Source organism: Aromatoleum sp., from assembly GCF_036675785.1.
Classification (GTDB): Bacteria; Pseudomonadota; Gammaproteobacteria; order Burkholderiales; family Rhodocyclaceae; genus Aromatoleum.
The window spans coordinates 56,374-112,584 of sequence record NZ_JAKFEF010000074.1; the positions used below are offsets into that span (position 1 = coordinate 56,374).

Annotated in this window: 49 protein-coding genes (1 of these 49 only partly in view); 19 read left to right on the forward strand and 30 right to left on the reverse strand. The window is 67.1% G+C overall.

Features of this window, described 5'->3' with window-relative positions; all coding sequences use genetic code 11:
• The 5 genes from V6M37_RS15880 to V6M37_RS15900 form a co-directional block, all read right to left on the reverse strand.
• A protein-coding gene (locus V6M37_RS15880) for an IscS subfamily cysteine desulfurase (protein WP_332674943.1) crosses the window boundary here: on the reverse strand, positions 1-1,062 show its 5' portion. The gene continues 150 nt to the left of window position 1, outside the view; 1,062 of the gene's 1,212 nt are visible here — the first part of the coding sequence; its start codon is at positions 1,060-1,062; the stop codon falls past the left edge of the window.
• A gap of 22 nt (positions 1,063-1,084) precedes the next feature.
• Complete coding sequence (locus V6M37_RS15885; protein ID WP_332674944.1) at positions 1,085-2,239, reverse strand: cysteine desulfurase family protein; 1,155 nt, start codon at positions 2,237-2,239, stop codon at positions 1,085-1,087.
• Between the two features lie 9 nt (positions 2,240-2,248).
• On the reverse strand, positions 2,249-2,731 hold the full coding sequence (gene iscR / locus V6M37_RS15890; RefSeq protein ID WP_332674946.1) for a Fe-S cluster assembly transcriptional regulator IscR: 483 nt from the start codon (positions 2,729-2,731) through the stop codon (positions 2,249-2,251).
• Between the two features lie 113 nt (positions 2,732-2,844).
• The gene (gene cysE, locus V6M37_RS15895) at positions 2,845-3,612 is read right to left on the reverse strand and encodes a serine O-acetyltransferase (RefSeq protein WP_332674947.1); all 768 of its coding nucleotides are present in this window, start codon (positions 3,610-3,612) and stop codon (positions 2,845-2,847) included.
• Positions 3,613-3,664: 52 nt separating this feature from the next.
• Positions 3,665-4,393 carry an RNA methyltransferase gene (locus tag V6M37_RS15900; protein ID WP_332674948.1) on the reverse strand — a complete coding sequence of 243 codons (729 nt, stop codon included), beginning with the start codon at positions 4,391-4,393 and terminating at the stop codon, positions 3,665-3,667.
• Between the two features lie 78 nt (positions 4,394-4,471).
• On the opposite strand from V6M37_RS15900, the gene V6M37_RS15905 reads away from it, so the two are divergent.
• Positions 4,472-5,278 (forward strand): inositol monophosphatase family protein, encoded by an 807-nt coding sequence (locus tag V6M37_RS15905; RefSeq protein ID WP_332674949.1) that lies wholly within the window; start codon positions 4,472-4,474, stop codon positions 5,276-5,278.
• A gap of 217 nt (positions 5,279-5,495) precedes the next feature.
• On the opposite strand, the gene arsB is transcribed toward V6M37_RS15905, so the two are convergent.
• From arsB to V6M37_RS15930, 5 genes are read right to left on the reverse strand one after another with little or no spacing between them, the layout of a single operon-like run.
• Positions 5,496-6,638 carry an ACR3 family arsenite efflux transporter gene (arsB, locus tag V6M37_RS15910; protein WP_332674950.1) on the reverse strand — a complete coding sequence of 381 codons (1,143 nt, stop codon included), beginning with the start codon at positions 6,636-6,638 and terminating at the stop codon, positions 5,496-5,498.
• 22 nt (positions 6,639-6,660) lie between these two features.
• Positions 6,661-8,433 carry an arsenical pump-driving ATPase gene (arsA, locus tag V6M37_RS15915; protein ID WP_332675013.1) on the reverse strand — a complete coding sequence of 591 codons (1,773 nt, stop codon included), beginning with the start codon at positions 8,431-8,433 and terminating at the stop codon, positions 6,661-6,663.
• Positions 8,434-8,444: 11 nt separating this feature from the next.
• A complete protein-coding gene (gene arsD / locus V6M37_RS15920; protein ID WP_332674951.1) occupies positions 8,445-8,795 on the reverse strand; it encodes an arsenite efflux transporter metallochaperone ArsD in 351 nt (116 codons plus the stop codon).
• Between the two features lie 27 nt (positions 8,796-8,822).
• Positions 8,823-9,302 carry an arsenate reductase ArsC gene (locus V6M37_RS15925; protein ID WP_332674952.1) on the reverse strand — a complete coding sequence of 160 codons (480 nt, stop codon included), beginning with the start codon at positions 9,300-9,302 and terminating at the stop codon, positions 8,823-8,825.
• Positions 9,299-9,673 (reverse strand): ArsR/SmtB family transcription factor, encoded by a 375-nt coding sequence (locus V6M37_RS15930; protein ID WP_332674953.1) that lies wholly within the window; start codon positions 9,671-9,673, stop codon positions 9,299-9,301. The genes V6M37_RS15925 and V6M37_RS15930 overlap by 4 nt, the downstream gene beginning before the upstream one ends.
• Before the next feature lie 257 nt (positions 9,674-9,930).
• On the opposite strand from V6M37_RS15930, the gene V6M37_RS15935 reads away from it, so the two are divergent.
• Positions 9,931-10,191: a KTSC domain-containing protein gene (locus V6M37_RS15935; protein ID WP_332674954.1), complete on the forward strand. Its 261-nt coding sequence runs from the start codon at positions 9,931-9,933 to the stop codon at positions 10,189-10,191.
• Positions 10,192-10,213: 22 nt separating this feature from the next.
• The gene (locus V6M37_RS15940) at positions 10,214-10,360 is read left to right on the forward strand and encodes a hypothetical protein (protein ID WP_332674956.1); all 147 of its coding nucleotides are present in this window, start codon (positions 10,214-10,216) and stop codon (positions 10,358-10,360) included.
• Positions 10,361-10,395: 35 nt separating this feature from the next.
• On the opposite strand, the gene V6M37_RS15945 is transcribed toward V6M37_RS15940, so the two are convergent.
• Genes V6M37_RS15945 through V6M37_RS15960 form a run of 4 tightly spaced genes read right to left on the reverse strand, consistent with a single transcriptional unit; the run spans position 10,396 to position 13,692 of the window.
• Complete coding sequence (locus tag V6M37_RS15945) at positions 10,396-11,037, reverse strand: hypothetical protein (protein WP_332674957.1); 642 nt, start codon at positions 11,035-11,037, stop codon at positions 10,396-10,398.
• The gene (locus V6M37_RS15950; protein ID WP_332674958.1) at positions 11,037-11,651 is read right to left on the reverse strand and encodes an SCO family protein; all 615 of its coding nucleotides are present in this window, start codon (positions 11,649-11,651) and stop codon (positions 11,037-11,039) included. Before V6M37_RS15950 ends, V6M37_RS15945 begins: the two co-directional genes overlap by 1 nt.
• An 8-nt stretch (positions 11,652-11,659) precedes the next feature.
• Positions 11,660-13,147, reverse strand: a complete 1,488-nt coding sequence (locus V6M37_RS15955) for a cbb3-type cytochrome c oxidase subunit I (protein ID WP_332674960.1) — start codon at positions 13,145-13,147, stop codon at positions 11,660-11,662.
• A 14-nt stretch (positions 13,148-13,161) separates the two neighbouring features.
• On the reverse strand, positions 13,162-13,692 hold the full coding sequence (locus tag V6M37_RS15960; protein ID WP_332674962.1) for a cytochrome C oxidase subunit II: 531 nt from the start codon (positions 13,690-13,692) through the stop codon (positions 13,162-13,164).
• Positions 13,693-13,888: 196 nt separating this feature from the next.
• Between V6M37_RS15960 and V6M37_RS15965 the strand changes: the two genes are divergently transcribed.
• A complete protein-coding gene (locus V6M37_RS15965) occupies positions 13,889-15,229 on the forward strand; it encodes a sigma-54 interaction domain-containing protein (RefSeq protein ID WP_332674964.1) in 1,341 nt (446 codons plus the stop codon).
• Positions 15,230-15,415: 186 nt separating this feature from the next.
• Here V6M37_RS15965 and norV read toward each other — a convergent pair whose 3' ends face one another.
• The 3 genes from norV to V6M37_RS15980 form a co-directional block, all read right to left on the reverse strand.
• On the reverse strand, positions 15,416-18,082 hold the full coding sequence (norV, locus tag V6M37_RS15970) for an anaerobic nitric oxide reductase flavorubredoxin (protein ID WP_332674966.1): 2,667 nt from the start codon (positions 18,080-18,082) through the stop codon (positions 15,416-15,418).
• A gap of 80 nt (positions 18,083-18,162) precedes the next feature.
• Positions 18,163-18,492: a hypothetical protein gene (locus V6M37_RS15975; RefSeq protein ID WP_332674967.1), complete on the reverse strand. Its 330-nt coding sequence runs from the start codon at positions 18,490-18,492 to the stop codon at positions 18,163-18,165.
• Between the two features lie 339 nt (positions 18,493-18,831).
• The gene (locus tag V6M37_RS15980; protein WP_442881022.1) at positions 18,832-19,455 is read right to left on the reverse strand and encodes an MlaC/ttg2D family ABC transporter substrate-binding protein; all 624 of its coding nucleotides are present in this window, start codon (positions 19,453-19,455) and stop codon (positions 18,832-18,834) included.
• Between the two features lie 452 nt (positions 19,456-19,907).
• On the opposite strand from V6M37_RS15980, the gene mutS reads away from it, so the two are divergent.
• Both mutS and V6M37_RS15990 read left to right on the forward strand, forming a co-directional pair.
• On the forward strand, positions 19,908-22,529 hold the full coding sequence (gene mutS / locus V6M37_RS15985; protein WP_332674970.1) for a DNA mismatch repair protein MutS: 2,622 nt from the start codon (positions 19,908-19,910) through the stop codon (positions 22,527-22,529).
• On the forward strand, positions 22,526-23,281 hold the full coding sequence (locus tag V6M37_RS15990) for a fused MFS/spermidine synthase (RefSeq protein WP_332674972.1): 756 nt from the start codon (positions 22,526-22,528) through the stop codon (positions 23,279-23,281). The genes mutS and V6M37_RS15990 overlap by 4 nt, the downstream gene beginning before the upstream one ends.
• Before the next feature lie 135 nt (positions 23,282-23,416).
• On the opposite strand, the gene dnaQ is transcribed toward V6M37_RS15990, so the two are convergent.
• From dnaQ to V6M37_RS16005, 3 genes are all read right to left on the reverse strand, one after another.
• Complete coding sequence (gene dnaQ, locus V6M37_RS15995) at positions 23,417-24,142, reverse strand: DNA polymerase III subunit epsilon (RefSeq protein ID WP_332674974.1); 726 nt, start codon at positions 24,140-24,142, stop codon at positions 23,417-23,419.
• A 76-nt stretch (positions 24,143-24,218) separates the two neighbouring features.
• Complete coding sequence (gene rnhA, locus V6M37_RS16000; protein ID WP_332674976.1) at positions 24,219-24,680, reverse strand: ribonuclease HI; 462 nt, start codon at positions 24,678-24,680, stop codon at positions 24,219-24,221.
• Positions 24,677-25,417: a class I SAM-dependent methyltransferase gene (locus V6M37_RS16005; protein ID WP_332674978.1), complete on the reverse strand. Its 741-nt coding sequence runs from the start codon at positions 25,415-25,417 to the stop codon at positions 24,677-24,679. The genes rnhA and V6M37_RS16005 overlap by 4 nt, the downstream gene beginning before the upstream one ends.
• On the opposite strand from V6M37_RS16005, the gene gloB reads away from it, so the two are divergent.
• Positions 25,416-26,207 (forward strand): hydroxyacylglutathione hydrolase, encoded by a 792-nt coding sequence (gene gloB / locus V6M37_RS16010; RefSeq protein WP_332675015.1) that lies wholly within the window; start codon positions 25,416-25,418, stop codon positions 26,205-26,207. The genes V6M37_RS16005 and gloB overlap by 2 nt on opposite strands.
• Before the next feature lie 99 nt (positions 26,208-26,306).
• Here the strand turns inward: gloB and V6M37_RS16015 are convergent, their stop codons facing one another.
• Positions 26,307-27,272, reverse strand: coding sequence for a diguanylate cyclase (locus V6M37_RS16015; RefSeq protein WP_332674980.1), 966 nt, complete (start codon positions 27,270-27,272; stop codon positions 26,307-26,309).
• Between the two features lie 194 nt (positions 27,273-27,466).
• On the opposite strand from V6M37_RS16015, the gene V6M37_RS16020 reads away from it, so the two are divergent.
• Complete coding sequence (locus tag V6M37_RS16020; protein ID WP_332674981.1) at positions 27,467-28,963, forward strand: transglycosylase SLT domain-containing protein; 1,497 nt, start codon at positions 27,467-27,469, stop codon at positions 28,961-28,963.
• Between the two features lie 73 nt (positions 28,964-29,036).
• Here the strand turns inward: V6M37_RS16020 and V6M37_RS16025 are convergent, their stop codons facing one another.
• The 3 genes from V6M37_RS16025 to V6M37_RS16035 all read right to left on the reverse strand — a co-directional run bounded on the left by V6M37_RS16025 (position 29,037) and on the right by V6M37_RS16035 (position 32,114).
• Positions 29,037-31,088, reverse strand: a complete 2,052-nt coding sequence (locus V6M37_RS16025) for an ABC transporter ATP-binding protein (protein ID WP_332674983.1) — start codon at positions 31,086-31,088, stop codon at positions 29,037-29,039.
• Between the two features lie 68 nt (positions 31,089-31,156).
• A complete protein-coding gene (locus V6M37_RS16030; RefSeq protein ID WP_332674985.1) occupies positions 31,157-31,636 on the reverse strand; it encodes an FKBP-type peptidyl-prolyl cis-trans isomerase in 480 nt (159 codons plus the stop codon).
• Complete coding sequence (locus tag V6M37_RS16035) at positions 31,602-32,114, reverse strand: peroxiredoxin (protein WP_332674987.1); 513 nt, start codon at positions 32,112-32,114, stop codon at positions 31,602-31,604. Before V6M37_RS16035 ends, V6M37_RS16030 begins: the two co-directional genes overlap by 35 nt.
• A 284-nt stretch (positions 32,115-32,398) precedes the next feature.
• Here V6M37_RS16035 and lexA point away from each other — a divergent pair, with 284 nt between their 5' ends.
• The 4 genes from lexA to V6M37_RS16055 all read left to right on the forward strand — a co-directional run bounded on the left by lexA (position 32,399) and on the right by V6M37_RS16055 (position 36,618).
• Positions 32,399-33,010, forward strand: a complete 612-nt coding sequence (gene lexA / locus V6M37_RS16040) for a transcriptional repressor LexA (protein WP_332674989.1) — start codon at positions 32,399-32,401, stop codon at positions 33,008-33,010.
• Positions 33,011-33,049: 39 nt separating this feature from the next.
• Complete coding sequence (gene imuA, locus V6M37_RS16045) at positions 33,050-33,808, forward strand: translesion DNA synthesis-associated protein ImuA (protein WP_332674991.1); 759 nt, start codon at positions 33,050-33,052, stop codon at positions 33,806-33,808.
• Positions 33,744-35,174: a Y-family DNA polymerase gene (locus tag V6M37_RS16050; RefSeq protein WP_332674993.1), complete on the forward strand. Its 1,431-nt coding sequence runs from the start codon at positions 33,744-33,746 to the stop codon at positions 35,172-35,174. Before imuA ends, V6M37_RS16050 begins: the two co-directional genes overlap by 65 nt.
• Positions 35,175-35,241: 67 nt before the next feature.
• The gene (locus tag V6M37_RS16055) at positions 35,242-36,618 is read left to right on the forward strand and encodes an MATE family efflux transporter (protein ID WP_332674994.1); all 1,377 of its coding nucleotides are present in this window, start codon (positions 35,242-35,244) and stop codon (positions 36,616-36,618) included.
• Positions 36,619-36,749: 131 nt separating this feature from the next.
• Here V6M37_RS16055 and V6M37_RS16060 read toward each other — a convergent pair whose 3' ends face one another.
• Both V6M37_RS16060 and V6M37_RS16065 read right to left on the reverse strand, forming a co-directional pair.
• Positions 36,750-38,561, reverse strand: coding sequence for a M61 family metallopeptidase (locus tag V6M37_RS16060; RefSeq protein WP_332674996.1), 1,812 nt, complete (start codon positions 38,559-38,561; stop codon positions 36,750-36,752).
• Between the two features lie 212 nt (positions 38,562-38,773).
• Positions 38,774-39,226 carry a YaiI/YqxD family protein gene (locus tag V6M37_RS16065; RefSeq protein ID WP_332674997.1) on the reverse strand — a complete coding sequence of 151 codons (453 nt, stop codon included), beginning with the start codon at positions 39,224-39,226 and terminating at the stop codon, positions 38,774-38,776.
• Between the two features lie 195 nt (positions 39,227-39,421).
• Between V6M37_RS16065 and V6M37_RS16070 the strand changes: the two genes are divergently transcribed.
• Positions 39,422-42,718, forward strand: coding sequence for an error-prone DNA polymerase (locus tag V6M37_RS16070; protein WP_332674998.1), 3,297 nt, complete (start codon positions 39,422-39,424; stop codon positions 42,716-42,718).
• A 25-nt stretch (positions 42,719-42,743) separates the two neighbouring features.
• Here V6M37_RS16070 and V6M37_RS16075 read toward each other — a convergent pair whose 3' ends face one another.
• Positions 42,744-44,078: a GGDEF domain-containing protein gene (locus V6M37_RS16075; protein ID WP_332675000.1), complete on the reverse strand. Its 1,335-nt coding sequence runs from the start codon at positions 44,076-44,078 to the stop codon at positions 42,744-42,746.
• A gap of 188 nt (positions 44,079-44,266) precedes the next feature.
• Between V6M37_RS16075 and pabB the strand changes: the two genes are divergently transcribed.
• Positions 44,267-46,060: an aminodeoxychorismate synthase component I gene (gene pabB / locus V6M37_RS16080; protein ID WP_332675002.1), complete on the forward strand. Its 1,794-nt coding sequence runs from the start codon at positions 44,267-44,269 to the stop codon at positions 46,058-46,060.
• Here pabB and V6M37_RS16085 read toward each other — a convergent pair.
• Positions 46,048-46,401 carry a hypothetical protein gene (locus V6M37_RS16085; RefSeq protein ID WP_332675004.1) on the reverse strand — a complete coding sequence of 118 codons (354 nt, stop codon included), beginning with the start codon at positions 46,399-46,401 and terminating at the stop codon, positions 46,048-46,050. The two genes, pabB and V6M37_RS16085, sit on opposite strands and share 13 nt — an antisense overlap.
• Positions 46,402-46,697: 296 nt before the next feature.
• On the opposite strand from V6M37_RS16085, the gene V6M37_RS16090 reads away from it, so the two are divergent.
• Positions 46,698-47,969 carry an O-acetylhomoserine aminocarboxypropyltransferase/cysteine synthase family protein gene (locus tag V6M37_RS16090; protein WP_332675006.1) on the forward strand — a complete coding sequence of 424 codons (1,272 nt, stop codon included), beginning with the start codon at positions 46,698-46,700 and terminating at the stop codon, positions 47,967-47,969.
• A 44-nt stretch (positions 47,970-48,013) separates the two neighbouring features.
• Here the strand turns inward: V6M37_RS16090 and V6M37_RS16095 are convergent, their stop codons facing one another.
• Entirely contained in the window at positions 48,014-48,313 is a 300-nt protein-coding gene (locus V6M37_RS16095) for a 4a-hydroxytetrahydrobiopterin dehydratase (RefSeq protein ID WP_332675017.1), read from the reverse strand.
• A gap of 40 nt (positions 48,314-48,353) precedes the next feature.
• Positions 48,354-52,058 (reverse strand): DUF748 domain-containing protein, encoded by a 3,705-nt coding sequence (locus V6M37_RS16100; RefSeq protein WP_332675019.1) that lies wholly within the window; start codon positions 52,056-52,058, stop codon positions 48,354-48,356.
• A 180-nt stretch (positions 52,059-52,238) separates the two neighbouring features.
• Here V6M37_RS16100 and V6M37_RS16105 point away from each other — a divergent pair, with 180 nt between their 5' ends.
• The 4 genes from V6M37_RS16105 to V6M37_RS16120 all read left to right on the forward strand — a co-directional run bounded on the left by V6M37_RS16105 (position 52,239) and on the right by V6M37_RS16120 (position 55,507).
• Entirely contained in the window at positions 52,239-53,447 is a 1,209-nt protein-coding gene (locus tag V6M37_RS16105; RefSeq protein ID WP_332675007.1) for an NAD(P)/FAD-dependent oxidoreductase, read from the forward strand.
• A gap of 139 nt (positions 53,448-53,586) precedes the next feature.
• On the forward strand, positions 53,587-54,036 hold the full coding sequence (locus tag V6M37_RS16110; RefSeq protein WP_332675009.1) for a hemerythrin domain-containing protein: 450 nt from the start codon (positions 53,587-53,589) through the stop codon (positions 54,034-54,036).
• A complete protein-coding gene (locus V6M37_RS16115) occupies positions 54,033-54,248 on the forward strand; it encodes a DUF2249 domain-containing protein (protein ID WP_332675010.1) in 216 nt (71 codons plus the stop codon). The genes V6M37_RS16110 and V6M37_RS16115 overlap by 4 nt, the downstream gene beginning before the upstream one ends.
• The gene (locus tag V6M37_RS16120) at positions 54,245-55,507 is read left to right on the forward strand and encodes a hypothetical protein (RefSeq protein WP_332675011.1); all 1,263 of its coding nucleotides are present in this window, start codon (positions 54,245-54,247) and stop codon (positions 55,505-55,507) included. Before V6M37_RS16115 ends, V6M37_RS16120 begins: the two co-directional genes overlap by 4 nt.
• Positions 55,508-56,211 lie beyond the last annotated feature (704 nt).

The window sequence follows — 56,211 nt, forward strand, 5'->3', positions numbered from 1 at the left end:
GAAGCGGATCGAGCTGTGCGCGAGCTCGTCGTTGCGGCCGAGCGCGCGCAGCACGTAGGACGGTTCGAGGCTCGCGGAGGTACAGGCCGAACCGCTCGACACCGCGATGTCCTTGACCGCCATGATCAGCGACTCACCCTCGACATAGGCGAAGGAGATGTTGAGGTTGTGTGGGACGCGGTGCGCGAGGTCGCCGTTCACATAGGTTGCCTCGATATCCTGCAATCCCTTCAGCAGACGGTCGCGCAGCATGCGGATGCGCTCGTTCTCGGTCGCCATCTCCTCACGCGCGATGCGGAAGGCTTCGCCCATGCCGACAATCTGGTGCGTCGCGAGCGTGCCCGAGCGCAGGCCACGCTCGTGACCGCCGCCGTGCATCTGCGCTTCAAGGCGCGCGCGCGGTTTGCGGCGGACGTACAGCGCGCCAATGCCCTTCGGACCGTAGGTCTTGTGCGCGGAAAACGACATCAGATCGACCTTCAGCTTCGCGAGGTCGATCTCGACCTTCCCGGTCGCCTGCGCGGCATCAACGTGGAACACGATGCCCTTCTCGCGGCAGATTTCGCCGATCTCGGCGATCGGCTGGACGACGCCGATCTCGTTGTTCACGAACATCACCGAGACGAGGACCGTGTCGGGACGGATCGCATCCCTGAGCCGCGCGAGATCGACGAGGCCGTTTTCCTGCACGTCGAGATAGGTCGCCTCGAAGCCCTGGCGCTCGAGCTCGCGGAAGGTGTCGAGGACGGCCTTGTGCTCGGTCTTCACCGTGATGATGTGCTTGCCCCTGCCCTTGTGGAACTGCGCCGCGCCCTTGATCGCGAGGTTGTTCGATTCGGTCGCGCCCGACGTCCAGACGATTTCCTTCGGGTCGGCGTTCACCAGCGCGGCGATCTGAGCGCGCGCGTCCTCGACCGCCTTCTCCGCTTCCCACCCGTACGCATGCGAGCGGCTCGCGGGATTGCCGAAGTGCTCGGTGAGCCACGGGATCATCGCCTGCGCAACGCGAGGATCGACCGGCGTCGTCGCCGAGTAGTCCAGGTAAATCGGAAACTTGAGCATCGGGTCCCTCCGTGGATCTGCTTTAGTGTTGGACCGACACAGCGGTCAGGTTATTCAATTCTTGCATCAGTCGCCCGAAGGTCCCGAGGAATCCTTCGACGTCGCCCTGCTGCGTGTCCCGGCCGAGGCTGACCCGGACCGCGCCGCGCGCGACATCCCGCTCGACCCCCATCGCCAGCAGCGTATGCGATGGCTCGGGGTTCGCGCTCGAACACGCCGAGCCGCTCGCGCACGCATACCCCGCGCGGTCGAGCTTCGCGACCAGCGTCTCGCCGTCGAAACCTTCGGCGGCAAAAAACACGGTGTTTGGCAGGCGCGGCGCGCCGGCCGAGAAAATCTTCATGGCATGCGCGACGAGGCCCGCTTCGAGCTGCTCGCGCAAGCCGGCCAGCCGTCGCGCTTCCGTCTCGACTCGACCCGCGGCCTGCTCGCACGCGACGCCGAAGCCGACGATCGCGGCGACGTTCTCGGTGCCGGATCGCAGCCCGCGCTCCTGTCCGCCGCCGGCCACGAGCGGCGCGAGTTCGACGCGCTTGTCGAGCACCAGCGCCCCGGCGCCGAGCGGGCCGCCGATCTTGTGCGCCGACAGCGTCATCGCGTGCACGCCGAGGGCGCGAAAATCGACCCGTAGCTTGCCGAGCGCCTGCACCGCGTCCGTGTGGAACCACGCCCCGGCCGCCTTCGCTTCGGCCGCGAGCGCGGCGACGTCCTGCAGCACCCCGGTCTCGTTGTTCGCGGCCATCACCGAAACCAGCGCCGGACGCTCGGCGAGCGCCGCTTTCCAGTCGTCGGGCCGGATCCGGCCCTGCGCATCGACCGCGATTTCCCGCACCGTCCAGCCGCTGCGCCGCAACTGCAGCGCGGGTTCGCGCACGCAGGGATGTTCGATCGCGCTGATCGCGACGACACCGGGCTTTATCAGCGCCGCGGCGCCCTTGACGAAAAGATTGTTCGCTTCCGAGCCGCAGCTCGTGAAGATCACCTCGGTAGCGTGCGCACCCACCGCCGACGCGACTTTCGCCCGCGCCTCGTCGATCGCCGCCCTCGCCTGCCGGCCGTACTCGTGACGGCTCGACGCGTTGCCGAACCGACTGTCGAGCCAGGGCAGCATTGCCTCGCGCACCGCCGGATCGAGCGGAGCGGTCGCGTTCCAGTCGAGGTAGACGGGTGCGAACATCGTCTTGTCTTACGCAGCGGCGACTTCGCGTACCGAAATCATCGCGCGCCGGCGAAGATCCTTCAGCACGCTCATGTCGGGGTCGGCCTGGACCTCGCGCTTCACCAGCGCGCCGAGCGTGACGGAGTCGAGATACTCGTACATCCGCTTGTTCAGGTTCGCCCACAGATCGTGCGTCATGCAGCGCTGCTCGTCGTGACAGTTCTGCTTGCCGCCGCACTGCGTCGCGTCGAGCGGCTCATCGACCGCGACGATGATGTCCGCGACGGTGATCCGGCTCATGTCCCGCGCGAGCCGGTAGCCGCCGCCCGGGCCGCGAACGCTCGACACCAGCTTGTGACGCCGCAGCTTTCCGAAAAGCTGCTCCAGGTAGGACAGCGAAATGCTCTGCCGCTCCGCGATGCCGGCCAGTGTCACCGGGCCTTCAGCCTGGCGCGACGCCAGATCGATCATCGCCGTAACCGCAAATCTTCCTTTGGTGGTCAGTCTCATTTTGACTCCTCGTATCGCGGAGGGTTATCGCCCGGGACAATACCCGAACGTTTCGCTCAACTATACGGATCCCGACAAAATCGGTCAACTACTCCGGAGCCCTTGAACGCCGCTCAATCCACCATTTTGGATAGCCGCTGCGCATCGAATTCGTCGCTCTTCTCGACCGTCGAATCGAGCCTGACCCCGGCCTTCTCGAGTTGCTCGACGAGGATCTGGATGCGACGGTCGGTTTCCACCGCGTGATCGAGCAGCCCGTGCATCGCCTTTGCGATCGGGTCGTCCATCTGCTTGGTAACGCCGTATGCCGAGAACCCCATCTGCTCGGCCTTCTGCTGCCGGGCCTTGTCGCGCGCATCGGTGCGTTCCGGGTCGATGATCCGCGCCGGGTTGCCCACCGCGGTGGTCCCGGTCGGCACCGGCTTGACGACGACGGCGTTCGAGCCGATGCGTGCCCCGTCTCCGACCGTGAAGCCGCCGAGGACTTTCGCGCCGGCGCCGACGACGACGCCCTTGCCGAGCGTCGGGTGGCGCTTCGTGCCGCGATACAGCGACGTGCCGCCCAGCGTCACCCCCTGATAGATCGTGCAGTCGTCACCGATCTCCGCGGTCTCGCCGATCACGACGCCCATGCCGTGGTCGATGAAGACGCGCCGCCCGATCGTCGCGCCGGGGTGAATCTCGATCCCGGTGAAGAAACGCGACACATGGCTGACAAAGCGCCCGGCCCAGTGCAATTCCTTGGTCCACGCGGCGTGCGCGAGACGGTGGAACAGCAGGGCATGCACGCCCGGGTAACACGTCAACACCTCCCAGGTCGAACGTGCGGCGGGGTCGCGTTCGCGAACGCTGGCAAGGTCTTCGCGCAGGCGGCTGAACATGGATCTTCTACTCCCGGAAGCTTTGTTACCGAAGATTTAATGCCCGACCAGTTTAGTCGGGTTTGCGCTCAAGTGCAGCAACGATGCCGCGTAGGATGTTTACTTCCTCTTTCTCGAGCCGGATCCGGCCGAACAGGCGCCTGAGACGCTGCAGCAGGCGTTTCGGATTGGCCGGATCGTAGAACCCGCTCGCCGTCATCGCCCGTTCGAGGTGGCGATGGAAGCCTTCGATTTCCTCGAAGGTCGCGAGGTCGGGCAAGGGCTCGGCCGGCGGCGGCGGCGACAGCGCCGCCATCCGCAGTTCGTAGCACAGCAACTGCACAGCGGAGCCGAGGTTCAGCGATGAAAACGCGGGATTCGCCGGAATCGCCACCGGCATCGAACACCGCTCGACCTCATCGTTGGTGAGCCCGCTGGTTTCGGTACCGAACACGAGCGCGACGTCGCCGGACGCAGCGAACGCGACGAGCTCCGGGGCCGCGTCGCGAGCGCCGCGCACGGGCACCGAACGTTCGCGCCGTCGGGCGGTGACCGCCGCCGACAGCACCGTGCCGTCGAGTGCTTCTTCGAGCGAAGCGACGACGCAGGCGTTTTCGAGGATGTCGCTCGCGCCGGACGCGCGCGCCTCGGCGATGGGGTCGGGAAACGACGCCGGTTCGATGAGCACCAGACGGGTCAGACCCATCGTCTTCATCGCGCGCGCGGCGGCGCCGATGTTCCCGGGATGGCTCGTACGTGAAAGTACGATGCGGATGCGGTCGAGCGCGATGTCGCCGTTCATATTAAAATCTTGTGTTTTCTTAGAATTTTCTTAAGCGGAGCCCCCTTCGGGCGTCTTCCGCAAGCGAGACCGACGCGCATGCACCCCACCCTGACCATCGCAGTAAAAGCCGCCCGCCGTGCGGGTTCCGTCATCAACCGCGCCTCGGTGCAACTGGACGCCCTGACGGTCCAGACCAAGTCTCCGAACGATTTCGTCACCGAAGTGGACCAGGCCGCCGAGGCCGCAATCATCGAAGTTCTGCGCGAAGCCTACCCGGAGCACGGCATTCTAGCAGAGGAGTCCGGCGAGTCCGCGGAGTCGGCCGACAGCGAATATCAGTGGATCATCGACCCGCTCGACGGCACGACGAACTTCATCCACGGCTTTCCGCAATATGCAATCTCGATCGCGCTCGCGAAGAACAAGGTCGTCGAGCAGGCGGTGATCTACGACCCGACCCGCAACGAGCTCTTCACCGCGACGAAAGGCCGCGGCGCGTTCCTCAACGACCGCCGCATCCGCGTGTCGAAAAGGACGCGGCTGAACGAAGCGCTGATCGGCACCGGCTTCCCGTACCGCGAGTTCGACAACATCGACGCGTATCTCGCGATGTTCAAGGACCTCACGCAGAAGGTCGCCGGCATCCGCCGCCCCGGTGCCGCCGCACTCGACCTCGCGTACGTCGCCTGTGGCCGGCTCGACGGCTTCTGGGAAATCGGCCTGCAGCCGTGGGACATGGCGGCCGGCACGCTGATGATCCAGGAAGCGGGCGGGCTCGTCAGCGACCTCGCCGGCGAAGGCGCGTATCTCGACACCGGCAACGTCGTCGCGGGCACGCCGAAGGTTTTCGGGCAGTTGCTGCCGGTCGTCCAGTCGCACCGCACTGCGGCGCTGCGCGCCTGAGCGCGGACGGAGCGACAGGCGCTCCCGCCTGCTTTCCTCACAGACGGTCCTTGGGGCGCTTTTCCTACCGCGGAGCGCCGGTTTCGCGGGAATCGGCGCCCGTCCGGACGGCGCCGCCTTTCCGTTGAGCGCTCCGGGGGCCATGGCGTCAAGCACGTAGTCGCCCGGCGCGCATCCCCTTCACTCGTCCCTGCCGCGGCGGCGAGCGGTGTCGTTCTCACCGCGCGCCGCTGCGCGTGCCTCCCCTTGTCGCACCGCGCCCCGGGAGCGACGGCGCGGATGCCTCGGGTCGGACGCCGGCTTCGTACCAGTCCTTGCTCGCATTGACCACGCGCACGACGAGCAGCATCACCGGGACCTCGATCAGCACCCCGACGACGGTCGCAAGCGCGGCGCCTGATTCGAAGCCGAACAGGCTGATCGCCGCGGCGACGGCGAGCTCGAAGAAGTTCGACGCCCCGATCAGCGCCGACGGGCACGCCACGCGGTGCTTCTCGCCGAGCGCGCGGTTGAGCAGGTAGGCGAGCGAGGAATTGAAGAACACCTGGATCAGGATCGGCACCGCGAGCAGCGCGATGATCATCGGCTGCGCGAGGATCGCATCGCCCTGGAATGCGAACAGCAGCACCAGAGTGAGCAGCAGCGCGCCGATCGACCACGGCCCGATCCGCGCCATCGCCGCGTCGAACGCTTGCTGCCCGCGCACGAGGAGGCGCTTGCGCCACAGTTGCGCGAGCGCGACCGGGATCGCGATGTAAAGCACGACGGACGTGAAAAGCGTGTCCCACGGCACGGTGATCGCCGAGATCCCGAGCAGCAGGCCGACGATCGGCGCGAACGTGAACACCATGATCGTGTCGTTGAGCGCGACCTGCGACAGCGTGAAGATCGGATCGCCATCGGTGAGCCGGCTCCAGACGAACACCATCGCGGTGCACGGCGCGGCCGCGAGCAGGATCAGCCCGGCGACGTAGCTGTCGATCTGCTCGGCGGGCAGCCACGGCGCGAACAGCTCGCGGATGAAGATCCACGCGAGCAGCGCCATCGAGAACGGTTTCACGAGCCAGTTCACGAACAGCGTGACACCGATGCCGCGCACGTGGCCGCGAATCTCGTGCAGCGCGCCAAAGTCGACCTTCATCAGCATCGGAATGATCATGATCCAGATCAGCAGGCCGACCGGCAGATTCACCTGCGCGATCTCCATGCGCCCGACCGCCCGGAACAGATCGGGCAACCACTGGCCGAGGCCGATCCCCGCGACGATGCACAGGAACACCCAGACGGTGAGATAGCGCTCGAACACGCTCATCGGGGCCGCCGCGGCGCGCTTCGCCGTGACTTCGCACTGCACGGTCATCGTCGTCTTCCTTTTCGCGGTTTCAGCGGACCGCAACGCCTTCGGCAAGCGCGCGCAGCAGTTCGATGCCGACCGGCTCGTCGGCCTGCATCGGGACCAGCGCGATGCGCCTCGCGTGGTGTTCGCGGACGGCTTCGATCTGCGGCCATTCCTGTTGCGCGCGGCGGCGCAGGATCGGCGACGTCGTCGGCGTCGCCGCGAGGCTGTTGTTGATGATCCACGCCCACGGCTCGATGCCGGCGCGACGCAGGTCCGCCTGCAGGTTCGCCGCCTCGAGCACCGGCGTCGTCTCGGCGAGCGTCACCAGCAGCACCTTCGTCTGCGCCGGGTCCTGCAACTGCATCATCGGCGTCGTGAAGTGCGCGACACCGCTCTTGTCCATGTGGCGCGCGATCTCCTTGTGATACGCGCCGGTCGCGTCGAGCAGCAGCAGTGTGTGCCCCGTCGGCGCGGTGTCCATGACGACGAACTTGCGCCCGGCCTCGCGGATGATCCGCGAGAACGCCTGGAATACCGCGATCTCCTCGGTGCACGGCGAACGCAGGTCTTCTTCCAGAAGTGCGCGGCCCTGCGCATCGAGGTCCTTGCCTTTGGTGTCGAGCACGTGCTGACGGTAGCGCTCGGTTTCCGCGTGCGGGTCGATGCGGCTGACGGTCAGGTTCTCGAGCGAGCCTTCGAGCGTTTCGGCCAGATGCGCCGCCGGGTCCGAGGTCGTCAGATGGACCGGGAAGCCGCGCGCCGCGAGTTCCGTCGCAACCGTGGCGGCGAGCGTCGTCTTGCCGACCCCGCCCTTGCCCATCAGCATCACGAGGCCGTGGCCGTCGGCGGCCAACTCGTCGATGAGGCCGGCGAGAGTCGGCAGACTCGGGCGCTGCGACTCCGGTTCGGGCGCCGCGCCGCCGGTCGCGTCGATGTCGCCGAGCAGCGCGCGCAGCGCCGGAAGACCGACGAGGTTGAACGGCATCAGCGGCACGAGATCGGTCGGCAGACCGCGCAGCACGTCCGGCACCGCGTCGAGTGCGGCGCGTTCGCGGCGGCGCACAGCTGCGGCGAGTGAGTCTTCATCGCCATCGACGGCCGGCAGGACGCCGTTGATGACGAGGAACTGGCGCGTGAGGCCGATCGCCGCGAGTTCGTGGTGGGTGCGCGCGACTTCCCGCAGCGTCGATGACTGGGCGCGCGCGACGAGCACGAGCCGGGTCCGCTCGGGATCGGCGAGCGCCGAGACTGCCGCGCGATACTGCTCGCGCTGCTTCTCGAGCCCGGCGAGCGGGCCGAGGCAGGACGCGCCGTCGGGATTGGCGTCGAGGAAACCCGACCATGCCCCCGGCAGTTGCAGCAGCCGGATCGTATGGCCCGTCGGCGCGGTGTCGAAGATCACGTGGTCGAAACCTTCGGTCAGCTTCGCGTCGGTGAGCAGGCCGGTGAATTCGTCGAACGCGGCGATCTCGGTCGTGCACGCGCCCGACAGTTGCTCCTCGATGCCGCGCACGACGTCGTCCGGCAGCACGCCGCGCACCGGGCCAACGATGCGGTCCCGGTACGCCTGTGCGGCGGCCTGCGGATCGATTTCGAGCGCGGACAGACCCTCGACGGCGGCGAGCCGCGTCACCCGGTTGCCGATCGTCTGCCCGAACACCTGCCCGACGTTGGAGGCCGGATCAGTGCTGACGAGAAGCACGCGCCGACCGGCGCCGGCAAGCCGGACCGCGGTCGCGCACGCGAGCGAGGTCTTGCCGACGCCGCCCTTGCCGGTGAAGAACAGGTAGCGCGGCGCGCCATCGAGAAAGAGCATCGTGCGCTGGCTCAGCAGCAGTGGCCGCAGCACTGGCTCGCCGCCGGGCGCGGCGACAGCGTCTTCGCGCCCCAGCGGGAGAGTTCGTCGCGGGTCGGGTAACGGCCGGCGAGTGCCACTTCGCCGTCGACCAGCACCAGCGGCAGCGCGTCCGCGCCCGAGCGTTCGAGGAACGCCTTCACGGCCGGCGTCTCGGCGAAGACGGTCGGCTGCTGTGCGAGGTTGAAGCGCTCGACGGCGATGCCCTCCTTCTTCGCCCATTCGATGTCCGCGGCGGCGTCGACGAGCTTCTGGTCGACGTCGGCTCCGCAGACGCCGGAACTGCAGCACAGCGCGGGATCAAAGATCTGGATCGTTTTCATGGGGGTTTCCTCAGGTTGGATTGCGGGTCACGCGGAGAGACGGCCGATGCGTTCGAGTTCCGCCTGAAAGGCGGCCGGATCGCGTCGAGCCAGGTTTTCGGGTAAGGCCAGAAACGCTTCGATGCGCGCGCGCAGCACGCGATAGGCGTGTCCGAACGCGGCGTCGATCTCGGCTTCGCCGCCAGACGCCTTCGCAGGGTCGGCGACACCCCAGTGCACACGACGCGCCGAACCGAGATAGACCGGACAGGTTTCGCCGGCGGCGCTTGCGCAGACGGTGATGACGAGATCCGGCACGCCGGGCAACTCGTCCCACGATTTGCTGTGCAGGCCGACCGTCGCGATGCCTTCGCGCTCAAGCAGCGCCAGCGAGCGCGGATGCACGTAGCCGGCCGGATGGCTGCCGGCGCTCGTCGCCCGCATGCCTTCCGGTGCGAGCGCATTGAAAATCGCCTCGGCGAGGATCGAGCGGCACGAATTGCCGGTGCAAAGGAACAAAACGTTCATCGTTCGGCCGCCGCCTCGGAGCAGGCCGAATCCTTGCAGCCCGGTAGGCGCGACACGACATCGCGGCTGCCGGGACAACCGTCGGGCAGACCGCCGCAACAGTTCTCGGTCAGGAAGCCGATCACCTCCGCCATCACCCCGAGGCTTGCGCGATAGCGCTGGAAGCGCCCTTCCTGCTCGACGTCGAGGAGTCCGGATTGCGTCAGCGTGCGCAGGTGAAACGACAGGCTGCTCGGCGCGATGTCGAGCGCAGCCGCGATCTCCCCCGCGACGAGGCCCGGTGGCCCGGCCTTCACGAGCAGCCGGAACACGTCCAGACGCACGCCCGACGACAGGCTCTCGAATACGGCAAGCGCGGCTTTCTGGTCCATCCTTCCACTCTTCGACAATTTTGGAAGGATTGTATGGTCGGCCTGTCGAGCGGTCAATCGGTGATTTCGCCGGCCAGTCGTGCGTGGATGGGATCGCCGAGCGTCGCGACGACTTTCGGTGGCCGCCTGCCCCGCGCGCTGCGGCCCTCTGCCTGAATCCGCGTCGCCGGCGAGGTGCGGGACACGGCGAAGCCGGCCTAGACTTTCGCGTGCGGCGCCAATGGTGCACGGACGGCGGCGAACAACGGGAGCCTGCGATGGACATGAAACGCATCAGTTCGGGGAAGTTGCGCGCAATCGGCTACGACGCGCGCCAGCGCATCCTGCGCGTCGAGCTCGACGACGGGAGCCTGATTGACTACAGCGGCGTCGGGGAAGAGATCTGGCGGCGGCTGTCGAGCTCCGGCTCGGCGTGGAGCTACTACCGCGACAACGTCGAAGAGGATTTTCCGGGCCGCAAGGTCGCGGCAAGCGGCGAAAAGAAGTCCAACCCGCTGGACGATCTGTTCGGGAAATAGCGATCGTGCGCGGGGCACGGACGTGTCCGGCGTATCCGCAGAGCATCCGAAATCTTGTCCGTTCCGTGCCGGATTCACGCGTGCGGGACGCGCGAGCGTGGCGAGGAATCGCGACGACGGCGGCATCTACGTGATGGACGGCTCGACCTCGTACCAGGCCAAGGAATAGATCCGAACGGGCGCCGCGCAAGGCGTCGCGCCGCCCTACTCGCGCGCGGCATCCGTATCGGCAGCGCTGCCGCCCTGTTGCGACATCTGCGCCGAGGCTGCCGCGCCGCCTTTCCCGCCGACGAACAGCGAGCCGAGCCAGCCGAGGAACATCAGCACCGCGAGCTGAACCATCAGCCAGCCGGCGCTCTCCTGCTGGTCGACGAGATAGCTGTTGCACACGCGAACCGGCGCGGCGATGTAGAGCCAGCCGAGGACGGCGAGCATGCTGAAGAAGTTCGTCCAGACGAAACCGCGTCCGATCGTGCCGAGGCGGTGCCACGCGAGTGCGAGCGGGAGGCCGACGAGCACCGGCAGACTGACGAATTTCGCGGCTTCGACCGCGGCGCTTGCGAGCGCGTCGTCGAGCGCGCGCGGCAACATCCAGTAGCTCGACGCGAAAGTCGCGAGCAGCACGCACGGAACGACGCCGCCGGCCCATTCGAGCAGCGTGTCCTGCGTGCGCTCGGGCAGCAGGCGGCACGCGACGAAACCGAGCGCGGCGAGGACCGGGATCTGCACCAGCATGTGGCCGCTCATCGTCGCTTCGAGCCATGCGCGCGCGGGCGGCGTCGCGAGCAGCAGATACAGCGCGCCAGCGGCGCAGGCGAGGTGCCGACGTCGGCCGCCGGTCCGCATCACAGCTTCTCCCGCACCTTGCCGGCGAAGGCGAGCGGCTGGTCGAGGTCGCTGATCTCGACCAGCCGCCCGTCGCGCCCGACGAGATGGATCGCCGCGTTGTGCTCGAAGCCGCCGAAGCGGTCGGGGATCACGACGACGCCGAACGCATCGAGCAGCGCCGTGAGCTCGGCCGCGTCGCGCACGCGCGCGAGCCGCCAGTGCTCGCCGTCGGCGCCGAAGTTGCGGCCGTACGCCTTCAGGCTCGCCGGGTCGTCGCGCTCCGGGTCGAAGCTGATGCTGAGCAGCGCGAAGTCGCGCCCCAGCGACTCGGGCGGGACGGCATCGCGGATCTGCCGGAACGCGACGCCGAGGCTGCGGCAGACGGTCATGCAGCGGGTGTAGATGAACTCGACCGCGAGCAGCCGCCCGCGGTAGTCGTCGAGGCGGAAGCGGCGGCCGTCCTGGTCTTCGAGCTCGACCGTCGGCACGGGGCGCGGCGCGCGCAGGATATCGGCTCGCCGCGCGGCTTCTGCGGTGTACGCGCTGAAGCCGTCGGTGCCCCACCAGAACGCCGCGGTGCCGCACGCGACGACGAGCGCCGTCGAGACGATACCGCGGACGATCGTGCTCATCGCGACCTTCAGGCGAGAGCGCCGCCGGGCACCGACGCCCGCTGGTAGTCGCGGTGCGCGAGCCGGATGCGCGAGAAGAAGCGCACGACGAAGAGCAGCGACGACGCGATGACCAGCATTGCGAACACCGACGCGATGCGGTCGTACGGCAGCCATTCGGGCAGATGCACCGCGTAGCGCCGCGCGACGCTTTCCTTGCCGGAATACAGGAAGCTCATCGTGAAACCGAGCACCGACGACACGAAGAGCCAGAACGCGACGCGGTCGATGAGGCGGTCATCGGCTTCGTGGTCCGGCTTGCCGAGGTAGTACATGAAGCCGAACACCATCGTCACCATCCCGAGCAGCAGATAGGTGTGGAAATGGCCCGGCACCCACAGCGTGTTGTGCATCACGTAATTGACGGTGATCGTGCCGTCGATGAACGCCGGCATCGCGCCCGCCGCCCAGCCGAACAGCGACAGGAACAGCAGCTTCGACGCCATGTCCCAGCGGATGCCCGAGCGATAGATGATCATCAGCGCGCCATAGCCGGTGACGATCAGGATCGGCACCGTGTTGAGATAGCCGATGATGTGGCCCATCACCAGCATCCACTTCGGGAACGCGAAGTCCATCAGCAGGTGGTGCGGGAAGATGAACATCACCATCAGCGTCGACGCGGTCCACGACGCGAGGAACACCTTGTTAGACTTCCACGGCCGATGCGTGTAGCGCGGCAGGATCTCGTAGACCGCGATCACCGCCATGTAGATCGTCGCGTTGATGAAGACGTGGCCGAAGAAATAGATCATCCCCTTCGCGAGCAGCGGGTCGATGTCGAAGCCCGGCACGTAGAGGTTCACCAGCATCATCGTCAGGATGCTCGCGCCGACGACGAGGCCGACGAGGTTAACGATCGTGACCATCGTCGATGCGACGACCGTCGGCGGCGGCGCCTTGCCGTCGTCGTGGCCGAAGAGCTGCGGCCAGCCGAGCGCGCGCGCGAAGTTGCCGTAGCGCGCGACGATCGCACGGGCGACGTCGAGGTGGAACAGCACGAAGCCGACGCCGATCACGAGCAACCCGCCCATGAAGAGCGCGGCGGCACCGGTGGTCCAGGTCCCCATCGACTTGCCGGGCAGCGGATACAGGAAAGTCCAGGCGCCGTGGAAATGCCCGAGCAGCACGCTGCCGAGGATCATCCCGACCCCGCCGAGAAACAGCACGAGGTTCGCGACGAAGATGCGCTGCGACACGTCGACGTATTGGCGCAGGAAGTGCCACATGATGGCCGCGCCGGCAATCGCCGCGATGCCGACCATACCGGCGCCGTGGAGCGTCATCAGTTCGTAGAAGCGCAGCGCGCCGATCGAGATCCACTGCGCCTGTTCCAGCCGCATCAGCAGGCCGAAGACCATCATCAGCAGCAGCACGGCGGCCGACGTCGCCAGATAGGCCAGCACGCCGGTCTTCGCCCCGTGGTCGGGGATGTGTTCGTATGTGTAGGTCGCCACGTTCGTCTCCTCCGTTATTGGCCGCCGACGTGGATCTCGGCCAGCATGTTGTGGTGCGCGAGGCCGCAGTACTCCATGCAGAGGATCCGGTAAGTGCCCTCCTCGCTGAAGGTGTGGCGCAGCGTGTTGATGTAGCCGGGCATCGCCTGCGTCTGTGCGACCAGATGGAGGTTCGCGTCGTAGATGCCGAAGCTGTGATTGACGTCGGCGCTGCTAACGCGGAACTCGACCGGTTGTCCCGCCACGACGCGGTCCCGGCTCAACTCCCAGCGCCACTGATGACCGGTCGCCTCGACGATCTGCACCGACCCGGAACCGGGCGAAGCATAGGTCGCGCCGTACGGAAGCTCGAACAGCGTGTAGATCATCGCCGGCGCGAACGCCAGCACCACCACCCAGAACAGCCGGGTGCGCAGGCGATAGGCCCGCTTTTGCAACGGCGCGTAGTCGTCTTCGCGGCGTCCGGAACGGATTGCGACGAACGCGAATCCAAATGCCACGAACGCCATCAGCACGAGCGATATTTGCCAGGCGATTGTTTGCACGGTGAGGTCTCCTGTCCATGCGGTTTTCGTCGGGACGGTGCGTCCCCCCGACCTGTACAGAGCGAGCTCCGTGCCATTTCCTCTAACCGCTTGATGCCCATCATTTTTGCATCCGCCTGCGGCTGTTCAAATAAGTTTCGTATCGCGATTGAACGTTCATCGCGAACGTTCAATCTGAACGCAAGGGGGAGTGTGGATGCCGTGTCTGACGACGCTGGGGGTGTTTCTCGACAGTCTTGAGGAAGGCGTGATGTTCCTCGACGCCGCCCGCCGCGTGCTCGAAATCAACAGCGCAGCGGCGCGCATGATCGGCGTCGACGCCCAGCGCGTCGCCGACGAACTGTGTCCGACACTTTTTTCCGGCACGCCCTGCGCGCGTGCGTGCGTCGCGCGCGGATCCTGCTCGCTGACGCCCGAGCAGGGCGAAGCCGGCAAGATCCAGGACATCGTGCTGAAGTCCCCGGAGGGCCGGGATGTCCCGCTGCGCATGTGGGCGATGCTGCTGCCGGAGAACGACGCCGGGCTGTACTGCGCGATCGTCCTGCGCGACCGCTCGCGTGAGGTCGAACTCGAAGCCGAAGTGCGCGACCGCTGGCAACTCGGCGGATTGACGGGCCGCAGCCGCGCGATGCAGGACTTCTACCAGAAGGTGCTGCGCGTCGCAGGGAGCGAGGCGAACGTGCTGGTCACCGGCGAGAGCGGCGTCGGCAAGGAACTCGTCGCCCGCGCCTTGCACGACAACTCCACGCGCGCGAAAGGCGCGTACATCGCGGTGCACTGCGCATCGCTGCCGGAGAACCTGCTGGAGACCGAGCTGTTCGGCCACGCGAAGGGCGCGTTTTCGGGCGCGACCGCTGCGCGGCCGGGGCGCTTCGAGGCGGCCCACGGCGGCACGCTGCTGCTCGACGAGATCGGCGAAATCTCGCCGGCGACGCAGACGAAGCTGCTGCGCGTGCTACAGGAGCGCGAGATCGTGCGCGTCGGCGAAAACCTGCCGCGCAAGGTCGACGTGCGCGTCGTCGCGGCGACGCACCGCGACCTCGCCGCCATGGTCGCCCGGGGCGAGTTCCGGGAGGACCTTTACTACCGCCTGCACGTGCTGCCGCTGCACGTGCCGGCCCTGCGCGAGCGGCGCGAAGACATCGCGCTGCTCGCCAGCACGCTGCTGCGCGAGCTGGCGGAACGCTACCGCCGCCCGGACCTGCGCCTGTCGCCGGAGGCGATCACCGAGATGGAGTCGTTCTCGTGGCCGGGCAATGTGCGCCAGCTCTTCAATTCGCTCGAATACGCGGTCGTGAATTCCGATGGCGCGTTGATCCTCCCCGGGCATCTGCCCCCCGAGGCGACGATCGCAACGCCCGACCGCAGGGCGGTACCGCGCCCGGTGACGCGCTACTACACGCCGCCCGCGACCGAGGGAGACGAGCGCCGGGAAATCCTGCGCGTGCTCGCGGAATCGGGCGGAAACCGTGCCGAAGCTGCCCGCCGCCTGGGAATGTCGCGCACGACCTTGTGGAAGCGGCTCAATCAGATGTGAGCGTTCGGGGACGGCGCGTGCAGGCGCTAGCAACTCGCGCGGCCGCGCGATCATTGAGCGGGTATTAAAACGACGCCGCCGCGACTTTCACCGCGGCGGCGCAACTCCCTTCCCAATCGTCGTCACGCTTGCCGTCGCCCGGGGTTCGAATGCCGCCGAGCCCGGGGTGACAGCAAGGTCACTGGCTTAGAGCAGCGCCGGCAGTTGCTGCAGCAGCGCCATCCCCTTGCCGACATGCTGCCCAGTCACGACGTATCCGACCAGCCGGCCGTCATCGTCGAGCGCCGTGCCGGTCAGGCCGGTTTCGTCCGAATCGACCGCCCACTGCAGACCGTCCGCGACCGTGACGCCCCCGACCTGGATTGGAAGCGCCGGGGTCTTCACCATCGTCGGCATCGCCGGCAGGCGTAGCGCCGTGCTCTCGCCGGCGAGGGTCTTCGCCAGCGCCTGCGCCGACAGCGACAGCGGACGCATGAACGGCAGCACCATCCCTTCGATCTCGGCGCAGTCGCCGAGCGCGTAGATATGCGCGTTGCTCGTCTGCAGCTGCAGGTTGACCTTGACGCCGCGATTCACGTCGAGACCCGCGTCGCGAGCGAGCTCGATCCGCGGTCGCAATCCCGCGGTCGCGACGACAGTATCGACCTCGAAGCTTTCCCCGTTGGAAAGCTGCACGACGATGCCGCCGGCGCTCGAATCGATCCGCGCGATGCTCTCGCCGAGGTGCAGCCGGCATCCTTTCTGCGCGAGCCGGGTTTCCAGTTCGCTACTGACGAAGTCCGGCAGCAGTTTCGCGAGCGTGCGCGGTGCGACGTCGGTGAGCCGCACCTGCAGCCCGCTTTCCGCGAGGTCCAGCGCGACTTCGGTGCCGGTGAGGCCGGCGCCGATCACGAGCACGCGCTCGCCCTGCGAGAGCTGTTGCAGATACGTCTCGTAATCCGCGAGGTTGTTCAGCGTGATCACGCGGCCGGCGGCGCTCCCCTGCAGCGGCGGAATCCACGGATCCGCTCCGAGCGCGAGGACGAGATCACGGTACGGCTGGATTTCGTCGTCGAAGCGGATCGTCTTGTTGTCGGGATCGATCGCGTCGACCTGCGTATGCGCCCGGATCGTGATGTTGAACTCAAGCGAGATCTGCTCCGGCGTGCGCTGCACGAGATCCGACGGGCCGAGCTTGCGGCTGAAGCCGTGGACCAGCTGCGGCTTCGGGTAGTCCGCTCCGGCGTCGGCGGTGATCACGAGCACCGGCGTGTCCGCATCCTGGGCGCGGAACGCGCGCACCAGCTGGTACGCGGCGCTGCCGCCGCCGACGATCACGACCGGCGCGGGTTGCAGGTCGCGGTCGGCGGACACTTGGCTCGCGATGTTTCCGTGAACATTCAGCGGGTCGAATTCCGACTTGCCGAGCAGGCACTCGGGGCACAGGAAAGTCTCCGGCACCTCCGACCACGGCGTCCCGGCGTGCACGCCCTGCCCCGCTTCGCCTTTCGCCGGATCGTAGATCCAGCCGCAGGTCCTGCAGCGCATCGACCCTTCGACGGCTGCGGCAATTGGGGTTTTCGCTGGTGCCGCGGCGGGTTTCGGATCCATGCGCTTCGGCGCCGCGGGCCGCTTGATCGACGGGGCTTGGTCTCGTGCGGGGGTTTCCACCGCTTCCCACTCTCCGCGCCACTGGCGCGCAATATCGCGGCCGAACGCGAGGCATTCCTCCAGCGCCCCTTCGGTCGGCTTCCACAGCGCCTCGATTCCGCCCGTGACCGCGAAACCCGCCTCTTCGAGCCGCTGTCCGATCCGGTCCACCGCACCGCCCGCCCAGCCGTGCGCGCCGAATGGCGCCGCGTGCTTGCCGCGGAAGCGCAGCCCGCGCAGTTCCTCGAGCAGCGCCGCGACCTGCGGCAGCATGCCGTTGTTGACCGTCGGCGAGCCGACGAGGATGCCCTTCGACTTGAACACCTGCGTCAGCACGTCGTTCTTGTCGGTGTTCGCGAGGTTGAACATCTTGACCTCGACCGAGGGATCTTCCTGGCGGATGCCCTTCGTGATCGCCTCCGCCATATTGCGCGTGCCGTTCCACATCGAGTCGTAGACCAGCGTGATCTGGTTTTCCTGGTAGTCGTCCGCCCACGCCAGATATTGCTCGACGATCTGCGCCGGATTGTCGCGCCAGATGATTCCGTGCGCGGTGCAGATCATCTCGAGCGGCAGATTGAACGACAGCACCTCGTGAATCTTCGCCGTCACGCGCGAGCTGAACGGCGTGAGGATGTTCGCGTAGTACTTGAGGCACTCGGCGCGCAACTCCTCCTGATCGACGAGGTCGTTGAACATCTGTTCGCTGGCGTAGTGCTGACCGAAGGCGTCATTGCTGAACAGCACCGCGTCGCCCGCGAGGTAGGTCATCATGCTGTCCGGCCAGTGCAGCATGGGCGCTTCGACAAAGACCAGTTGCTTGCCGTTGCCGAGGTCGAGCGTGTCCCCGGTCTTGACGACCTGGAAGTTCCAGTCCTTGTGGAAGTGCCCCTTCAGCGATTTGACGCCGTTCTCGGTGCAATAGACCGGCGTGCCCGGAATCCTCGCGAGCAGTGCGGGTAATGCCCCGCTGTGGTCGATTTCGGCGTGGTTCGCGATGATGTAATCGATCTTGTCGAGGTCGATTTCGCGCTCTAGGTTATCGACGAATTCCTGCGCGTACGGCGTCCAGACGGTGTCGATCAACGCGACCTTTTCTTCGCGTACGAGATAGCTGTTATAGCTCGAGCCCTTGTGCGTCGAATATTCCGATCCGTGGAATTCGCGCAACTCCCAATCCTGCTTGCCGACCCAGGTGATATTGCTTTTTACCGCAAACGACATTTGGCACTCCTGATTTCAAAGACGGTATTCGCGCCTCGGACAGGAGGCGCTTCGATCTGGGAAACGCGATCGGCTGTCGATCATCCGCGGATATAAAGGCTCAGATGACGCACTTGCGCACCCGGGTTGAGTTGAAATTCAACGAGTTCATTGCGGACTTCAGCGCGGCTCTTTCCGGCTTGGCTGCCCCGGTTCCCGACTTCGTGAATCCATCCGGGTTCGCCGCCGACATAGCGCCACTCCGCGGTCGAAAAGCTTTGCTCTGCTTTGGCCGGAGCAGACGCAACGTGGGCATGTTCGGCCGCGTTCGTCACGTTCGACGCCGATTTTGGCGCGGAATCGGCGACTGCGAACGAGGTCCCGAGAGCAGCGACCAGCCCGATAACGATGTTCCTGATTTGCTTCTGCATTTTCATCTCCTGATTGGTTTGGCAATTGCCGTGATTTAAATCCGACGGATGCGTTTCAATTGCATCGGTATTCAGTCTAGGCGCGAAGATGAATGCAAAACTTGATTTATGTTAGTTTGCGCGAATTTGATATATCCATCGTAAGCGCAAGGGAATTCGAGCGAATTTCACCATTGCAAACAACAATAAAAGAAAATCGAGAACTCACCCAAAAAACGGGGAATTCTCGATTCGAAAAAGGGCCGATCCGGTGGAAAAGAAGAACTGCCAGCGTCGGAGATACGGATATATCCGAATAGTTTTACGGCTGTCGATTGCAATAATTGAACGACCGCTTATTCAGGACTGCGTCGCGCGGGCGACCAGGCGTTCCTTCGTCTCCAGCGAATCGATCAAACCATCGATTCCGCCGAGGCTGATTTCGCGCGCGAAAGTCCCGCGATAGTTCGTCACCAAGCTGACTCCGGCGACGACGATATCGAATATTTTCCAGCCGTCCGGGCGCAGCTCGAGGACGTAATCGACGGAGATCGGCTGGCCTCCCGGCTGCTGAATTTCGGTCTGGACCCGCGCGGTCTTCTCGGATGGATCGACCCGCGACGGGCGCACGGCGACCGTCTGATCCCGATACTGCGTCAGCGCGTTCGAATAAGTCCGGGTGAGCATTCCGTAAAACGCATCCGTCAGCCGCTTCTGCTGCTCGGGCGTCGCCGAGCGCCAGTCGCGCCCGACGGCAAGCATCGTCATTCGCCGGAAGTTGAAATGCGGCAGGACCGCCTCTTGAACGAGCCGCACCGTGCCCGCCGTGTCACCGCTGCGCGCCGGCTTATTGGTCCGCAGAATTTCCACGACCTCCTCACAGAGTTCGCCGATCAATTCATCGGGAGCCGGCCCGTTCGCCGAAACGCCGAAAGGCAGCAACGTCAGCACGGAGAAACATAGAGCAATAAACGCGGATTTCATGATTTTCCTGATCGACCGGATTCGGGCGGAGATACGCCTCGATCCTGTCGGCAAATAAGAGTTTTCGACCGCCGGGAATTCCCTGGGCCCGGCCCGTTGCCGCTTTACAGCGAAACCATCGCGGCGCAATACGTCGAAGCGAGATGTATGCCAGCTTGCGCAAGTCGCTGTTCGACCAGGGAATGTGAATGTTTGACGTCCAATGAACGACGGGACCGCCAGGAGATGAACGTTCAAATTGAACGTTCATCTGAACAGGGGGGTGCCAGCGGCGGCAGGGTCCGCACGCTCCGCAGGGCGGAAAAGCGCAGCACCTTCCGCCGCAAGGATCGCTGGTTGCGCGCTGCTGGCGGACGGGATTGTCGCGGGCCGACTGCCTCCCTTCGAATACAATATCGCCCTCGCCGTCCAAGCGGGCGGGCTTCCGCCTCAATAGCAGTACAGACCTCGGAATGAACGATATTTTTCCCGGCAGACCGTCATCCGCCCAGGCGCTCGAGGGGCACACGCCGATGATGCAGCAGTACCTGCGCATCAAGGCGCAGCACTCCGACACCCTCCTCTTCTACCGGATGGGCGACTTCTACGAGCTGTTCTTCGACGATGCGGAGAAGGCGGCGCGGCTGCTCGACATCACGCTGACGACGCGGGGGCAGTCGGCGGGCAAGCCGATCCGGATGGCGGGCGTGCCGTTTCATGCGCTCGAGCAGTACCTCGCGCGGCTCGTCAAGCTCGGCGAGTCGGTCGTGATCGCCGAGCAGGTCGGCGATCCGGCGATGACGAAGGGCCCGATGGAGCGTGCGGTGAGCCGCATCGTCACACCTGGCACGCTGACCGATGCGGCGCTGCTCGACGACCGCGCGGATTCGCTGCTGCTCGCGGCGAACCTGCATCGCGGCGTTCTCGGTCTTGCGTGGCTGAACCTCGCGAACGGCGACTTCCGCATCCTGGAATGTCCGTCCGAATCCCTCCAGGCGCAGTTCGAGCGGTTGCGCCCGGCCGAGGTGCTGGTGCCGGACGGGCTCGCGCTGCCGCTCGTCGAGACGCTGTCGCCGGTGCTCCGCCGGCTCGCCGAGTGGCAGTTCGACGCGGAAACCGGCGAGCGGCTGCTCACCGCGCACTTCCGCACGCGCGACCTCGCGGGCTTCGGCGTCGAGGCGATGCCGGTGGCGCTGTCGGCCGCGGCCGTGCTGTTCGATTACGCGCGCGCGACGCAGCGCCAGAGCCTCGAACACGTCACCGGGATCAAGGTCGAGCGCGAAGCGGAATTTCTGCGGCTCGATGCTGCGACCCGGCGCAATCTCGAGCTGACCGAGACGCTGCGCGGCGAGGCGTCGCCGACGCTGCTGTCGCTGCTGGACTTCTGCGTCACGAGCATGGGCACGCGCTGGCTGCGGCAGGCGCTGCATCACCCGCTGCGCGACCGCTCGCTCGCGAGCGCGCGGCACGTCGCGGTCGGCGAGCTGATCGGGGTCGAGGCCGGGGCGTCCGGTTTCGGCGGCGGCATGCGGATTCTCGAAGAGGTGCGCGCCGCGCTGCGCGGGGTTGCCGACGTCGACCGGATCACTGCGCGAATCGCACTGCGCAGCGCCCGCCCGCGCGATCTCGCCGCGCTGCGTGACAGCCTCGTGCGCCTGCCCGAACTTCACACCGTACTCGCCCGCCCGCAGGGGGCGCTGCTCGCCGGACTGGCGGCGGCGCTCGACGTGCCGCAGGACGCGGTCGACCTGCTCGTCCGCGCGGTTGCGCCTGAACCGGCCGCGGCCGTGCGCGACGGCGGCGTCATCGCGGCCGGCTTCGACGGCGAGCTCGACGAGCTGCGCGGCATCCAGTCGAACTGCGGCGATTTCCTGCTCGCGCTCGAAACGCGCGAGCGCGAGCGCAGCGGCATCGCGAACCTCAAGGTCGAGTTCAACAAGGTCCACGGCTTCTACATCGAGGTGAGCCGCGCGAACGCCGAGCGCGTGCCGGACGACTACCGGCGCCGGCAGACGCTGAAGAACGCCGAGCGCTACATCACGCCCGAGCTGAAAGCCTTCGAGGACAAGGCGCTGTCGGCTCAGGAGCGGGCGCTTGCGCGCGAGAAGCTGCTCTACGACGTCCTGCTCGAGCAGCTCGTGACGCACATCCCGACGCTGCAGCGGATCGCCCGCGCGCTCGCGTGCCTCGACGGGCTCGGCGCATTCGGGGAGGCCGCGCTGCGCTTCGGCTACGTCTGCCCGCAGTTCTCCGAGCAGCCGGGCATCGACATCACCGCCGGTCGCCATCCGGTCGTCGAACGGCAGGTCGAGGATTTCATCGCGAACGATTGCGTGCTCGCGCCGACGCGGCGGATGCTGATGATCACCGGACCGAACATGGGCGGCAAATCGACGTTCATGCGCCAGATCGCCCTGATCGCGCTGCTCGCGCACGTCGGCGCGTTCGTCCCGGCGAAGGCCGCGCGCATCGGCCCGCTCGACGCGATCTACACGCGTATCGGCGCCTCCGACGATCTCGCGTCGGGGCGGTCGACCTTCATGGTCGAGATGACGGAGGCGTCCGCGATCCTGCACGGCGCGACCGAGCAGAGCCTCGTGCTGATGGACGAGATCGGCCGCGGCACGTCGACGTTCGACGGCCTCGCGCTCGCGTTCGCGATCGCCCGCCACCTGCTCGACAAGAACCGCTGCCTCACGCTGTTCTCGACGCACTACTTCGAACTGACGCGGCTCAACAGCGATTACCCGGAGTGCGCGAACGTGCACCTCGACGCGGTCGAGCACGGCCATCGCATCGTCTTCCTGCACGCGGTCGAGGAAGGCCCGGCGAGCCAGAGCTACGGCATCGAGGTCGCGGCGCTCGCCGGCATTCCCGGCTCGGTGATCCGCGACGCGAAGCGGCGGCTGCGTGCGCTCGAGAACCGCGAAGTCGGCAACGGTCCGCAGCCGGACCTCTTCGCGTCGTTGCCGGAGCCCGAATCCGAAGCGCCGGCGCACCCGGCCCTGATCGTGCTCGGCGAACTCGACCCGGATTCGCTGTCGCCGCGCGAAGCCCTCGAACATCTGTACGCGCTCAAGCGCATGGCCCCATGAGCACCCCGATCGACATCAGCGAAAGCGCGGGCGTCCGCTACCTTCACTTCGGCTCCGAATGGGTCCAGGGCGCGATGCGCATCCGCCGGCCCCATGCGCTCGAGCTCGCCTACACGCGGGAGATGATGAGCGGACTGCTTCTGCGCGACGCCGAAAGCTGGCCGCGCAACGCGCTCGTCATCGGCCTCGGGGCCGCGTCGCTCGTGCGCTTCCTCCACCGGCACTGTCCGCAGACCGAGATGCAGGTCGTCGAGATCGCGCCGGCCGTCGTCGCGGCGGCGCGGCAGTTCTTCCGGCTTCCCGACGAGGACGCGCGCTTCGCGATTCACGTCGGCGACGGCGCGAAATACGTAGAGGAATCCGACCGGCCGTTCGACCTCGTGCTGGTCGACGGCTTCGATCGCAACGCGCGGGCGGGCAAGCTCGATACCGCGCCGTTCTACCAGAACGTGCGCTCGCGCCTGTCGGACACGGGTCTGATGTCCGCGAACCTCTTCGGCCGCTCGCGCGGTTTCCGGGCGAGCGTCGAGCGCATCCTCACCGCGTTCGACGGCCGCGCGCTCGCGTTTCCGTCGTGCGACAGCGGCAATGTCGTCGCCTTCGCCGCGGCCGGCGAGCGGATTTCGATTCCAGTGTCGGAGCTGCGGGACCGCGCGCAAGCGCTGAAGGAGAAGACCGGCCTCGACCTGCGGGCAACCGTCACCCGGCTCGAGCAGGCGGGCAGCCTGCCCGGGGGACAGCTCGTCCTCTGAGCGACGCCGTCGGCGGAGGGGCCACGGCGGAAAGTCGGCGCCTCTCGGGCACGGCACCCGGGCAAAAGGTTGATTGCTGCGACGGAGCCGGAGAGTGCCGGCGACCGCAGCGGCTCGCCGGCGGATGCGACGGATTCAGGCGGCCGGAGCGACGGTCTCCCGCACCGGCTCCTGCCACAGGCAGATCCCCTTCGTCGCCTTCGCGATGTCGCCCAACACGCGATCGTGCTCGGCGAGCTCGTCGGCGCTCGCCCGCAGCACCTTCAGCGGCGGCCGCTCGAACTGCGCCCCGCCCGCTTCCGCGCTGCCGGGCGCCGGTTCTTCGAGCGCGATGATCAGGCTCTCCTGGCCGCGCGTCATCGCGAGGTAGACGTCGGCGAGCAGCTCCGCGTCGAGCAGCGCGCCGTGCAAGGTGCGCGACGCGTTGTCGATCTCGTGGCGGTCGCACAGCGCGTCGAGCGAAGCCTTCTTGCCCGGGTTCTGCTCCTTCGCCATCTTCAGCGTGTCGACGACGTTGCCGCACAGCGCATCGAGGCTGTTGCGACCGAGCAGCGAAAGCTCGTGATTCAGGAAGCCGACGTCGAAGCTCGCGTTGTGGATGATCAGCTCGGCGTCGCGCACGAAGTCGGCGAAGTCGTCGGCGACGTCGCGGAACTTCGGTTTGTCGGCGAGGAACTCCTCGGTGATCCCGTGCACCGCGATCGCCTCGGCGTCGATGCCGCGTTCTGGATTGATATAGACGTGGAAATGCCGCCCCGTCAGGTTGCGGTTCAGCAATTCGACGCAGCCGATCTCGATGACGCGGTCGCCGTTGCGCCAATCGAGGCCGGTGGTTTCGGTGTCGAGAACGATCTGTCTCATCTATTTCCTCAAAAATTGTCGGTCCGCGGGCGGCAGCTCGCCGCGTCGGTTCCGCGTCTGGACGGCGCCGGGTTCATCAACCTTCGACGACGGTGCCACGCTTGCGCACGGCCTCGACGCCCCGCCGCGCGAGCGCGTCGGCGCGTTCGTTCTCGACGTGGCCGGCGTGCCCCTTGACCCATACCCAATCGACCTTGTGCCGGCTCGCTGCCTCGTCGAGCGCGCGCCACAGGTCCTCGTTCTTCACGGGCGTCTTCGCCGCGGTCTTCCAGCCGCGCGCCTTCCAGCCGTGGATCCACTCGGAAATGCCTTTCTGCACGTACTGGCTGTCGGTATGCACCCGCGCGACGACCGGGCGCTTCAGGAGTTCGAGCGCACGGATCACCGCGAGCAGCTCCATGCGGTTGTTCGTCGTCTGCGGCTCGCCGCCCCAGATTTCCTTCTCGTGCAGGCCCGCGCGCAGGATGGCGCCCCAGCCGCCTGGGCCGGGATTTCCGCTGCACGCGCCGTCGGTGAAGATATCGATCTGTTCCGTCATTTCGTTTTCTGTACTCCGCCCGGCACCTGTCGGCGCCGCTGCGCGACCGGTGAGAGCCGTTTTGCCGTGGCGCGCCGATCGCGCCAGTTCGGGGTGATCAGTCGCATGCCCTGCACCCGCTTGATTCCTTGAAGCATGTACGTGCCGCCGAAGAACGGCCACCAGCGGTCACCCGCCTTGTCCATGAAGCGCCACCGCTCCAGCCATTTTCCCGTCGTCACCGCCGGCGCGTAGCAGCCGAAGCTGCCGGACTGCGTTTCGAAGCCGAGCAGCGCGAGCCAGTCCTTCGTCCGCCGCACCGACAGATACTGGCCCCGCCACGGAAAAGCCCCGCCGCGCCGCGCGAGAAGGCGGCGCAGGCCCCACAGGCTCAGCGGATTGAAGCCGCTGATGACGACGCTGCCTTCGGGCACCAGCACGCGCTCGACTTCGCGCAGCACCTGGTGCGGATTGCGCGAGAACTCGAGCACGTGCGGCAGCAGCACGAGATCGAGGCTCGCGCTCGCGAACGGCAGCGCGTCCGTGTTCGCGATCACGGCGACGTCGCCGAAAGCGGCGCTGCGAAAGCGGAACGGCATGCGGTTTGCACCCAGGAACTCGCATTCCGGCAAGCCGATCTGAACCGCGTTATAGCCGAAGATGTCGGCTACCATGACGTCGAACTTGGCCTGCTCCCACTGCAACAGGTATTGTCCCTGCGGGGTTTCAAGCCAGTCGGACAGACTGAGGATGGACATGAACGATCAGTACTCGAATTTCCGCGGGTTCGCGATTATCCCTCTTCCCGCATTCCGGGATAACTATCTGTGGCTGCTGCGCCGGGGCCAGGACGCGGCCGTCGTCGATCCCGGTGACGCGGCGGTGGTCGAAGACTATCTCGTGCAGCACGGCCTCGAGCTGCGTGCGATCCTGCTCACGCATCACCACGCGGACCACGTCGGCGGCGTCGCCGAACTCGTCGCGCGCCGGGACATTCCGGTGTTCGGACCGGCCGCGGCCGACATCGCGGAAACCAACCGCCCGGTCGTCGAGGGTGACGAAGCCGTCCTCGACCGGCTCGGCATCCGCTTTCGCGTGCTCGAAGTGCCCGGCCACACCGCGACGCACGTCGCCTACCTCGCGCCGGGCATCCTGTTTCCCGGCGACACGCTGTTCAGCGCCGGTTGCGGCCGGCTCCTCGGCGGCACCGCGGCCCAGCTCCATGCGTCCCTCGGCCGCCTCGCGGCGCTTCCCGAAGAGACGGCAGTGTACTGCACTCACGAATACACGCTCGCCAATCTCGCGTTCGCGCACGCGGCCGAACCGGAGAACCGGGAGCGCGACGCGTGGGAAACCGAATGCCGCGCGCTGCGCGACGCCGGGCGCCCGACACTGCCGAGCACGATCGAGCGCGAAAGGCGCGTCAATCCATTCCTGCGAACGTCGGAGCCGGCAGTCGTCGAAGCCGTCGCGGCCCACGCGGGCAAGCGACCGGCCACGAGCGAGGAATGCTTCGCGGCGCTCAGGGCCTGGAAGGACGTGTTCTGAGCCCGCGATGCCTGTCTTCGGGCGGGGGGTGCGGTCTCGTCGAGGGGGCGGGGCGCTGAAAAACGACTCCCGTCGCTTCGCGCGCCGGACGAGGGCCCCTCACGGGTTCGCTTCGGCCGCTGCCAACGAAAGAGCCACCCGGTTGCGGCCGGTGCGCTTCGCCTCGTAAAGCGACTCGTCGGCCGATTTCAGCAGGCGGGTGAAGCCGCCCTCGTCAGCCCGGTCGGCCTTCATCGTCGCCGCGCCGATACTGACCGTCACGACGCGGGCCGCGCTCGAGAACCGATGCGTGATCGCGAGCGACTGGACCGCGTCGCGCATCGACTCGGCGACGATCCGCGCCCCGTCTTCGGCAGTGTCCGGCAGCACTACCGCGAACTCCTCGCCTCCGTATCGCGCGACGAAGTCGGCCGGCCGGCGCGACGTGCCTTCCAGCGCCCGCGCGACCGCCTTGAGGCATTCGTCGCCGACTTGATGGCCGTACGCGTCGTTGAACTGTTTGAAGCAATCGACATCGATGACGAACAGCGAAATCGTCGTCCCGACGCGCGCCGCCCGCCGCCATTCCCGTAGCAGCGTCGCGTCGAACGCGCGCCGGTTCGCGACTCCGGTCAATCCGTCGACGGACGACAGCCGCGTAAGCTCGCGGTTCGCCTCGTCGAGCTTTCGCGTCAACACGAGCAGCGAGCAGCGCATCTGGGCGATCCGCTGCATCGCGCAGATCTTCGCCTTCAGGACCGCAGCCGATATCGGCTTCGCGAGGTAGTCGTCACCTCCGACGGCGATGCCGCGCTCGAGGTCGTCGTCCCCGGTCTTCGCGGACAGGAAGATGATCGGAGTCCACTCGCCATCCTTTTCGAGCTGCCGGATCCGCTGCGCCGCCTCGAAGCCATCCATGCCGGGCATGATCACGTCGAGCAGGACGAGGTCCGGGCGAGCCGTCTTGAACGCCTCGATACCCGCGCGACCGTCGCGCGCGTGCACCCATTCGAGGCCCATCTTGTCGAGCAACTGACAGACGACCGTCGCGCTCGTGACGGTGTCTTCGATCAGCAGAACCTTCATCCACGTATCCGGGTGCAAAAATCGATAGCACATAATGCTACCAACTTGATGGTATTCACTGAGAAAAACGGCACGACTGCGATGGTTCGAGGCGAAGAACCGTGGAGCGGGCGTGAATGTGGGAATTGCGGTTTGACGCTCCCCGGCCCTCTCCCCTAGAGTCCACCTCTTTTCACCTTTCCGGCGCCGGCTTCATGGCGACTCCCTTCGTAAGCATCCTGTGTGCGCTATGTCTGGCCGTGCTGTGCGGCGGCGCGGTCGCATCGCCCGATTCGACGACGCTCGCGCTGACCCAGGAGCTCGAGAAGGCCCGACAGCAGGGCCCGGCGGACCCCGTCCAGACGAAACTCGCACCGCCTCCGGGGCAGTTCGTCGAAGTCCCCAACTCGACGCCGCGCGTGCTCACGCTCGATCTCACGCGCGACGCGAACGACATCTGGGACCGCATCCGCCGTGGCTTCGGCATGCCGGACCTCGACACACCGCTGGTCGCCGATCAACAGCTTTTCTACCTGAACCGGCCGGCGTTCCTGAAGAAGGTTTTCGAGCGCGGCGGGCGCTACCTCTGGCACATCGTCGACGAGCTCGAACGCCGCGGCATGCCGACCGAGCTCGCGCTGCTGCCGATGGTCGAGAGCAGCTACAACCCGATGGCCTATTCGCGCGCGCACGCGTCGGGCCTGTGGCAGTTCATCCCGTCGACCGGGCGCAGCTACAACCTCACGCAGGACAGCTGGGTCGACGAGCGCCGCGACGTCATCGCCTCGACCGCGGCCGCCCTCGACTACCTGCAGTCGATTTACGACATGCACGGCGACTGGCATCTCGCGCTCGCGTCTTACAACTGGGGCGAAGGCGCCGTCGGTCGCGCGATCCAGCGCAACCTTGACGACGGTCTGCCCGCGGAATACAGCCAGTTGCGGATGCCCGATGAGACGCGCAACTACGTCCCGAAGCTGCAGGCGCTGAAGAACATCGTCGCGCAGCCGGAGCTCTTCCACATCGAGCTGCCGTACGTCGCGAACAGCCGCCATTTCGTCTCGATCGAGACACCGGCGGGCATCGACCTCGCGACGGCCGCCCGAATGGCCGACATGCCACTCGAAGAATTCATCGCGCTGAATCCGAGCTACAAGCGCCCCGCCATCGCCGAAGAGAGCACGCTGATCGTCCCGGTCGACCGCGCCGCGAGGTTCCAGCTGCGGCTGGCCGAGCACGAACAGAACGGAAAGCTGTGGCGAACGCACGAACTTCAACGTGGCGAAACACTCGCTTCCGTCGCGCAAACCTACGGCTTGTCGCTGACGCAGCTCTACGCGCTCAACGGCCTGAACGTGCGCAGTCGCGTCGGGACGGGTTACGCGCTGCTCGTACCCCATGGCGTCGACCCGGACGACGCGCTGGATGCGGTGCGCCTGATCCCGCAGCGACCGGAAGGGACGGGCCTGTCCGTGACCGCGCGGGGACTCGACAAGCCCGAGAAGGTCGAAGCAAAGAAAAAGGGCCGCACGAAGCTCGCAACCGAGACCAAGGGCGCGAACAAGCAGGTTACGAAGCGCGCCGGCAAAGGCGGGAGCAAGGAAAACCGGAAAGTGACCACCGCGTCTTCGTCGAAGAAGACGGCCACACCGGTGAAGGCCGGGTCGTCGAACTCGGCCGCGAAGAAGAAGGCCGCCGACCGCAAGCGGTGACCGACGTGGCAGGCGCGGCTGGCCGAGTCCCGGTCCTGCCCGCCCGCTTATCGGAAGATCGCTCCAGGGCCGCTTACAACGGCCAATGACACCGGACCACCTGCCCGCCGCCCCGCGCGGTTTCTCCCGGATACTGCTTCCGACAGATATCGGTCGCATAGGGGCATCGCGGATGGAAATGGCAGCCGGCGGGCGGCGCGAGCGGTGACGGCAGCTCGTCTCCGACCGACGACTCCGGCCGCGCGTCCGGATCGGCGTCGATGTGCGGCACGGCATCGAGGAGCGCACGGGTGTACGGATGCGCCGGCGCCGCGAGCACGCGTTCGACCGGGCCGCGCTCGACGATCCGGCCGAGGTACATCACCGCGACATCGTGCGCGAGCCAGCTCACGACGCCGAGGTTGTGCGTGATGAAGAGATACGCGAGGCCGAATTCCGCCTGCAGCTCGCGCATCAGGTTGAGGATTTGCGCCTGCACCGACACGTCGAGCGCGCTCGTCGGCTCGTCGCAGACGATGAGCCGTGGCGACACCGCGAGCGCGCGGGCGATCGCGATGCGCTGGCGCTGGCCGCCGGAGAACTCGTGCGGGTAGCGGAACTTCATCCCGGGCGCGAGACCGACGCGGGACAGGAGGTCGTCGATGCGTCGTAAGCGGGCGTCGCGCCCGGGCTCGACCCCGAGCGCGAGCATCCCCTCCTCGATGATCTCGCCGACGCGCATGCGCGGATTGAGCGACGCGAACGGGTCTTGGAACACCATCTGGAACGCACGGCGCAGCGGGCGCAGCGCCGCGCGCGACAGCCCGGTGAGCAGTGCGCCGTCGAGGAAAACCTCCCCGGCCGTCGCTGCCACGAGCTGCAGGATCGCCTTGCCGGCCGTCGTCTTGCCGCAGCCCGATTCGCCAACGAGCGCAAGCGTCCGGCCCGCGGCGAGGGTCAGGCTGACGCCATCGACGGCCTTCACGCGCCCCACTTCGCGGCGGAAGAGGCCCTTGCGTACCGGAAAGTGGACCTTCAGGTCGCGCACGTCGAGCAACACCTGTTCGCGGTGCCGTCCGGCCGCGAACGGTTCGGCTTCGAGCCCGGCCGATTGCGGATGCGCGCGGCCTTCGGCATAGAGATGGCAGCGCACCGCCTGATCGCCGACGTGCTCCCAGCCGGGAGTTTCACGCCGGCAAAGGCCGAACGCGTCAGGGCAGCGGTCGGCGAAGCGGCAGCCGACGAATTCTCGGTCGAGCGCGGGCACGTTGCCGCCGAGCGCCATCAGCGGACGGCCGCGCTGCGCGTCGGTCGGCAGCGCCGCGAAGAGCTTGCGCGAATATGGATGCAGCGGCCGGCGGAAGAAATCGGCTCGCGTGGCGGTTTCGACGAGTTCGCCCGCGTACATCACGCCGACCCGGTGCGCCATCCGCGCCACGACGCCGAGGTCGTGCGTGATCAGCAGCATGCCCATCCCGCGCTCGGCCTGCAGCCGCGCGAGGAGGTCGAGCACCTGCGCCTGGATTGTCACGTCGAGCGCGGTCGTCGGCTCGTCGGCAATCAGGAGTTCGGGGTCGCCGGCGAGCGCGATCGCGATCATCACGCGCTGCTTCATCCCGCCGGAGAACTGGAACGGATAGTCGTCGAGGCGGCGCTCGGCGTCCGGAATGCCCACCGCCTCGAGCAGGCGGCGGGCCTCGGCGCGTGCCGGCGCGCCGCCGAGCCCGCGATGCCGCGCCAACACCTCGCCGATCTGGTTCATCACGGTCATGACCGGATTGAGGCTCGTCGACGGCTCCTGGAAGATCATCGCGATCTGCCCGCCCCGGACCTCCCGCATCCGCGCTTCGGTCTCCGCGAGCAGATCGCGTCCGGCGAAACGCACGATGCCCGTCTCGATCCTCCCGCCGTCGGGCAGCAGGCGCACCAGCGCGAGCGCGGTCATCGACTTGCCACAGCCGGACTCTCCGAGCAGCGCGAAGGTTTCCCCGCGTGCGATCGAGAATCCCACGCCGTCCACCGGCCGCACCGGGTTCTCCCCGCGGCCGATCGCCACGCGCAGGCCGCTCACCTCCAGCAGCGGCTCGTGCACTCGGCGCTGCAGCCCGGCCGGGCGCAGGCGGGTTTTCGCTATCGTTTCGGTCATCGGATCAGGTCGGGCGGGAGATGGAAAAAGGGCCGCTTTCGCGGCCCACTTTGTTCGGCATCGATCGATCAGTGATGGTGCCCGCCCGCCCCATGCACGTGCCCGTGCGACAACTCCTCGGCGGTCGCTGGACGCACCTCGGCAACGGTGACGTCGAACACGAGCGCGGTGCCGGCCAGCGGGTGGTTGCCGTCGACGACGACCTTGCCCTCGGCGATGTCGGTGATGCGGTAGATCATTTCCTCCTCGCCGTCGTCACCGACGCGCTCGAAGGACATGCCGACCTCGATGTTTTCGGGGAACTGGCTGACGTCCTCGACCAGCACCAGTTCTTCGTCGTAGTCGCCGAAAGCGTCTTCGGGCTGCAGCTTGACCTTCAGCTGGTCGCCGACCTTCTTGCCGTGCAACGCCTCTTCCAGCGCGGGGAAGATGCCGTCGTATCCGCCGTGGAGGTAGACGAGCGGCTGCTGGCCGTCGTCGATCATATTGCCGTCCGGATCGACGACGGTGTAGTTAAGCGTTACCACGCTGTTCTTGACGATTTCCATTAAGACTCTCTTTTTGCAGTTTCCTGATCAGTTCGAAGACCCCCGCCGCGTGGCCGCGGGGAGCAACGTTGTGGAGCGTGTGGCGGATGATTCCGTCCTTGTCGATGACGAAGGTCGTCCGCGCCACGCCCATCTTCCTTACACCATCGACTTCCCGGGCTTGCCACACGTGGTAGAGGCGGCAAACCTCCGTCTCGACGTCCGACAGCAGACGTACGGACAGCCCGTGCTCATCGCGAAATTCGGCGTGGGTCAGGCAATCGTCAGGACTGACGCCGACCACGATACAGTCGTGGCGCGCAAAGTCGTCTTCGTGATCGCTGAAGTCGGCCGCCTGAAGCGTGCATCCCGGCGTGTTGTCGCGCGGGTAGAAATAAAGGACCACATGGTGCCTCCCGCGTTCCGCAGCGAGGTCGAAAACGTCCATGTCAGCATCCGGCAATGAAAACGAAGGCGCGATATCACCTATCTGCAACATGTGATCTCCCTGAGCTGCGGACGATTCTAGCGGAGACCCGGGCCGAACTCTACCGGTTGTCGGACGGGAATCGGCAGCCTTGAAACCCTTCCGGCAGAGCGGGCTTGCGTCGATATCGCTGCCTTAAGGGATAGACCAGCAGGGGCCGGGCTCAAGGCGAAGAGTCGTTCGCTGCCGAGGAGTGCAGCGTGAAGCATCCGGCGCTGCGGGATCTCCAGGCCGTGCAAGTATTTCTTGCAGCCGGACGATAACTGTTCAAAAATACAGTCAACCTGGAGACGCCGATGAGCCCCCGCGAACACAGCCTCACCCCTCGTCAGACCGAGATCCTGGACTTCATCCGTCAGACCGTGGAGTCGGAAGGGCGACCTCCCACCCGCGCGGAAGTGTGCACCGCGTTCGGCTTCCGGTCGCCGAATGCCGCCGAAAGCCATCTGCGCGCGCTCGCCGCCAAAGGCGCGATCCTGCTCGAGGAAGGCCGCGCGCGCGGCATCCGCCTGGTCGAGGCCCTCGGGCTGCCGCTGATCGGGCGCGTCGCCGCAGGAAGTCCCATCCTCGCGATCGAGCATGTCGAGGCCCGCCACCAGATCGATCCCGCGCTGTTTTCGCCGCGGGCCGACTATCTCCTGCGGGTGCGTGGCGCGAGCATGCGCGACGCCGGCATCCTCGATGGCGACCTGCTCGCCGTGCATCGGAGTCCCGAAGCGCGCCCCGGCCAGATCGTCGTCGCCCGGGTCGAGGACGAAGTCACCGTAAAAACCTTTTCCCGCAAAGGGCCGATCGTCAGTCTGCTGCCGGCGAACCCCGATTTCGCGCCGATCGTCGTCGATACCCGCAATGAACCGCTCGTGATCGAAGGAATTGCGGTCGGGCTCGTGCGCAATGGCTCGCTGTGACGATTCCCCGCGACGAATCCTTTTGCACGACACGCGTCGATGTCCGCCTCCGCTCTCGCCACTCTCGCGGCGCTGCCGCCCGGCCTCGTCTGGCAGGCCGACCGGCTCGCGCGCCCGGCCGAAGCCGGAATGCCGACCGGTTTTGCGGCGCTCGACGCGCAGTTGCCGGGCGGGGGCTGGCCACGCGGAGCGCTGATCGAGTTGCTCGGCGACGCGCCGGGCATCGGCGAACTCGGCCTGCTGCTGCCGATGCTGCGCGCGGTGGCGCCCGCACGCTGGGTCGCATGGATCGCGCCGCCGCATCTGCCCTACGCGCCGGCGCTCGCCGCGGCCGGCCTGCCGCTCGAACGACTGCTGCTGCTGACGCCCGACGATCACGCGGAAACGCTGTGGACGATCCGCCAGGCGCTGGCCTCGGGCGGCTGCGAGGTCGTGCTGGCCTGGCTCGCGCGGGCCGATACGGCTGCCCTGCGTCGTCTGCAACTCGCCGCTGAAGAGAGCGCGACACCGCTGTTCCTGTTCCGCCCCGCCGCGGCCGCCATCCAGTCGTCGCCGGCAAGTTTGCGGTTGCGGCTCGCCCCGGCCGTCGATGCGCTGACGATCGATATCCTGAAACGACGCGGCCCGGCGCTTGCCGCCCCGATCCGGCTGACGATTCCGGATCGCCCCGCTTCGGACCTTTCGCCTTCGGCGCCGCACCCACCTCCGAGCCGCGCGCTCGATCCGACTCACGATGCTCTGGTTTGCGCTGACCCTCCCCGATTTGCCGTTGCAGGTATTCACGCGAGGCGTGGATGATCCGGGCACGCTGGCGGTGGTCGAGCATCATCCCCGCGCCTGCATCGTGGCTGCGACGGCTGAAGCGCTCGCCCGCGGCGTCGAACCTGGTCGCAGCGTGGCCGGTGCACTGGCAGTAGCGCCGCAACTCCAGTTGCGGGACCGCGATTTCGTGCTCGAGGCCACGACCCTCGACGAGTGCGGGACGTGGGCCGGGCAATTCACGCCTTGCGTGAGCCTCGATCAGCCCGACACGATCCTCCTCGAAGTCAGTGCAAGCCTGCGCCTGTTCGGCGGCCTCGACGCGCTCGCCCGGCGCATCGCCGAAGCGCTGGTTCCGCTCGGCCTGAATGCGGGCATCGCCGCCGCGCCGACACCGCTCGCCGCCCGCTGGCTCGCGCGGACCTCTCCCGGGAAGCTGATGCGCGCGTCGAAAGGATGGGCGCGCAGCCTCGACGCGCTGCCGGTCGGCCTCCTCGGCGACGGCGGGACGGTGTCGAAGCCGACGCTCGAGCTGCTGCGGGACATCGGGGTGCGCCGGATCGCGGACGTCGCCCGCTTGCCGCGCGATGGCCTCGCGCGACGGCAGGCGAGCGCAGTGATCGACACCCTGGCGCGGGCACGCGGCGAACAGCCCGACCCGCGTCCCTGGTTCATCCCCGCGGCACGCTTCGAGTCGCGGATCGTGCTGCCCGCGAGCGTCGAGCGCACGGAACCGCTGCTTTTCGCCGCGGGCCGGCTGTTCTCGGGCTTGACCGCGTGGCTTGTCGCGCGCCATGCGGCGCTCGACCGCTGCCGCCTGTACCTCGAACACGAGGACGTGCCGGAGACCCTGCTCGAGATCGTCACCGGCCGGCCCGGACGCGACGAGGCGCGCCTCGCCCTGCTCGCACGCGAGCATCTTGCCGCGCTGACACTGCCCGCGCCGGTCGAGGCGCTGCGCCTGTCCGCGGAGGCCCCCGCGACGCTCCCCGCCCGCACCCCGGATCTATTCGGCGACCCCGAAACCGCGCGCGACAGCGCGACGCTGCTGCTCGATCGCCTGCGGGCGCGACTCGGCCCGGACGCGGTGCGCACCGTGCTTCCGGTCGCCGAGCATCGGCCGGAACGCGCGTGGCGGCCGGCCGAGCCCGGTTCGCGCCCTGCCCGCGGCGTCTGCGGCCCGGGGCCGCGCCCGCTATGGCTGATCGACGAACCCCGCGCACTCGGCTCGATGCGAGGCTTCACGCTGCTGAGCGGACCGGAACGCATCGAATCGGGCTGGTGGGACGGCGACGACGTGCGCCGCGACTATTACGTCGCGCGCACGCCGGATGCCGTGCTGAGCTGGGTGTTCGAGCGCCTCGATCCGCCCGGCGGCTGGTATGTGCATGGTTTTTTTGGCTAAACTCCGCGTTCCCCGGCCGACCGCAAGCTCCCGGTCGGCATCCCTTCCCCCGCAGCCTCCTGTCCCCGTGAGCGCCCCCGACTCCCCGCTCGTCATCGCCCGTCGCCTGCTCCATCACGCCTGGCCGGTGCTCGTCGCGCAATTGCTGTCGATGAGCATGATGATCGCCGACACCATCATCGCCGGCCGCTACGGCACGCTCGACCTCGCGGCGGTCGCCGTCGGCAACGGCGTCTATGTGTCCGTCGTGATGCTGCTGGTCGGCGTGCTGCAGGCGGTCGCCCCGACCGTCGCGCATCATTTCGGCGCCGGCCGTGACGACGAGATCGGCCCGGCGCTGCAGCAAGGTTTCTGGCTCGCCTTCATGCTAGCGCTGCCCGGCATCGCGCTGCTCGCCTTTCCCGACTTCCTCCTCGCACTCAGCAGCGTGCCGGACGACGTCGGCGCCAAGACCCGCGGTTATCTGCTCGCGACCGCGGCCGGCCTGCCCGCGGTGCTGCTGTACCGGACTTTCTACGCGTTCAACAACGCGCTCGGACGGCCGCGGGCGCTGATGGCGATCAGCTTCATCACGACGACGACCCACGTCCCGCTTTCGTGGGCGCTCGTCAACGGACACATCGGCCTCGCGCCGCTCGGAGTGATCGGCTGCGGCTTGTCGACGGCCGTCGTCAATTGGATCGCGCTGTGCTGCGGCACGCTCTACCTCGCCCGCAACCCCGCGTATCGCCGCTATCACCTGTTCACGCGCTGGCAATCGCCGCGGCGGAAGGAGCTTTTTTCGCTGCTGAAGCTCGGCGTGCCGATGGGGCTGTCGACCTTCATCGAGGTCTCGTCCTTCACGCTGATCGCGCTGTTCGCCGCCCGCCTCGGCGCCGAATCGGTCGCCGGTCATCGTGTGGTCGCGAACCTCGCAGCGCTCGTCTACATGCTGCCGCTCGCGATGTCGATCGCGATCCTCGTGCTCGTCGGCCACGCCGGGGGCGCTCGCGACTGGCGCCGGGCCGAAGCGACGGTGCGCGTCGGGATGCTCCTGACCGCCACGGTCGTCTCGCTCGTCGGCGCGGTGCTTTGGCTCGCGCGCGAACTGATCGTCGGCCTCTTTTCGGAGGACGTCGCGGTGCGCGCGGTCGCGCTCGGACTGATCCTCTACATCTGCATCTACCAGCTCTTCGATGCGATCCAGACCGTCGCCGCGCATGCGCTGCGCGGCTACAAGGTCACGTTCCTGCCGATGCTCCTGCACGCGCTCTGCTTCTGGGGAATCGGGCTCGGCGGCGGCTACTGGATGGCCTTCCACGCCGGCTCGCGCGCGGCGGCGCCGAACGTCGCCGGGTTCTGGGAGGCCGGCGTCGCGTCGACCGTCGCCGCGTCGCTACTGTTCGGTTACCTGCTGCGAATCGTGACGCGGCGCCAACGCGCGGCCGCGTCCGTCGGGCTGTAGCGCGCTGCTCGCCCCCCGCCGAACGACCCGGGGAGCATCCGGGAGCACACCGGCCCGCGCAGCGAACTGCCCGTAATGGAAATGCTCGAGACGCCCGGGCGCCGAGACACCCGCCGCGCGGCGCCGCTCTTTCAGGCCCCGAGCCAGCCCTTTTGCAGCGCCCGTGCCGCACCCGTCGGCTTCGTGCTCGCCGCGAGCTTGACGGTATCCTCCGGCGCCGCCGCGAGGTCGACGTCGAATCGCATCAGTTCGTCGCGGCGAAACGCGTGGATCTCGATCCGGTCACCGGCCTTTCTGCGCGCGAGCTGCGCATCGATCGACGCCGGGGTGACCTTGAGGCCGTCGATCGCGAGGATCACATCGCCCGCCGAGAGTCCGGCCGCTTGCGCTGGCCCGCCGTCGAACACGCTCGCGAGTTTCACCTCGCCGCCACCGCCTGCGAGCTTGACGCCCAGCACCGGGGCCTTGCCGATCACCTCGGCGCGATACTCGATGCCGAACGGCCTCAGGAGGTCGGCGAGCGGCAGATCGTCGGTGCCCTCGACCGCGTGCCGCAGCCAGCGCGCGAGCCTGCGCCCCATCCCCTTGCGTGCGCCTTCGCCGACCTCCTCGACGACCGCGAACAGGCCGTTCTCCTCGACGCCCCGCCCGGTCTGCCCGTGCCGCTGCCACAGCAGGCGCATCACGTCGTCGAGACTCGCCTCGCCGCGGCTCGCGGCGCGCAGTTGCAGGTCGAGCGCAAGCGCGATCAGCGAGCCCTTCGCGTAATAGCTGACAATCGCGTTCGGCGCGTTCTCGTCCTGCCGGTAATACTTGATCCACGCGTCGAACGAGGAGTCCGCGACGCTCTGCTTCAGTCGCCCTCTCCCGCGCAACACGCCTGAAACCGCCTTGCCGAGCAAGCCGAGGTAATCCTCGATCGTGATCACGCCGGAGCGCACGAGCGCGAGGTCGTCGTAGTACGACGTGAAGCCTTCGAAGGCCCACAGCAGCCGCGTGTAGTTCTCGTTCGAGAAGTCGTACGGCGTGAAGGCCGCGGGCTTGATGCGCTTGACGTTCCAGGTGTGGAAATACTCGTGGCTGCACAAGCCGAGGAAGGTCCGGTAGCCATCGGTCGGATCCGTCATGCCGACGTACGGGAGATCGCCGCGGCTCGCCAGAAGCGCCGTCGACGCGCGGTGTTCGAGCCCGCCGTAGCCGTCGCCGACGATCATCGCGAGGAACAGGTATCGCTCGACCGGCGCCGGCGTGCCGAAGAGGCGAATCTGCCAGTCGCAGATCCGCGCGAGGTCCGCGCGCAGCCGCTCGATGTCGCAATCATGGCGACCGGTCAGCGCGATCTCGTGCGGAACGCCGGCGGCCTCGAAGACCGCGTGCGTGAAGCATCCCATTTCGACCGGATGATCGACGAGCTCGTCGTAGTTCGCGGCGCGGTGGAGCCCGAACGCCAGCGGCGCCGCGGCGCCAGCTTCGCCCGTCGCCGGCGGCAGCGTCGTCGCGACTTTCCACCCGCGCCTCGCGGCTCCTTCCGGCGGACGGATATCGACGAGGCAGGCGCGCCCGGTCTTGCCCTCGACCGCGACGAAGACGCTCGGGCCGTTGAAGAACCCGTGCGTCGTATCCAGATGTGCCGCGCGCACCGACAGGTCCCACGCATACACCTCGTAGCGCAGCGTCACCGGGCTCCCGGCGGGAAGCGCGCCCGCTTGCCAGGTGTGCTTGTCGAGCTTCGCGACCGCGACCGGTTCGCCCCGGGATTCCGCGCGCAGCGTCACGATGTTGCGTGCGAACTCCCGGATCATGTAGCTGCCGGGGATCCACGCCGGGAGGCGGAAGACCTGGCCGGCGGGGTCGGGATCGGCGACCTCGCACGTCACTTCAAAAAGATGCGCTTCGGGCCGGGCGGGGAGGATCGTGTAGCGGATGGGCGGGAAATCGGTCATCGACGGGTGGCGGTGGGTTTGACGGGATCTGCGATTCTAGCGCCCCGCAGCACTGTTGCGCCGATGCCTCTTTTTTGTGCAGATACAACATGTCCTTTCGGCTCAAGCCTCTGCGACGCATCCCCACAAGTTGTCCACAGCCCTGCCCACGGCGCGTGGGGATAAGGCGGAGCCTGTGCCTCGGCGCACGAGCGGCGCTGTCGGCGCCGGAGTCAGCGCACCCGCTGCCGGGCGAGAAACCGGTCCAGCCGGTTGGCGAAGGCTTGCCGGTCCGAGTGGGTCAGCGCCGCCGGGCCTCCCGTCTGCACGCCGCTCGCACGCAACGTGTCGTTGAAGTCGCGCAGGTTCAGCAACTCGCGGATGTTCTCGGTCGAGTAGAACTCGCCGCGCGGATTGAGCGCGTGGGCGCCGCATCCGATCACTTCGGCCGCGAGGGGGATGTCGGCGGTCACGACGAGGTCGCCCGAGGCGAGGCGCCGGACGATCTCGTTATCCGCCACGTCGAATCCGGGCGGCACCTGCAGCGTCTTGATCCACGGCGAGCGCGGCGGAAACAGCGGCTGGTTCGCGACGAGCGTCAGCATGACGCCGAGCCGCTCGGCCGCGCGATAGAGGATCTCCTTGATCACCTTCGGACAGGCGTCGGCGTCGACCCAGATCTGCATCGTTCAAGTCTCCGTAACATTTCTTGCGGGTTGTCCACCCGGGGAAGGCGACGTGCCGGCCGATTGCGATATCCCCTAGATAGCAAGAAGGTCCCTGTGCGGCAAGAAAGAAGCAATCGTCGCCGCCGCACGTCGTCGCTCGGGCGAACGCGCAGGCGGGACTGCATTCGGCCCCCGAGCCGCTATACTGTTCATATGTACAGTTTTACCGGTTACCCCCCTTCCGCGCCCGCGTACGCCGAACTCCACTGCCTGACCAACTTCAGCTTCCAGCGCGGGGCTTCGCATCCGGAAGAACTGGTTATCCGGGCGGTCGAATTGGGATACGACGCGATCGCGATCACCGACGAATGTTCGTTCGCGGGGGTCGTGCGCGCGCACCAGGAAATCCGCCGGCTTTCGCTGCCTTTGAAACTGATCGTCGGCAGCGAGATCCGGCTGGCCGATGGGCCGCGCGTGGTGCTGCTGGCGACCGATCGCAACGCTTACGGACGCCTCGCGCGGCTCATCAGCACCGGTCGGCGCGCCGCCGAAAAAGGCCAGTACCGCCTGGCCCGGGCCGATCTCGACGGCGGCGTGCCGGGCTGCCTCGCGCTGCTGGTGCCGCCCGACGACGGTCCGCTCGACGCTGCCGCGATGGTGGCCGATGGACGCTGGCTCGGCGAGCGTTTCCCGGAGCGGGCGTGGCTTGCGGTGGAACTCGCTTGCGGTCCGAACGATGCCGCGCGGCTCGCACAGCTGCAGGCGCTCGCGGTCGAAGCCGGACTCCGTCCGGTGGCGGCGACCGGCGCGCTGATGCACGACGCGGCACGACGTCCGCTCGCCGACGTCCTCGCCGCCACCCAGCTGCATCGGACGGTGGCCGAAGCGGGCCACGCGCTCGCTCCTAATTCGGAACGCTGCCTGCACGCACGAGAGGTGCTCGCGGCGCGCTATCCGCCTGCGCTGCTCGCCGAGACGCTCGCCATCGCGGCGCAATGCCGCTTCCGGCTCGACGAATTGCGCTACGAATATCCGGTGGAACTCGTGCCGGAGGGAGAAACCCCGGCGAGCTGGCTGCGCCGGCTGGTCGAAGACGGCCTGCGCTGGCGTTACCGGCAGCCGCATGGGGATCCTGCGACGCCCCGGGTCCGGACGCAGATCGAACACGAACTCGCGCTGATCGCTGAACTCGGCTTCGAAGCCTATTTCCTGACCGTCCACGACATCGTCCGCTTCGCCCGCAGCCAAGGCATCCTGTGCCAGGGACGCGGCTCGGCGGCGAATTCGATCGTGTGCTGGGCGCTCGGCATCACCGAAGTCGATCCCGAACTCGGGATCATGCTCGTCGAACGCTTCATCTCGAAGGAGCGCAACGAGCCGCCGGACATCGACGTCGATTTCGAACACGAGCGGCGCGAAGAAGTCATCCAGTACGTGTATCGAAAATACGGGCGCGAACGCGCGGCACTCGCCGCGACGGTGATCCGCTACCGCGCCCGCAGCGCGCTGCGCGATGTCGGCCGCGCGCTCGGCTTTCCGCCCGGGCAGATCGAACGACTCACCCGCGACCACTTCTGGTTCGACGGCCGCCATATCCTGCCCGACCGCCTGCGCGAGGCGGGGCTCGATCCGGCCAGTCCGACGGTGCAGCGGCTCGCCGTGCTCACCGAAGAGCTGGTCGGCTTTCCGCGCCACCTGTCGCAGCACGTCGGCGGTTTCGTCATTGCCCGCGGCCGGCTCGACGAGCTCGTCCCGGTCGAGAACGCCGCGATGCCCGAGCGCACCGTGATCCAGTGGGACAAGGACGACCTCGACACGCTCGGCCTGCTGAAGATCGACGTGCTCGCGCTCGGCATGCTGTCCGCGCTGCGCCGCAGCCTTGCGCTGGTTTCCGCGTGGCGCGGTCAGGCCCTCACCCTCGCCGACATCCCGCGCGAGGACGCCAGAGTCTACGAGATGCTGTCGAACGCCGATTCGGTCGGCGTCTTCCAGATCGAATCGCGCGCGCAGATGACGATGCTGCCGCGCCTCAAGCCGACCCGTTTCTACGATCTGGTCGTGCAGGTCGCGATCGTGCGTCCCGGTCCGATCCAGGGCGGGATGGTCCATCCCTACCTCGAAGCCCGCGCGCGCGTCGAACGCAAGCAGGAGATCGAGTATCCGCAGCCCGAGCTTAGGGGAGTCAGCGCCGATCCCGCTGCTGCGTCCGACGCCTCCGATACAGGCGTGCGCCAAGTGCTCGAACGCACGCTCGGCGTGCCGATCTTCCAGGAACAGGTCATGCAGCTCGCCGTCGTTGCCGCCGGCTTCAGCCCCGGCGAAGCCGACCAGTTGCGCCGGGCGATGGGCGCGTTCCGGCGCCACGGCGAACTCGAGCGTTACCGCGCCCAGTTGCTCACGGGCATGACCGCCCGCGGTTATCGCGCCGAATTCGCCGAACAACTGTGCAACCAGATCGAAGGCTTCGGCAGTTACGGCTTTCCGGAATCCCACGCCGCGAGCTTCGCGCTGCTCGTGTATTTCTCGGCCTGGCTGAAATGCTTCGAACCGGGGGCCTTCCTGTGCGGCCTGCTCAACAGCCAGCCGATGGGCTTCTACTCGCCGTCGCAGTTGATCCAGGATGCGCGACGCCATGCGGTCACGGTCCGCGCGGCGGACGTCACGGCGAGCGAATGGGACTGCACGCTGGAAGCGGACTGCGCGATGGACGCGTCGCCCGACGCGAATCCTCCCCCGTCCGCGATGATTCGCAGCGACGCATCCTCTAGCGGCGGCGATAAGCGCGCGAATGCGGCCTCGCCGAATCCGATCGCGAGACTGGGGCTGCGCATGGTCAAGGGCTTCAACCGCGACGCCGCGGAGCGCATCGTTGCGGCGCGTACCGAAACACCGTTTATCAGCGTCGACGATCTCGCGAGGCGGGCCGGTCTGGACGCGGCCGAACTGAAGCTGCTCGCGAATGCCGGCGCCCTTGAGCGCATCGCGGGGCATCGCCGCCAAGCGCTGTGGCAGGCGGCAGGCGGACAGCCGGCCCAAGGTGTGCTGCGGGAGGCGCCGATCGCCGAAACCGAGGCGAAGCTGGAAGCGCCCTCGGAAGCGCAGGAACTGCTCGCCGACTACGCCAAGCTCGGTTTCACGCTCGGACGCCATCCGCTCGCGCTGCTGCGCGCGAGGCTGGCGGCGATGCGCTTTGTGACGGCGGCCGAAATCGCAGCGTGCCCCGACCGCCAACTCGCGCGCGTCGCCGGCATCGTCACCTGCCGGCAACGGCCCGGCACGGCCAAAGGCACGCTGTTCGTGACGGTCGAGGACGAAACGGGCCTCGCGAACGTGATCGTCCGCTCCGAACTCATCGAGCGCCAGCGACGGGAAGTGCTCGGCGCCCGCCTGTTGGGGGTGTTCGGGCAGATCAGCCGGCAGGGAAAGGTCGTGCATCTGCTGGCGAACCGGGTCGTCGATCATTCCGCGCTGCTCGGCGCACTCGATGCGCGGAGCCGGAATTTTCAGTAGGCGCCGAGCAAGAAGCCGGCGAGGCTCACAGCAGTTCCGCGCACGCCCGCGTGGAACGCGCTCCCGCCGCCGGCGCCGCAGCTACCCTGTTTCGTCCCGCCCTTTTCGCGCGATACAGCGCGGCGTCCGCCAGAACCAGCAGGCGGTCGAGCGTCACGCCTGCGCCCAGTTCGGCGATGCCGAGGCTCGCGGTGAGCTTGAACGGGCGCCCCGTCTCGTCCTGCAAAACCGTGTCCGCAATGCGCTTTCGCAGCCGTCGGCCCAATTTACGCGCACCGTCGAGATCGGTGCCGGGAAGAACGATGACGAACTCCTCGCCGCCGTACCGCCCGACGATATCGATCTCGCGCATGCAGTCCTCGCAGATCGTCGCCACCGCGCAGATCGCCCTGTCTCCGGTCGCATGCCCGTATTCGTCATTCACCCGCTTGAAATGATCGATGTCGAGCATGATCAGCGCAAGCGGCAGGCCGAAGCGGTCGGCGCGCACCCATTCGTGCCGGGCCCGTTCCATCAGGTGCCGCCGGTTGCTGATTCCGGTGAGCGGATCCAGCCGCGCGAGCTGATGCAGGCCTTCCTCCCTGCGCTTGTGCTCGGTCACGTCCTCGCAGACCGCGACGAAACGCGAGATCCGCAGTGACCCATCGCGCAGCGGTGAGACAGCGACCTTTTCCCAGCACTCGCTTCCGTTCCTGCGCCGGCCCAGGATTTCGCCGCGCCACACTCCTCCCGCGACGACCGTTTGCCATAGATCGCGGAAAACCTTGCCACAGGCCCGACCCGCTCCCAGAAGCCGAGGCGTCCGCCCGATCACCTCGACGCGCTCGTACCCGACATTCGCGAGAAAGGCATCGTTGACGTATTCGATCCGCCCGCTGCGGTCGGTGATCAGAACGGCAGCCGGCGCCTGATCGAGCGCGGCCTTGTACGCCTGCGCCACGGGATGATAGTCGGCAATGGAGTGTGCAAATCCGGTCGAGGACCGCGTCGGCAGCCCGGCGTCGGCGAGCTCGGGCGGGATTCGCTGCGCCGAAAACGAAGTTGCTCCATACCGATGCCACTGCATCGCCGCGTCCGTAACCGTTCCCCGATCGCCCGACCCGTTTTCCGATATCGCGTCCGTCACCGTGGCGGGCGGCGCGGTCGTGACGCGCAGCAAGGGCCAGACGGCCCAGACGATTACCGCCGTCAGCAGTCCCATCAACGACGCGAGGAAGATCAGCAGCCTTCCACCTCCCGGACCGCCGGCCGCTCCGAATCCTCCGCCCGCGAGGAGCGAGTCGACCAAACCCAGTGCGAACATCGCGAACGAAACTGCCAATAGGAGGAACAACGGCAATGGCTGGCGGGAAGGCTTCATCGGTCGTCGAGCGCTCTGTCGGAGGCATCTTGCAAAACTCCGCAAGCATATGCGTATTGGCTTTTTAATGCTATATGTATTTTCAGTTGCCCGACGACAGGAGGCTCGGCGATGTCGCCCCCCCGATTTGCCGTCCGGGATCGGCTACCATTCGTGCGCCTTGGCCAAGGCTCCATTCGACCGCCGCGATGCTTGACTCTCTCTCCCACTTCGCTCTCTTCGACGACAACCTCGACAATTGCGGCGACCTGCTGCTAACGGACCTCGAAGAGCACATCGTCTGCCGCGCACCCGACGACCTCGCAGCGGCTTTCCGCGCAATCGCGGCGGCGCAGAAGCGCGGCCGGTGGAGCGCCGTTGCCGCATCCTACGAACTCGGGTACGCGCTCGAGCCGAGGCTGTCGCCGCTCTTGCCCGCGGCCGGCGCTCCCTTGCTCGAAGCCTGGGTTTTCCGTCGCGCCGATCGCCTGAGTAATGGCGAAACTTCCGACATGCTGGCCCGCGTGGTCGAGCAGCTCCCCGAGCATGAACGGTCGGCCGGCGTTGCCGGCATCGCGCTCGATCTCGCGGAGCGGGACTACCGCGAGTCGGTCATGCGGATCCGCGAGTTGATCGAAGCCGGCGATTGTTACCAGGTGAATTACACTTTCGCGCTGCGCGGTGAAACCTACGGCCACCCGCTCGCGCTCTACCGGCGGCTGCGCGCGTCTCAGCCCGTCCGCCACGGCGCGTTCATTCGCCACGACCGCGGCGCAATCCTGTCGCGGTCGCCGGAATTGTTCGTCGAGCGCAGCGGTGAAAGCCTAACGTGTCGTCCGATGAAGGGCACCGCTCCGCGCAGCGAGCCTGCCGACACGCTCGCCGCATCAGACAAGAACCGCGCCGAGAACGTCATGATCGTGGACCTGCTGCGCAACGATCTCGGGCGCCTCGCGCCTCCCGGCGGCGTCCGGGTCACGCGGCGGTGCGAAATCGAAGCGTATCCGAGCGTCTGGCAGATGACTTCGACGGTGGTCGCCGAACCGGTGGCGGCGGATGTCGACAACGTGTTTCGCGCGCTTTTTCCCTGCGGCTCGATTACCGGCGTGCCGAAAATCAGGGCGATGCAGATCATTCACGAACTGGAGCCGCACCCGCGCGGCCTCTATTGCGGCGCGCTCGGCTGGATCTCGCCGGCGGGCGATTTCCGCCTCAGCGTCCCGATCCGAACGCTCGACGCGGAGCCCGACGGGAAAGTCACGATGGGCATCGGCAGCGGCATCGTCGCCGACTCGGACCCGGCAGCGGAATGGGCCGAATGCGTGCTGAAGGCGCAGTTTCTCACCGGGCTTGGCGCCGAGTTCGACCTGATCGAGACGCTTCGCTGCGAGCCGGCGGATCCGGCGCCTTATTCCTTGCTCGAACTCCATCTGGAGCGCCTGACCGCGTCCGCCGCACATTTCGGCTTCCGCTTCGATTCGAGTTCGTTACGCGCCGCACTGCTCGCGGAAGCGGCGGTGCTGACCGGCCCTCATCGCGTCCGCGCGCAGCTCGCGCCGTCCGGGAGCCTGGACATCACGAAGGCGCCGCTCGAAGCGGGAGTCGGTGCGAAAGTGCCGACGGTCATCGTTTCGCTCCACCGGGTCTCGAGCCGGAATCCACTCAGCCGCCACAAGACGACGCTCCGCGAAGCCTACGACCGGGAGCTCGCGGGCGCGACCGCCGCCGGGCACTTCGATGCGCTATTCCTCAACGAGCGGGGCGAACTCGTCGAAGGTGCCCGCACGAACGTGTTCCTTGACCTCGGCGACGGGCGGCTGTCGACGCCGCCGCTCGCAAGCGGCGCGCTCGACGGCGTCTATCGGCGCAAGCTGCTGGCCGAAGGGGCGCGGGAGCGGCGGCTGACGGTTCGCGATCTGCTCGACGCGCGCACAATTCACGTCGCGAATGCGCTCCGCGGTCTCGTCCGCGTCGAGTTGGCGGGGCGCGATCAGCTCAGGTAGCGGTGGGCGAGTCGACTCACGGGACAGCGCGTCAGCCCCTTCGCATCGTCGGCGCAGAGGCAGCAACGGTTTCCTTCGCAGCGCAGGCCGTTCTGCGGCGGCTCGCCGGAGTCGAAGTCGTCGATGCGCAGCAGTTTCAGGAAGTGCAGCGCGGACGCGTGCCCGCAAAAGACCGTCAGCGCACCACCGGCCGCGCACAGCCAGCGGTGATCCATCGAAATTGCAAAGCAGTTTCCGTCCCGGCCTCCGACCGCGTGAACGCGGATCTTGCAGGAATTCTTTCGCCATTCCGGCGCGACGACGAGTTCGAGCCACGTCGCGATACCCCCTGAAGCTTCCATTTCACCCGTCCTCCGTGACCGAACGCTGCCTGACCCGGGAGTCGAACCTCCTCCCCAGCGAAGTTTCCACATTATGGAACAGCAAAGGTGCGATTCAAGAAAATATTCCGTTCGGTTGTATTTCGTTTGCATTGTGGGGGCACAACCACTGCGTATGAAATGGATCGGCTGCCGAGAGTGCTCCTCCGGTGCAAGACGCCTTGCGCGAATTCGGGGCGCCGCCGCAGGAATAACTGTTCGGCTTCGCAAATCACGCTGGTTATACTTTTCCGCTCAACGACCGGAGGAAGAATCGCATGAAGCTCGAAACGCTCGCCGTCCATGGCGGATACAGCCCCGATCCGACGACCAAGGCGGTCGCGGTGCCGATTTACCAGACGACTTCCTATGCGTTCGACGACACGCAGCACGGCGCGGACCTGTTCGACCTCAAGGTGCAGGGCAACATCTACACGCGCATCATGAACCCGACGCAGGACGTGCTCGAAAAGCGCGTCGCGGCAATGGAAGGCGGCATCGCGGGGCTGGCGATGGCATCGGGCATGGCGGCGATCACCGCGGCGATCCAGACGATCGCCGAGGCCGGCGACAACATCGTCACGTCCAGCACGCTGTACGGCGGGACCTACAACCTCTTCGCGCACACGCTGCCGCAATACGGTGTCGAAGTCCGCTTCGCCGATTACCGCGACCCGGACGCGTTCGAGCGCCTAATCGATTCGCGGACGAAGGCGGTGTTCTGCGAATCGGTCGGCAATCCGCTCGGCAACATCACCGATTTCGAAAAGCTCGCCGAAGTTGCTCACCGCAACGGCGTGCCGTTGATTGTCGACAACACCGTGCCGTCCCCGTATCTGTGCCGGCCGTTCGAGTACGGTGCCGACATCGTCGTGCACGCGCTGACGAAATACCTCGGCGGACACGGCAATTCGATCGGCGGCATCATCGTTGACTCGGGCCGGTTCCCGTGGGCCGAACACAAGACGCGGTTCCGGCGGCTGAACGAGCCGGACGTCTCCTACCACGGCGTCGTCTACACCGAAGCGCTCGGCCCCGCCGCCTACATCGCCCGCGCGCGAGTCGTGCCGCTGCGCAACATGGGTGCCGCGATCTCGCCGTTCAACGCGTTCCTGATCCTGCAGGGAATCGAGACGCTCGCGCTGCGCATGGACCGCATCTGCGAAAACAGCGTCGCGATCGCGACCTTCCTGAAGAATCATCCGAAGGTGAGCTGGGTGAACTACGCCGGCCTCGAGGATCACAAGGACCACGCGCTGGTGCAGCGCTACATGGGCGGGCGCGCGTCCGGCATCCTCAACTTCGGCGTGCAGGGCGGGCGCGACGCCGGCGGGCGCCTCCAGGACGCGCTGAAGCTCGTCACCCGGCTCGTGAATATCGGCGACTGCAAGACGCTCGCCTGCCACCCGGCCTCGACGACCCACCGCCAGCTCGGGCCGGACGAGATGCTGAAAGCCGGCGTATCGGAGGACATGATCCGGCTGTCCGTCGGCATCGAGCACGTCGACGACCTGATCGCGGACCTCGATCAGGCGCTCGCGGCCGTTTGATCGGTGAACGCGGGGGGGGGGCAAGAGGTCGCGCCCCCGCCGCGTCAGCTTCCGACTGCGGCTTGATCGATGAATCGCGCGAGCTCGATGTCCTTCCACGTCAGTCCCCCGGCGTCGTGGGTCGACAGCGTGATCTCGACGCGGTTGTAGAGGTTGAACCATTCTGGATGATGGTTGAGCTTCTCGGCCATCAGCGCGACGCGGCTCATGAAGCCGAACGCCGCATTGAAGTCCGCGAACCGGAAGCTCCGGCTGATCGCGTCCCGCTGCTCGACCGGTCTCCAGTCCGGAAGTCCTGACAGCGCGCCCGCACGTTCGGCGTCGGTCAATCTGCTCGTCATGATGCCTCCTGTCTGCGTCGATCGCCCGAAGCGCCCGGGCCCCCTAACGGAGCGAGAAGACGGCGCGCCGCCCCGCGCCGCCCTCTCCTTCGCCCGCTTCGACTTTGGGCGCGAGCAGAAAAATCCGTTCCGCGGGGATCTGCCCCTTTTCGAGCAGCGCGGTCTTGGCCGCTTGCGCCCGTCTCTGCGCGAGCCGCCGCAGCCCCTCGTCGTCGACGAAGGTGTTCGCGAGGATCAGCGCTTCCATCTCCGCGGGCGGCAGGTCCTTCAGCAAGCCGATCATGTTGCGCGGCCGCTCGAAATCGGCATCCCGATACACGCGCTCGAGCCACTTCGCGTATTCCTCGGGGCCGATCACGACTTCGTCGAGCGGCGGCCCTTCCCCTTCGTCGCCTGACGCCTTCAGCTTCGCCGCCTTTATCGCCCGCTCGAGCCTGACCTTCTTCAGACCTTCGGTGTCGCTCGCCGGGTCCGCCTGTCCGGTGATTTCGAGCCGCAGCGCCGGCCGATCGGTCAGCGCTTTCGCCAGCGTCGCGAGCTTTTCCTCGGCGGTGGGCGGGAACGATGCTCGGCCGGGCGCGAATTCGAGATAGGACAACTCCTCGCCGCCGCCGAACATCGACCCGAGCAACGCGAACGGTGCCGTCAGCGCCTTGCCGACGAGATTCACGATCGCCTTGAACACGAGGCCGGCAATGCTGAACTGCGGGTCGTCGAGCGAACCGCTGATCGGCAGCCGGAGGTCGATTTCGCCCTCGCGGTTTTTAAGCAGCGACACCGCGAGCTGAACCGGCAGGTTGAGCGCGTCGGGGCTGTCGACCTTCTCGCCGAAAGTCAGCTGATCGAGGAAGACGCGATTCGTCGCGCTCAGCTTGCGGTCCTCGATCTTGTAGTTCAGGTCGGCCGAGAGCTTTCCCTTCTCGATGCCGTAGCCGACGTACTTGCTCGAATACATCGACACCGCGGTCAGTTCGAAGTCCTTCACCGACGCGGCGATGTCGAGATAGCGATCCTGTCGGAACGGATTGAACTCGCCGGCGACGGTGACCGGCGCCGTTTTGGCGACCTTTCCCCGCAGATCGAGCCGCGCGAGGGTCGCGGGGTCCGAGGACAGCCCGACGAGTTCGCCTTCCATGCCGGTCAGGTTCGCATCGTAGTTCGGGCGCACGAACCGGTCCCGGAACGCGATGTTGCCCTGCTTGACCACGATCTTTCCGACCGCGATCGGCGGAGGGGATTCGGGCGGCGGCGGGACCTCGGCGGTCGTCGTCCTGCCCTTGGTTTCCGCCTCCGGTTTCGCCTCGTTCGCTTCGGCCGCTTCCGTGTGCTGCGGCGTTGGACGGATCTCGCGGAGATTGAGTTGGCCGGTCTCGTCGAGGATCAGCCGCGTGTAGAAGTCGGTCAGCCCGATCTCGGCGATCGACAGCGCGAACGGGGAAAGGCGCAGATCGATGTCAGCGATATTCAGCGCCTGCCATCGGACGAAATCGGTCGAGTGGTTCGTGTCGATCGACGAAAAGTCGGAGACGCCGAGATTGCCCTTGAAGCTGCCCTTCAAGGTGCCGTCGCTCGCCATATCGAAGGCGAGCGTGCCTCGGCTCGTGAGGTTGCCGCCCGTAATTTCGATGTTGAGCTCATTGACGAGGTACGGCTGCAGCGGCAGCAGGCCCACCGATCGCAGATCGATGCGGAAGCTGCCTTTCAGCGGCGAGGGCGTGAGCGTCCCGCTGATCGTCGCGCGGCCGCGGCGATTGACCTGCGCATCCAGATCGAGCTCCGTCGTCGCTCCTTTCGCGCTGCTCAGCCCGTCCGCGGTCAGCTTGATCGCGTTCGCCTGCATCACGATCGGCTTCGCCAGCGTCCGATCTTCCAGGCGCACCGCCCAATCGTCTAGCGCGAGCTTTTCGACGACGAACGACCAAGGTTTCCCGGCTTGCGCCTCGCTGTTCTGGCCGCTTGCCGGTTCCACGCTTCGGTTCGAACCCGACGGTGCGTCGAGCAAACCCAGCGCATCGAGCCTGCCGTCCCGTCCGCGGACGAGCGAGAACGATGCGCCTTTCGATTCGACGCGGCCGACCGTGATCGAGCGTCCGGCCGGTGCCACCGCGACGTTCTCGATCGCGAGCCGCGACAGCTTCGCGAACGCGGGCGACTGCCCTTTGAGCCCGAGCTCGAAGTCGCGCAGCACGACCGCCTCCGCGAGCACGTCGATCGCCGGCTCGCCTTCACCTGTCTTGACCGTGTATTTCACGGTCGCGTCGACGCGTCCGTTACGGATCTCGCCTCCTGGCAATGCGGCGCCGTAGTACGGCGCGTAGCGGCTCGCGAGCAGGTTTTCGGCGGCGACGCGGCCGTCGAGTTCGAACGGCACGAGCCGCAGATGGCCGCGGTGGTTGCTCTTCTCGTCGGCGTCGGTCGTGAAGTCGACCGCGACGTCGGCGACGGCATCGGGCGCGGTGCCGAGGTTTCTCGCCTCGATCACCACGTTTCTCAACTCGGTGCGGAACGGCGTCACGGTCGTGCGGTCCTCGAAGCGGATCTGCGCGCGATCGATCCTCGCGTGGTCGAGCGCGAAGACCGGCGGTGCCTGCCGTCCATCCTTGCCGTCAGCGTTGCCGGCGGCCCCGTTCGCGGTCGAGGCGTTTTCTCCGGCTGCCTTCTCTCCGCCCGATCGAGTCGCGCCTCCAGCCGCGGACTCCGGCGCAGCCTTCTTTCCGTCCTGCGCCCCGTCCTTTGCCTCCGCGCGCGTCATGGCGGTCGGCAGGATCTCCTGGAAGTTCAGCTTTCCATTCGCGAGCCGCACGACGTCGACTTCCGGCTGCGCAATCTCCAGCCGATCGAAGTGCCACTTCCCGCCGAGCGGCTGGACGTCAGCAAGATTCAGGACGAGGGACGGAACGCTCAGCATCGCCTCGCCCGCGGTGTTCTCGAGCCGAAACCCCGCGAGTTCCACCGTGCCCTTCACCGCGAGCTTCGTTCCGACCTCCACGGGCTGCGAAAACGCCACTTCGAGCCGCGTCGTCAGCCGCCCTTCGGGGACCTTGAACGCGGCGTCGAACGGCAGGTAAGCGAGATACGGCGTGAAATCGAAACCGTCGAGGACGACGTCGAGCACGGTTTCGCGGTCCTCGCTGAACGGGCGCGTCCTGCCGTCCAGACGCAGCGGGCGGCCGTTGACGAGCGCCGACACGACCGGTTCGACGAAAAGGTCGACTTTCGCCGGCAGGTTCGACAGGAACGGCAGACCGATATCGAGTTGGGACAGCTCGTGCTTCAACCCGACCATCCGATCCTCGAAGGCGACAGCGCCACCGATGATCCGGATGTTGTTCACCGAGAAGCGCGCCTCGTCGTCGTCCTCGGAAGGCGGCTTTGCCGCGAAACGGTCGATCACGTCCGACCAGTTGTTGCGTCCCGACTCGAGCCTCGCGAAACGCGCGTGCGGCGCTTCAACGCGCAGTTCGCGCAGCACTGGACCGCCGCGGATCAGGGACTCGGCCTGCAGGTTGGCGTACAGGGTCACGAACGAGAATGCGTCGCCCTGCCCGTCCGCTTCGGCGACCCGGACGTTGCTCACGGTCAGCGACAGCGCGAAAGGATTGATGCGCACGCGCTCGATCGTGACTTGCCGGCCGAGCGCGTCGGCGAGCGCCCGTTCGCCGAAATGACGCACTGCGGGCGGCAGAACCAGGAAACCGAGGATCGCGATCGCGGCAAGGATTCCGGCCGTCCACTTTGCCGCCCGCATCACGCGTGGCGATCCGATCTTCCGCCACGCCCGTGCGCCCGTCCCCGCCATATGCATTCTCCACCATGTCATCCGCGGCGATCATGCCACTGCCCGCTCAATCTAGCAGGCCAATCTGTGAATTGCCGCGCCCGCCCCCTGCGCGTATCCTGCGCCGCTTTCCACGGAGGGGCTTTCCCCTTGGCCGACCAGAATTTCGACGTCATCGTGATCGGCGCGGGTGCCGCGGGAATGATGTGCGCCGCGCAGGCCGGACGGCGCGGGCGCAAGGTGCTGATCATCGACCACGCCGCGAAGCTCGCGGAGAAGATCCGCATTTCGGGCGGCGGCCGCTGCAACTTCACGAACCGGCGCGTCGGGCCCGAGAACTTCCTGACCCTCAATCCGAACTTCACCCGCTCGGCGCTCGCCCGCTACGGCCCGGCCGACTTCGTCGCGCTTGTCGAAAGCCATCGCATCCGCTATCACGAACGCGACCACGGGCAACTCTTCTGCGACGACTCGGCGCAACAGATCATCGACCTGCTGCAGGGCGAATGCCGGGACGCCGGCGTGAGCTTCGCGATGCCGCTCGCAGTCGAAGCGGTCGCGCGACTCGGCGACGACGGCGACCGGTTCGAGGTGCGCGCCGGGGGCCGGGCGTTGCGCTGCCAGAGCCTCGTGATCGCCTCCGGCGGCCTGTCGATTCCGAAGATCGGCGCGACGCCGCTCGGCTACCGCATCGCCGAGCAGTTCGGCCTTGCGGTCGTGGCGCCACGGCCGGCGCTCGTGCCGCTGACGTTGCCGCCCGAGACGCTGCAGAAGTTCGCGCCGCTCGCCGGTTCCTCGCTCGACGTCGTGGCGCGCTGCAATGGCGGCCGCTTCCGCGAAGCGGCGCTGATCACGCATCGCGGCCTGTCCGGCCCGGTCGTCCTGCAAGTGTCGAGCTACTGGCAGGCGCAGGCGTATCGCGACGAGGAGTGGGAAGCCGTGAGTTTCGACCTGCTGCCCGGCATCGACGCACTCGCGTGGCTCGAAGAACACGCCGGCGACAAGATCCTGCTCGCGAACCTGCTCGCCGAGCGCCTGCCGCGCCGCTTCGCGCACGCGTGGTGCGCGCTGCACCGCTGGGAACGGCCGTTGAACCAGTTCCGCGCCGCCGAACTGAAGGCTGTCGCCGCGACCCTTTCCGACTGGCAGATCGTGCCTTCGGGCACCCAGGGCTATGCGAAGGCGGAAGTCACGCTTGGAGGGATCGATACGCGCGCCCTGTCGTCGAAGACGATGGAGGCGACACGCTGCCGCGGGCTCCATTTCGTCGGTGAAGTGATGGATGTCACCGGGCATCTCGGCGGCTTCAATTTCCAGTGGGCGTGGTCGTCAGGCCATGCCGCCGGGCAATTCGTCTGAACCGGCGCTGGACGGCAATTCCACGAACGCCGTGGCCGCAGGCGCAAGCAAATGTTGGCACCTCGGATCGTTTGATGCGAATCAAGGCCGCGAGTGCGGGAATTCGGAGAATGAAGCCACCTTAAAGGAGGGCCGGACAATGACTGGAATCGCCACGCTGATGACTCACGACCACCGCACCTGCGACGAATCCTTCGCGCGCGCCGAGACGGCCGCCTCGCGAAAGAAGTGGCAGGAAGCGGGGAACGAACTCGCAACCTTCATCGCGGCGCTCGAAACGCATCTCGACGCCGAGGAGAAGATCCTCTTCCCGCGCTTCGAAGCGGTCACCGGCATGACGGGTGGCCCGACGCAGGTGATGCGCGGCGAGCACACCGAGATGCGCAGCGCGCTCGAGCGGATGAAGGATGCGCTCGACCGGCAGGACGCCGACGATTACGCGGGCGAAGCCGAAACCCTGTTGATCCTGATGCAGCAGCACAACATGAAGGAAGAGAACATCCTTTACCCGATGTGCGACGCGCAGCTCGCCGGCGAAAACCTTCCCCCGGTGCTCGCCGAAAAGCTCGGCAACCGGCAGGCTGCATGACGCAGATTGTCGACGGGCGCGGCCTCGAGCCGCCCCAGCCTTTCGAGCTGGTGATGGAGGCGCTCGCCGATCTTCCGGCAGGCGGAAGCATCACCGTGCTGCTCGACCGAATGCCCCATCCGTTGTTCCGCATCCTCGACCGTGACGGCTACCGTCACAGCAGCAGGATACGGGACGACGGCGTTGTCGAAATCGAGATCGCCGCCCCATGACGACTGCAGACCTGAGCCTCAGCTACGAAGCGGCGCCTGCCTTTTCCGCGCCGCTCAGGTTTTTCATTACCGCGCCGCTGTTCGGGCTCGTCGCCGGTCTGGTCCTGATCGGCGCGCCCGAGCTGCTCGAATCGCGCTGGACTGCCGGCGCGCTCGCGGCTACGCACCTCATCGCCGTCGGCTTCATGCTGAACGTGATGTTCGGCGCGCTGTTCCAGATCCTTCCGGTCGTTGCCGGCGCCGTGATGCCGAACACGCCCACCATTTCGGGCCTCGTGCATCTCGGCCTCGCGACCGGCACGGCGAGCCTCGCGTGGGGACTCGGCACCGGCTCGCCGCCATTCCTCGTCACCGCGGTCGTCGTGCTCGGCGCGACGTTCGCGATCTTTCTCGCCGCCGCGGCGTACGGCCTGCTGCGGACCCCGGTCGCGCAGGCGACCCCGCGCGACCTGCGCCTCGCACTGGTGGGCTTCGCCATCGCCGGCACGCTGGGAATGCTCCTCGCGACGACCCTCGCACGCGGCCTTGCGCTGCCGTTGCCGATGCTCGTGAAACTGCACGTCGGCTGGGCATGGCTCGGCGCGTCGGGCGTATTGCTCGCCGCGGCGAGCTGGGTCGTCGTGCCGATGTTTCAGATCACGCCGAACTATCCGGCGAAGCTGACGCGTTACTGGGCCGTCGCGACCTGCGCGGCGCTCGCGCTGTGGAGCGTCGCGGTGCTGATGGAGCTCGCGCTCGTCGAACTGCTGCTCGCCGCGGCTCTCGCCGTACTGTCGGCGACCTATGCGATCACGACGGTCCGCCTGCAGACGCAGTCCCGCCGGTCGGTGCCCGACAACACGACGCGCGCCTTCCAGCTCTCGATGGTCAGCCTGATCGCCGGACTCGCGTGCGTGATTCTGGCGCACCGTTTCGACCACGAGCTGTTGCCGATCCTCGCCGGCGTCCTGATCCTGCACGGCGGCTTCGTCAGCGCAATCACCGGCATGCTGTACAAGATTGTCCCGTTCCTCGCGTGGCTCCACCTCTCGCAGGAAGGGCTGAAGGCGCCGAACATGAAGAAGCTCCAACCGGACGCCCCGGTGCGCCGGCACCTTGCCGCCCACGCGATCGCGCTCGTCGCGCTGCTGATCGCCGCGGTCAGCGGCAGCGACCTCCTCGGCAGGCTCGCCGGCGTTACCGTGGTCGTCGAGTTCGCGCTGCTGCTCGCGAACATGGTCAAGGTGCTCGCCGCGTACCGGAACGCGCGCGCGGCGTAACGCCGCCCGATCCCGAAGCCCCGGCGGGCGCCGTTTGCGTCGCGGCGTTCGAGCGCCGGACGCGCACGCGCCCCCGCCGACGGCCGGCCCGTCGATCCCGGAATTCTCGCCGCGATTTCTCCGTGGTCACCGCAGGTGGAAGTATCGTAAGTCGGACTGAGCGGAGCGATGTCCGACATCCGCGGCTTCCCGAAGCCGCGCGTCGGCCTACGCCCGAGGCTCACTTCCACCTGCGCCGAATCCGCCCGCCGAGACAACCCCGGACTTGGACCCGTAGGTCGGACTTAGCGGAGCGATGTCCGACATCTGCAGCTTCCCGAAGCCCCGCGTAGGCCTTCGCCTGCGGCTCGCCGACCTGCGACTCCCGCCATGCGCGAGGTCCCCGTCTCCCCCTCTCCCCGGAATCGAGCCTGTCATCCATCGACCCACCAGAGCCCGAATGACTAGTTCCAAGTGACTAGTCGTTCGGACTACGCGTTACCCCCTACCCCTGCTTTCGGCGAATGTTCGCCGCGATCTGCAAGGCATACGCTTCACCTCGTCCTGGAGCCATCCGTGCTCCACTCGGGAGGGGAAGAAAGATGGCCTCGTCGCGTCAGAAACAGTTTTCGGTGCTCGTCATGAGCACGACGGCATTCACGATGTGTTTCGCCGCGTGGATGCTGTTCGCGGTGATCGGCATTCCGATCAAGGCCCAGCTCGGC

Coding starts and splice junctions, on each gene's coding strand:
- rnhA (WP_332674976.1), bottom strand. CDS start 24,680: ATGACGGAACAGATCGATATCTTCACCGACGGCGCGTGCAGCGGAAAT.
- V6M37_RS15980 (WP_442881022.1), bottom strand. CDS start 19,455: ATGAAATCCGCGTTTATTGCTCTATGTTTCTCCGTGCTGACGTTGCTG.
- mutS (WP_332674970.1), top strand. CDS start 19,908: ATGAACGATATTTTTCCCGGCAGACCGTCATCCGCCCAGGCGCTCGAG.
- V6M37_RS15950 (WP_332674958.1), bottom strand. CDS start 11,651: ATGAGCACGATCGTCCGCGGTATCGTCTCGACGGCGCTCGTCGTCGCG.
- V6M37_RS16060 (WP_332674996.1), bottom strand. CDS start 38,561: ATGACCGATTTCCCGCCCATCCGCTACACGATCCTCCCCGCCCGGCCC.
- V6M37_RS16015 (WP_332674980.1), bottom strand. CDS start 27,272: ATGAAGGTTCTGCTGATCGAAGACACCGTCACGAGCGCGACGGTCGTC.
- arsD (WP_332674951.1), bottom strand. CDS start 8,795: ATGAAAACGATCCAGATCTTTGATCCCGCGCTGTGCTGCAGTTCCGGC.
- V6M37_RS15990 (WP_332674972.1), top strand. CDS start 22,526: ATGAGCACCCCGATCGACATCAGCGAAAGCGCGGGCGTCCGCTACCTT.
- V6M37_RS15925 (WP_332674952.1), bottom strand. CDS start 9,302: ATGAACGTTTTGTTCCTTTGCACCGGCAATTCGTGCCGCTCGATCCTC.
- V6M37_RS16065 (WP_332674997.1), bottom strand. CDS start 39,226: ATGCAGATCTGGGTCGACGCCGACGCCTGTCCGAAGGTGATCAAGGAG.
- V6M37_RS16070 (WP_332674998.1), top strand. CDS start 39,422: ATGTACAGTTTTACCGGTTACCCCCCTTCCGCGCCCGCGTACGCCGAA.
- V6M37_RS16110 (WP_332675009.1), top strand. CDS start 53,587: ATGACTGGAATCGCCACGCTGATGACTCACGACCACCGCACCTGCGAC.
- V6M37_RS16030 (WP_332674985.1), bottom strand. CDS start 31,636: ATGGAAATCGTCAAGAACAGCGTGGTAACGCTTAACTACACCGTCGTC.
- V6M37_RS16115 (WP_332675010.1), top strand. CDS start 54,033: ATGACGCAGATTGTCGACGGGCGCGGCCTCGAGCCGCCCCAGCCTTTC.
- norV (WP_332674966.1), bottom strand. CDS start 18,082: ATGTCGTTTGCGGTAAAAAGCAATATCACCTGGGTCGGCAAGCAGGAT.
- V6M37_RS16035 (WP_332674987.1), bottom strand. CDS start 32,114: ATGTTGCAGATAGGTGATATCGCGCCTTCGTTTTCATTGCCGGATGCT.
- V6M37_RS16075 (WP_332675000.1), bottom strand. CDS start 44,078: ATGAAGCCTTCCCGCCAGCCATTGCCGTTGTTCCTCCTATTGGCAGTT.
- pabB (WP_332675002.1), top strand. CDS start 44,267: ATGCTTGACTCTCTCTCCCACTTCGCTCTCTTCGACGACAACCTCGAC.
- iscR (WP_332674946.1), bottom strand. CDS start 2,731: ATGAGACTGACCACCAAAGGAAGATTTGCGGTTACGGCGATGATCGAT.
- arsA (WP_332675013.1), bottom strand. CDS start 8,433: ATGCTCTTTCTCGATGGCGCGCCGCGCTACCTGTTCTTCACCGGCAAG.
- imuA (WP_332674991.1), top strand. CDS start 33,050: ATGTCCGCCTCCGCTCTCGCCACTCTCGCGGCGCTGCCGCCCGGCCTC.
- V6M37_RS16085 (WP_332675004.1), bottom strand. CDS start 46,401: ATGGAAGCTTCAGGGGGTATCGCGACGTGGCTCGAACTCGTCGTCGCG.
- V6M37_RS16025 (WP_332674983.1), bottom strand. CDS start 31,088: ATGACCGAAACGATAGCGAAAACCCGCCTGCGCCCGGCCGGGCTGCAG.
- dnaQ (WP_332674974.1), bottom strand. CDS start 24,142: ATGAGACAGATCGTTCTCGACACCGAAACCACCGGCCTCGATTGGCGC.
- V6M37_RS16005 (WP_332674978.1), bottom strand. CDS start 25,417: ATGTCCATCCTCAGTCTGTCCGACTGGCTTGAAACCCCGCAGGGACAA.
- V6M37_RS15965 (WP_332674964.1), top strand. CDS start 13,889: ATGCCGTGTCTGACGACGCTGGGGGTGTTTCTCGACAGTCTTGAGGAA.
- V6M37_RS15935 (WP_332674954.1), top strand. CDS start 9,931: ATGGACATGAAACGCATCAGTTCGGGGAAGTTGCGCGCAATCGGCTAC.
- V6M37_RS16050 (WP_332674993.1), top strand. CDS start 33,744: ATGCTCTGGTTTGCGCTGACCCTCCCCGATTTGCCGTTGCAGGTATTC.
- V6M37_RS15905 (WP_332674949.1), top strand. CDS start 4,472: ATGCACCCCACCCTGACCATCGCAGTAAAAGCCGCCCGCCGTGCGGGT.
- V6M37_RS15900 (WP_332674948.1), bottom strand. CDS start 4,393: ATGAACGGCGACATCGCGCTCGACCGCATCCGCATCGTACTTTCACGT.
- V6M37_RS16090 (WP_332675006.1), top strand. CDS start 46,698: ATGAAGCTCGAAACGCTCGCCGTCCATGGCGGATACAGCCCCGATCCG.
- V6M37_RS16120 (WP_332675011.1), top strand. CDS start 54,245: ATGACGACTGCAGACCTGAGCCTCAGCTACGAAGCGGCGCCTGCCTTT.
- V6M37_RS15930 (WP_332674953.1), bottom strand. CDS start 9,673: ATGGACCAGAAAGCCGCGCTTGCCGTATTCGAGAGCCTGTCGTCGGGC.
- cysE (WP_332674947.1), bottom strand. CDS start 3,612: ATGTTCAGCCGCCTGCGCGAAGACCTTGCCAGCGTTCGCGAACGCGAC.
- lexA (WP_332674989.1), top strand. CDS start 32,399: ATGAGCCCCCGCGAACACAGCCTCACCCCTCGTCAGACCGAGATCCTG.
- V6M37_RS15945 (WP_332674957.1), bottom strand. CDS start 11,037: ATGCGGACCGGCGGCCGACGTCGGCACCTCGCCTGCGCCGCTGGCGCG.
- arsB (WP_332674950.1), bottom strand. CDS start 6,638: ATGACCGTGCAGTGCGAAGTCACGGCGAAGCGCGCCGCGGCGGCCCCG.
- V6M37_RS16020 (WP_332674981.1), top strand. CDS start 27,467: ATGGCGACTCCCTTCGTAAGCATCCTGTGTGCGCTATGTCTGGCCGTG.
- gloB (WP_332675015.1), top strand. CDS start 25,416: ATGAACGATCAGTACTCGAATTTCCGCGGGTTCGCGATTATCCCTCTT.
- V6M37_RS16100 (WP_332675019.1), bottom strand. CDS start 52,058: ATGCGGGCGGCAAAGTGGACGGCCGGAATCCTTGCCGCGATCGCGATC.
- V6M37_RS15885 (WP_332674944.1), bottom strand. CDS start 2,239: ATGTTCGCACCCGTCTACCTCGACTGGAACGCGACCGCTCCGCTCGAT.
- V6M37_RS15975 (WP_332674967.1), bottom strand. CDS start 18,492: ATGCAGAAGCAAATCAGGAACATCGTTATCGGGCTGGTCGCTGCTCTC.